The sequence below is a fragment of the Aerococcus tenax genome (assembly GCF_003286645.3).
Taxonomy (GTDB): Bacteria; Bacillota; Bacilli; order Lactobacillales; family Aerococcaceae; genus Aerococcus; species Aerococcus tenax.
Map to the genome: position 1 here is coordinate 1,839,770 of NZ_CP127382.2, position 57,671 is coordinate 1,897,440.

Consider the following 57,671-nt stretch of genomic DNA (forward strand, 5'->3'; position numbering starts at 1 on the left):
CTTGATCGATACCAGCATCTAGCCATTGTTGAGCTTGTTCATAGGTCCAATCACCATAAAGTTCAACTTGAACTGATTCGATTTCTTTAGCAGCTGCTTCCATCGTTGGAATAGTTGCTGAACAAATACAGGTCATAAAGTTAGCTCCTGCTGATTTAAAGTTAGCAGCTACTGTGCCTCCAGCATCTGCACATTTAGGATCAGCTACAATTAATTTATCTGGATATAGTGCGCGGAAACAGCGAACAGCTTCGCTACCTTCTTGTAATAACAAAATGGTACCTGCCTCGATGATATCTACAATATCGCCAACAGCTTTAATATCAGCTAGAGCACTAGGTAAATCATTGTGATCACAAGCAATTTGTAATTTAGGTAAGGACATTTTTATCTTCTTCCCTTTCTTTTATAACATTTAATGCAAGTCAGTTTATTCAGGTTTAAGATCGCTTTCTTCAATTCTTTGTTTTACTTCTTTAGCTGACATAACATTTTGAACACCAATAACTGTTACACCTGATTTAGCTGCTTGATCAAACATATTGACAAAGTTTAAAGGAGTAAAGACTACATCATAATTCTTAGCTGTTGATTTCCCTTCTGCAATTGAAGTATGGTTAATTGCAGTCACTTTAAAGCCTAATTCTTCTAAAGCTTTTTGAGCACTTTTTTGTAGCATTAAACTTGTCCCTGATCCGTTTGCACATGATACTAATACACGCATGTAAAATCCTCCTCTATTTCTTACCTATATTTCAATTAATTTTTCTCAAATTTTTCTTTATATTGTTCGTAGTCTTCAACTTCCATGAAGTAGCCTTCTGGATTCTTACGATACTGTAATTGTGGAATTGCAAACAAGATTGCAATAACAACAGCAATACCTGCATAACCTAGGAATTTCATAATAATAGTAAATCCTGGCCATACGGTAGCCCAGTCTAGCATTCCGAGGTATCCACCATAGGTAGACAAACCAATCCAACTTGCAAACAGAGCTGATCCAACAACTTGCACAATACCAGAGATAAATGGCAAGACAATAGCTGCTTTATAACCACCACGATTGTTAGCAAAAACTCCAATAGCTGCATTATCAAAGAACATTGGAATAAATCCGGCAATAACAATAGTAGGTGATTTAAAAATTATCAATAGAGCGATCATTAAGAATTGACCGATAGCACCTGATAAGAATCCGACTGTCGAAGCGTTTGGCGAACCAAATGCAAAGGTTGCTGCAATATCAATACCTGGTACTGCACCCGGTAAAATTGTATTAGAGATACCTTGGAAGGATTCGGTTAACTCTCCAACGAAAGTACGAACACCTAATTGTAAAATTGCTAAATATACCGCAAAGTAAAGACAGCTTTGAACAATGTAGAAGAAGAAGTTTTGTTCTGCTTTTAATGCACCTAATTCTACTAGATAAGGTTTCCCTAAGACTGTTAAAATAATTCCAAAGAAGAAAAGCATTAAGATTGATGTTGACACCATATTTTCATTAAAGATGGACAACCAACCTGGAAGTTCAATATCTTCCATTCTTTTTACTTCTTTACCGTCTTTAGGCTTGAATTTTTCAGCTAATTTAGCAAAGAAAGTCAAACCAAACATTTGTTGGTGAGCAACAGCAAATCCCCCACCGTCAGTTAAGTCTTGGCAAATACCAATAGTCAAGTTTGAACCAACTGCCCAATATAAACCAAGGATAATAGACATAATAATCAATACCCACCAACGGTCCATCATTGGATAACAGAAAAGCATAATCCAGAATGCTGTAGAAGCTTGTTGAACTTGTACGTTACCTGTAGTGAATAATGCACGCAATTTAGTTATTTTATTAAATCGAACTAAAACAATATTAACAATAAAGGCAATTAATAATAGTAGCATTACATCGCCAAAGGTACGCCCGAATACTTCTTCAACACCTGCTGTAACAGCATTTTGACCAAAATAAGGGTCAATAACCATCGCATCTAAATTGAAGCGGTCCTTTAACCCAACTAAGATAGGTCTAAAGTTACTAATCAACCCACTAGAACCTACAGTTAAGATTAAATAACCACATGTAGCTTTTAAAAACCCGGCTAAACAATCATACCAAGGACGCTTTAAAAGAATGTAACCGATTAAAACAATAAACCCAATCATAAAGGCAGGCTGAGTTAATATATTTTGAGCAAAGAATGTCCATATAGCTAAAAGCCAATTTCCTAAAGTCTCCACTGTTTTCTCCCCTCTCTAGAAGTTACTAAAGCAATTTTTTATAATCTTCAATACTATTCGTTGCTTTGAGCTTTTCAACAATATCTTCGTCCATTAACAACTCCATTAAATTTTGAATGTTTTGCAAATGTTCATCGGGATCTTTAGCTGCTAAAGTAAAGAATAATTCAGCATAATGATCTTCTCCAGTTTTTTCATCATGAAATGTTACTGGTTCCTTATATTTTGTAAAGCTTATTCCTGTACCTAGAACTCCAGGATTTTCTGCTTGTGCGTGTGGCATGGCAATACCAGGAACAATTACAATGTAGGGGCCATTATCCTTCACAGATTGGACAATGGCATCTACATAATCATTTGTAATTAAATTCTTTTCAATTAACTTGTCACAACTCACACGAACAGCTTCTTCCCAATCCTTGGGTTGATCTTCGGGATAATTTATTAATCCCTTTTCATAAAAATATTTAAGCATGTTCGCACGCAACTTTCTTATTTAGTTTTATAGATTATAGGAATGAGTCATAAGGAAGATCATTTTCATAGTCAAATGCATCATGGAAACCACGGTCATACATATATTCAAAGTGATCAGTATCACCAGGATAGTCATAACGCCCACCCACTTGCCATACGAATGGTTTAAATTGGTAATTCATTCTATCTTTACGATATTTCCATAAGTAAAGAATTTCTTTAGGATCAGCCATAAAGTTAGACCAAATATCATAATGGACAGGAATAATAACATTTGTTTGCAAAGCTTCTCCAACTTTTAAAACGTCTGAGGAAGTTAATTTATCAGTGATACCAATTGGGTTTTCACCATAAGCAACACAAGCAATATCGATATCATGTTCCTTACCATGTTTTACATACATATTGGAATAGTGGGAGTCTCCTGCATGGTATACTGAGCCTCCATTAGTCTTAACTAAATAGTTTAGGGCTAATTCATCCATATCACGAACTGGTTTACCCTTTAATGATTCTTCTGGATCATCGACTGTCAAAAGCATAGTACGGTCAAATGATTCCAAACCAACAACTTCAACATCTTTTACTTTTACTGATTCATTAGGATGTAAGACATGAATACGATCTTCCGGAACACCCCATGAAACCCATTTATCCGCTACGTCTTGAGGTCCAACAAAAGTTGCGTTCGGACAATTCTTTGTCACAACTGCAGCAGTAGTTTGATCTAAGTGATCAGAGTGGGAGTGAGTTACACATAAAACATCAATGTCTTTTACTTCAAATGGGTCAATAACAAATGGTTGGTTACGACGGTTAGGTTGTAAATTACGAACACCTGACATGCGCATCATTTGGTGCCCTTTTTTCATTTGCCCAGAACCAATTGTTTGTTTACCTGTTTGATTCCACATATCAATGACAACATTAGTGCCTTGATCTGATTTAATCCAGATACCCATATTACCTAACCACCACATGGAAAGGGTGTTTTCTGGAACTTCAGCAGCGGCGATTTCTTCATTTAGCCAAGTTCCCCATTCAGGAAATGTATTTTTAAGCCACATTTCCTTAGTAATCTCATTAATATTTTTTGCAAAGTTTGCCATAACAACTTCCTCCTATTAACTTTAATTCCTTTATTTACAAGCTTATTATACGATTAATTATAAGCGCTTACAAGGATATATACGATCGTTTGAACTTATTTATGTTCGATAACTAGTTTTTTGAGTATATATTATTAATATAAGGCCTTTATATGTTTTTGTGGTAACATATAAAGTGAAAATAAAGTTATTAAATATGAAAGGAGCGCTAAAAATGAAGAACTCAATTGAAAATATAAACAAACGTCATAAAAAAATAGAGGAAATATTAAAAAATTCTTCTAATCACAGTATTCAAGTAAATGATTTAGCAATAGAATGCAATGTTTCCGCAATGACTATTAGAAGAGATCTTACTAAATTAGAGAAAATGGGAATTGTAAAAAGATACCATGGATATGTTTCGCTTAATACCAATTATCAATTTAGTGAAGAAAATTCTACTAACTCAAATATTGAAAAAATAAAAATTTCAATCGGTGACATGGCATCTAAATTTGTAAAAAAAGGAGATACTGTATTTATTAACACCTCTTCAACAGCACTTTATAGTTTAGATTCGTTGTCCGACAAAACAATTACTATAGTAACTAATAATCTACGTATTCACGAACAAATACATAAAGAGGCAATTAACCACGGATCTAGCGCTATCTTAACAGGTGGCGAATTACGTTTACCTAAAGAAGCACTAACAGGTCAAATTGCTGAAGAAGCTGTTTCTAAAGTAATAGCAAACATCGCTATTATGGGCTGTTCAGGATTTAGCATAAAAAACGGAATAACAACCAGTAATGCGAATGAATCTAAGATCAACCGGTTAATGATTGAAAAAACAAACGGATTAGTTATTTTAGTAGCAGATTATAGAAAAATTAATAATGATTCTAATTTCTTTGTATGCGAATCTAACAAAATAGATATCTTAATAACTGATGAATTTTGTGATAATAAAACAATCCGTGAAATAGAGGATGCAGGCATACAAGTCATTGTAGTCACAGTCGATCCTAATATATCAAAGAAGGAAATCGATTATCACATTGGTTAATTAGGTACAGATAATTCGTTACTTTTTTCAATTATTAATTTTATTCTTGCAGTAAGTAATTTGACACACAGAAAAAAAAGATTATGATCAAATCAAACATATTGATGATCAAATACCCTAAAAAGATCATATAGCTCTATTGTAAGCGCTTTCTAGAATATGTAAAATATTATTGGATAATTAAATAAAAATTTATTCAATTAAGGAGGAATTTACAATGGAAATTATAATGAATATATTTACTGTGCTGTTTAATAATATTATATCTAAGCCACAATTTTTTCTTTCTATCATTGTATTCGTAGGATATCTATTATTAAACAAGACATTCTTAGAATCGTTAGCAGGAGCTGTAAAAGCTGCCATTGGATATATGATATTACAAGTAGGATCTTCAGGAATGGTAAAAGGATTTGCCCCCATTCTTGAAGGCCTACTAACAAAATATAACATATCAGCTGCTGTTATAGATTCGAATCTAGGATTTGCAGCTGCCAACCAGGCTATAACTGATATCGGTGAATCTCTATCCTCAACTATGTTCGTTTTGTTAATTGGTTTTGCTATTAATATTTTACTAGTCGCTCTTAAACCAATTACAAAAGTAAGGACATTATTTACAACTGGACATATTATGGTGAAGCAAGCAGGTTTTATTACCTGGATGATTTTCTTTGCATTACCTGAATATAGAAATCTTACTGGTATTGTTATCATAGGAACTTTAATTGGGCTGTATTGGGCTGTATTCTCTAATTTAACTGTTGAGCCTACAGAAGCGCTGACTGAAGGCGAAAGATTTTTTGCAGTTGGCCATTCTCAAATGGGAGCTATATGGTTAACAGATAAAATTTCTAATAAATTAGTTGATCCAGAAGATAGTGTTGAAAATGTACATTTGCCAAAGAATTTAAAAGTACTATCTGATAACGTTATCGGAACAACAGCCGTTATGCTATTAATGTTTGGGAGTGTTTTACTCTTAATTGGTCAAGATACAATGAGCCAATTAGATCCAGATTCTTTGAAAAATATTAGCTTCGCTACTTACATTATAGAAAAAAGTTTTTCATTTACTGCAAGTTTTCTGATCTTACAAACAGGAGTGAAAATGTTTGTTAATGAAATCACTACATCATTTCAAGGAATTTCAGACCGTTTACTCAAAGGATCTGTTCCCGCAGTGGACTGCGCAGCCACCTATGGATTTGCATCCGGAAACACAGTATTGATAGGATTCCTTTTTGGATTTTTAGGTCAACTCCTGGCAATTATTGGATTATTAATCTTTAAGAGCCCTATATTCATTATTTCCGGTTTTGTCCCTCTATTTTTTGATAATGGTACTCTCGCTGTTTATGCTAATAACAAGGGTGGCAGAAAAGCAGCTATGCTGGTCCCATTTATTAACGGAATTTCACAAGTTCTTCTAGGTGCAGTTGGAGTCGCAATGTTTGGTTTAGCAAAATATGGTGGATGGTATGGAAATATTGATGTATCTACAATATGGATTGCTATTGGTGGTTTAATTAAACAGTTTTCAGTAATTGGAGTTATCTTGAGTATCATAATTATGTTACTTATTCCTCAATTACAATACAAATTCAGTAAAGATAAAGAAAAATATTTTTAGAGGTGATATATATGTATAAAGTTTTAGCAAGTTGTGGAGCTGGAATCGGTTCTAGTCTAATCATTAAGAAAAAAATACAAAGTGTTGCTGATAAACTTGGGATAGAAGTAGACATTACTCATTTAAGTATCGGATCAGCAAAATCTCAAGCTAATAATTTTGATGTCATTTTTACTTTAGCAGGATTAAAAGATAATTTTGATAATGTCGAAAATCAAAATAAAGTAATTGGCTTAAAAAATATTTTGTCTGATGCAGAAATTGAAGAAGGTCTTAAAACAGCTCTTAACTTATAATTTAATCACTGAAAGTGAGAATGAAAATGAGTAATAAAATTATTCAATTCCAAAGAGATATTGATAAAAAAATAATTGAATCTTTAAAAAAAGATAATTATACTTTCGATAACCCTTTAATTATTATTGATCCCTATAAAATAAATCCCTTAAGTGCATATGTATGTTTTAAAACTGATAAACAAACAAAAATAAACACCTATATAATAGGAAAAAATGAAAAAAATTCCATACATCAAACTTTCCCTTTAAATCAAATACATATTCTACCTATTTTTGGGCTATATGCTGATCATAATAATAAAGTTATTATTGAGATATATCAAGGGAGAAGAAAAATAATTAATATACCTATTGATCATATCCCCTACATTGATAGTTTAGTTATAGAATCAAAAATTGAGCACCATACATTGAAAAATCAATTTCTAATGTTCTCATCCCCAGTAACCTGGTTCGATTACTCATTACCATTTGCTATTGATGATTCTGGAGAAGTCAGATGGATAATTCAAAAACCATTTAATTTCTGCATTAAGCAATTAAATAATGGACATTTTTTAGCAAGTACTGGGAAAGTAATAAAACAACCTTACTTTACAGACGGTCTATATGAGTTCGATTGGATGGGCAAAATATACTCATACTATAATGTCCCTAACCTATTTCACCACGATTTCTTTGAACTAATAAATGGAAATTTAATAGTATTGACCAATTCTAATATTGAAGATTCTCTTGAGGACTCATTAATAGAGATTGATAGAAATTCTAAAAAAATAATTAAAACCTGGAATTATAAAGACTTTATAAATCCAGATGATTGTAGAAAGCATGGTAGTTCAAAAAAAGAAGACTGGTTTCATAATAATTCTGTATGGTATGATTCTACGAATGATAGTGTAATCTTATCAAGTCGTCATACCGATGCTATTTTTTCTTTGAATTACACAACGCAAGAAATCAATTGGATTCTAAGTAATCCGATAGGCTGGAATAAAGATATAGTAAAAAAATATTTTTTAAAGCCTAAATATTCATCCTTTAATTACACCTATGGCCAGCACTCAGCTCGTATTATGGACAATGGTTGGCTGTGTTGCTTTGATAATCATTATTTTGGTAAAGATTCACCTGACTATGTTCCAGCAAAGGATAGCTATTCCCGAGCAGTCTGCTTTAAGATAAATTTGCAAGATAATAGTGTAGAAGAAACATTCTCATTTGGCGAAAAATATTATTCTGACTTATTTTCATCCTACATTTCAAATATCACTCCATATAGTCCTTCTAATTACCTTGTTCATTTTGGGGGCCTCAGTTTTGAAAATGGAGAAGTTTCAAATTATTCAGGGCCTAAAGGATTTAAGAGAGGTGTGGATATGGAATCAAAAACTTTTGAAATTGATAATGGTGAAATTACTCTATACTGCCATACAAGAGGAAACTACTATCGTGCAAATAAAATGAATTTTAAAGTGAAAGATTATAGTTTTAACTAAATTAGTTATTAGTGTCAAACTAAACAATTCTAGATCAATTAGTATTAATATGAGTTCTATAAAAATGTCATACTAGTTAACTAGTATGGCATTTTTTATACATCAATTATCTCTACCTTTTGGAGGAAACGGAATAATGATAAAAAATATACATAAAATGATATTAAACGAACAGTTAAGTGATACGGAAAAAAGCATCTTATACTATTTAAAAGAGAATCAAAATATTCTTTTAAATTTGAGAATCAATGATGTAGCAAAAGCTAATTTCACTTCTCCCTCAACTGTTTTTCGGCTAGCAAAAAAAATAGGTTTCTCTGGATATAAAGAACTAATGTATTATCTTTCAAATTTATCAGAAGGAGGTAATTTACATAGTATAGATAGGAATATCACTTTAGATTTCGCAAATCATTTATATTTAATGTTAAAAAATAATGAAAATTCAAAAATGAACTTTATTTCCTCTTTAAGTAAAAAATCATATATAGCAATAATCGCTCAGGGTTACTCAGCAATCATAGCAGAATATTTATATAAAAAGTTACTTGTAAAAAATTATAAAAGCATTATCTTAACTTCTACAGATTCTATGAAGATTTTAGAAAATAATATTAATGATATAAGCCATTTAATAATTATCACTAGAAGTGGTGAGACTAAATCATTAATTAGATTAATGAAATTAGTATATAATTCCCCATTAAAATTGTTTCTTTCACTCAAAATAAAAATAGCTATATTGCCAAACACTCACATAGTTTATTTTCAATTTATAATGACACAAACACCGATTGGGATAATTTAAAATCTAATCAATTTTTCCCACTTTTATTCTTTTACTTGGAACACTTATTAAGCTATTTAGACTGAAAAATATTTTATATATAAGGAAAATAATACATAATAATGATAGCGCTTACATTTATGTTCCCTTCCATGCTATACTCTTTATTAGAAATTATAGGGAGGGAGTAAAAATGGATTATGAGAAAATTGGCAAACAAATTCTTCATGGAGTTGGTGGCGAGGAAAATATAAACAAATTAACACATTGTTTCACCCGATTACGTTTTGATTTAAAAGAATTAGACCAAGTTGACGATAAATATTTACATCAAATAGAAAGCGTTATTTCTACAGTAAGAAGTAATGGACAACTTCAAGTAGTGATTGGTAGTAAAGTCAAAAAAGTTTATGATGTTATACAAAAACAAATCATAGACCCTGAAACACAGGAGTCTCAACAGACAATTTTGAATAAAGTCTTAGCGTTAATTACTCAAATATTTACGCCTATAGTGCCTGCTATTGCTGCATCAGGGTTAATAAAAGGCCTTTTAACAGCTGCAAAGATGATTTCTTTAACATATTTTGACATTGATATATCAAATCATTCTACATATATTTTGTTATTTTCAATAAGACAAATTATATTCTATTTCATGTCTGTATTCTTAGCTTACACAACAGCTACTGCTTTAAAAGTAGATAAATATATATCTGTTATACTGGGAGCTTTTCTAGTTTATCCTCCATTTAATGAAATTATGCTCGATTATAGCAGTAACACTTTTATATTTGGATTACCAGTTATAAAAGGTGCTTGGGGAAGAGGCGATTCTTTAAAAGTTTTTTCATATGTGGAATCAGTCATTCCAATTATTTTAACTATTATAATTTTATATTATGTTGAACAATTACTGATTAAAATTATTCCAGATATTTTAAAAATTATCCTTGTTCCGGGACTTTCTTTAATTATTATGTTGCCTATTATGCTAGTATTTACTGGTCCTTTGGGAATTTATTTAGGAAATGCAATTCAATGGGGATATAATTCTATAATTAATTTCAGCTCTATTTTGGGTGGTGCTTTAATCGGAGGAATGTGGGGTGTATTAGTCGTCTTTGGTGCACATAGAGCTCTACTTCCAATTGGACTAAACGATATTGCATTAACTGGCAAACAAAATTTACTAGCATTTGCTGGAGCAGCTAATTTTGCTCAAGGAGGAGCAGTATTAGGGGTAGCTTTGAAAACAAAAAATAGGGAGCTTAAGAGTGTTAGTTTATCTGCCTTAGTTTCTGCAGTATTAGTAGGAATTACAGAACCAGCTATTTACGGAGCTAACCTGAGATTAAAGAGGCCTATGATCTCTGCGGTAATAGCAGGAGCAATTGGAGGAGCTATCATGGGATTTGGAAATGTATACGGTGATGCATTTGCTAATAATGGAATATTAACAATATTTACTTACGCAGCTTTTGGCCTTAAAACTTTTTTGTATTATTTAGCAGGATGCGCTGTTTCATTTTTTTGTGCTGCACTCTTAACTTATATTTTAGACTTTGATGAAACTAGTATTGATAACACTTTAATTAATAATAAATAAAATTTTAGTTTATTATATCCTCATTATTAAATAAAATTGAGATAAATGTATATTCAAACTATCAATATCTTTAACTTTATTCCAAAAGTTAAGATTATTGAATAGTGGAAACTATATAAATATATTATCAGAATAATATTTTATTACTATTTCACATAATATATAGAAAGAATGAAAATGGATAATTTTAACGAATATTAATTCCATTTCCAAAGTTACTTGAGAAAAATTACTACCAAAATATTATATTAGGAAGTGATAGACAATGTTTCCCAAAGGATTTTACTGGGGAGCTTCATCTTCAGCCTTTCAAATTGAGGGGGCTTGGAACGAAGACGGAAAAAGTATGACAGTTGCAGATTATAATTCCTTCAAAAAAAATAAGTTACAAGCTGATACTAAAGTAGCTAGTAATTTCTATCATAATTATAAAGATGATATCAAGCTTATGAAAAAACTAGGGTTGACTATGTACCGCTTTTCACTATCATGGGCTAGAATAATTCCAAGTGGTGACGGTCAAATTAATCAAAAAGGAATTGATTTTTATAACGATGTAATTGATGAACTTATAAAAAATGATATAGAGCCATTCATCACTCTTTACCATTTTGATCTACCCTTTAACCTTGTAAAAAAATATAATGGGTGGGCTTCTAGAAAAACAGTAGATGCATTTGTTAACTATGCCAAAATTTGCTTTAAAGCATTTGGAGATAGGGTCAAGCGTTGGCAAATCCACAATGAGCAAAATCTTATGATACGTGTTAATGAGAGAATGAATATATACAATTGTCCAGAAGAGGAAATTGAACCACTTAGAGTAAAAATGGATCACCATATGTTCTTAGCCTACGCAATATCTTCTAAGTTATGTAAAGAGATGGTAACTGGCGGATCAGTTGGTCCTTCAATTTCCGCAACTGTTTCATATCCTTTCAGCAATGATCCAAAAGATGTCATGTCTGCTATATGGAATAACAGACTCAAGACAGACTATTGTATTGATACGCATGTTTATGGAAAATATCCTAATTACTATTTAAATTATCTAAAAGAAACAAATTTATTATTTGATATACCTCAAGAAGAAAAAGAAATTATGGAAAGTGCTGTCGTAGATTTTATAACAGTAAACTATTATCGGAGTTTGAGTACAAAATTTTTACCAGAAACTGATGAACATCCAAAAGGGAAAAGAACTCAAGGAACTAATATTGCAGATTACAATATGTATGGGTATTGGGAAATAGTTAAAAATAATCATCTTACAGTCACAGAATATGGTGCTCAAATAGATCCTACAGGTTTAAGAATTGCCTTAAATTATTATTGGAATAAATATAAAAAACCACTTATTATTACTGAAAATGGTCTTGGCACAGAGGATATCTTTTCAAATAATACAGTGAATGATGATTATCGTATTGATTATATACAAAAACACTTAATCGCCATTCAAGAGGCAATAAATGATGGAGTGAATATTTTTGGATATAATGTTTGGTCCTTTATGGATATATTGAGCTCACATCAGGGTTTTAAAAAAAGGTATGGGCTAGTGTACGTTAATAGAACGGATTTCGATTTAAAAGATCTTAAACGTTATCCCAAAAAAAGTTTCTATTGGTATCAAGGTGTTATTCAAACTAACGGTAATAGCTTGAACTATAATTGTAAAGAATGACCAGTATACTGATCTTATACGTCTAAGTATAGAAACACTCAGTTCTAAATGAAAAAGAGAATCTACAACTACGTTTAAGTAATTTGTAGGTTCTCTTAATTTATCGCCTTTATTGTAAACCTCAAATAATCACATGATTATTGCTAGTAGGCTCTAAAAATTGTAATAGCTCCAAAAGGTTGCTGCTTATTATGGTATCACTTATTGATGTTACCAAATTTTCTCTCAGCTGTTGGTACTAATCTGAGTTTAATTCTTATCAAATAACACAATACAAATTTAACTATTTTTGTTATTTAATAGTTAAACTATTTGATATTTTATCACACTATAAAAACAATTATTATCACTATTTTACTTTGATAAGAGAAAAAGACAATTCAAACGACTATCTAATAGATTCAAACCATCATATCACCTTGCTAACATCTTTATATCAACTGAAAATATCTTAATCCATTAGCTACTCCTGTATCATTAGAATTATCTACTACTATATCGGATATATTCTTTAATTCTTCTGAAGCATTACTCATAGATATTTTATAATCAGAGACTTGGAACATTGAAATATCATTAGGGCTATCTCCAAAAGCATAAGAATCCATATTCTCAAATCCCATATGTTTTTCAAACTGCCTTATTGCGTGTCCTTTACTGGCTGTATTAGGTATGGCATCAATAGAATACGGTGATGTTCTATAAAAATTTAATTCAGGGAATTCTTTCTTAAAATATTCATCTAATTTCTTATTTTCAGTTAATAACATTAGCATTATAACTTCATTATTTTTAAAAAAACTAGCCCTTTCTTCATACTCAGCAATAGAAAAATAGTTAAAAGTTTTTTCTACTAACTCATCCTCTTCTTCAACAGCAAGCAGACTATTTCCATAATAACAAATATTAACATCATGTTTTTTTGAAAATTGATACAAGTCATCAATTACTTTTGTTTCTATAATATTTTGCGATAAAATTTTCCCTTCTGCTACAATAAATTGCCCGTTGCTTAATATATATGAATCTATATAATTATCTTTTAAAATCTTATCAATTTGTGTAATATGTCTCCCTGATACCACAACTATTAAATAGCCTGATTGGCGTAATTTTTGTAAAGCAATTTTATTCTCAAAACTTATAGAAACGCCTTCCCCAAATAACGTACCATCTAGATCTATATATACTATGCCTCTATACATAAAATGTTCCTTCCTAAATGAACTAAAATAATTCACTAAATAACTTTTTACACATTTCAATTAATCTCAAGTTTATAGCGACCAGTATTTTTAGCTTTTACAATTAATAGATTAATACTAGAAGATACGATTTGTTTATCTAAAGTTGACTTTTATTTATATAATATAACCTTAAATAATATTAGTTTTTTATTTTTTTTTACATCTCTATTATTTATCGATTATAAATAAATCGTCACTATAAGTAACATTAGACTTTTGGGTAGCCTTTACACTAGACAATTCATTCATATTAGTAATTATAATAGGAGTTATGATCTCATAACCTTCACCTTTTATTTTTTCATAGTCAACTTTAATCAAGTCATCGCCTACTTGGATCTCATCATTTTGATCAACAAGTACTTCAAAGCCCTTTCCTTCCAATTCAACTGTATCCATTCCAATATGAATCAACACTTCAATTCCCTCATTTGAAGTAAGACCTATTGCGTGACCAGTTGGGAAAATACTGGATACTTTACCTGATACTGGAGCTTTTAATCTTTGTAATTCCACAACTGGGTCTATAGCTAATCCTTGTCCCATCATTCCAGATGAAAAAACTTCATCCGGTACATCTTTTAATGGTAGAATTTCACCTTGTAACGGTGACATAACCGCAATATCCTGTCCACTCATTTTGCTTTTAAAAATATCAAAAAAGCTCATTGCTTATCCTTCTTTCTATTTAAAATTAACTTATCCTTATAACTAATAAGCTTAAAATTAATGAAATAATAATAAAGAATATCCCTAATGATATTTCTTTAAAATTAATTTCAGTTATATTCTTATAAATATTAATATACCCAATACTGTTTTTTATAACAATAATATGTATTAAAAATAATAACATTATTGCCAAGGTATAATTTTGTAACAATAAAAAACTGATTGCTACACAATACATATTATATATAGATGTTATTAATTTCCTATTTTCAATATAATTATTTCTTTGTTTTGAAAGAAAAAAACCAAAGAAAGGCATTAAAAACGCTATAATAAATTGTAAATTCCAAGCTGGTGAAGACTGTATGACTGTACGTAATTCTACCCCATTTTGAAGCATAAATAACCTACAATATCCCATAAATAGAAATGGAAATAGAAACAATACCACTATAAAAAATGGAAAACCATATTTTAGAATTTTATTCATTTTTATCTCCTCTTATAAAGAAACCACAGTAGGTAGCACATACGCCCCCACTGTGGAAAAGTGTCAAATTATTAGGGTTCTATAATAATTTTTCAAATTCATCTCTAGTGAACTGAACATTGGTACCATCTATAATTTGAACATTATTACCTTTTTTCATTAGCCCATATGCCCCATATTTCTTAAATACAGCTTCTGATTGAACTAATGAACCATCTTTAACATCTACACGAAGGCGAGTAAAGCAATTTGTTACTCCTGATATATTTTCTTTTCCTCCAAGTGCCTCTAGGTACCCTTCTGCTTTAGCAGGAACTCCCCCTGCAACATCTTTAGAACCAGTCGGATCATTTGAGGTATCCTCCGAATATGATCCTTCATTATTCTCATTTGATTTTAACTCTTTATATTCTTGTTTATTGATTAATTTAGCTTCTTCATCATCCGCTTCACGACCTGGTGTATTCAAATTCATTCGTAGAATAACAAACCTAAATACGATAAACCAAATAAGTGAGAAAATTAATCCAATAGCTATTTGTAACAAGTAAGCTTGCCAGTGATTTGCTGCTAATGGTAACCAGTTATATGATATAAAATCAATTATACCACCAGTAAATAAACCAGTGATTCCAAATAAAAACATCGTTACCGATAATAAAGCAGCTAAAACAGCATGAATTACAAATAATACTGGAGATGAGAATAAAAACGTAAATTCGATTGGCTCAGTAATACCAGCTAGTATAGCCGTTATAGTAACAGGGATCATAAGCCCTAATATTTCTTGACGTTTACTTTTCTTAGCCGTAGCATAAAATGCTCCTGCAATACCAATTGGTGCAAAGACCTTACTATTTCCGTACATAAGAAAACCATATGGAAACAGTTCAGTTAGTTTCTTTGTGGAAGCTGCAATCTCAGGCATTTTATCAATCCACATTATTTGTAAACCACCGTCCACAACAATATTTGAAAATTCAATTGGTTTTGCAAGTAAATGGTGTAATCCAGTTGGTATTAATAAACGTTCTAAGAAAATAAATACTCCTAATCCTAACACACCACTTTGGGTAATAAATCCTTGAAGGCCTTCAATCCCACTTTGAATGATTGGCCATACGACCATTGTAATAAAAGCCACAGGTATCATTAGAAAGAATCCAATTGCTATAACTAAAGGAGAGCCACTAAATGTTCCTAACCATTCTGGTAATCTAGTATCAAAATATTTATTATGTAAATAAATCGCAATTCCTGATATCAATAACGCACCTATCATACTAGTATCTAATGTTTTAATACCAGCTATTTGAGCTAAGCCAGATCCATTAATGACCTCTTGAGAAAAATCGACACCAAAATTTATTCCCCAATATGCAAGCATAGCGCTGAGCATATAATTAAATACCATATAGAGAACAAAAGCTTCCATACAAGCTCTACCTGATTGTTTCTTTGCTAGTCCAATCGGAAGACCAATAACAAAAAGTAAGTTAATCTCCCTAAATACTGTCCACCCACCTTCTTTTACAACATTAACACATTGCCACCAAGTTGTGCCTTCTGCTGCCATAGGTCCTAAAACCGCTTCTTGCTGTAGGAAAGTACATACACCTACAATAATACCAAAAAAAGCAAAAAGTAAAACTGGCGTAATCATAGCGCCCCCAAAGCGCTGTACTTTATCCATCATGATAAAACCTTCCTATCTATAATGTTAAGCGCTTACATTTAAAACAATAAAGAGTCTGGGACAAAAGTCTGCGAACTCTAAAACTAAAAGAGAATCTACAAATTACTTAAGCGTGATTTGTAGATTCTCTTATTTTATTGCTTTTATTTTGTTATATTTTTTCAAATTATTGGCCATGAAGGCCAATCCAACATCAGTTTTAACCCTTGTTTTCCCTCTGAGGTTAAATCGAGTGAACCCTAAAATAGCCTTTATCTGGCCAAAAACTGGTTCAACGTCAATTTTCCGTTTGGAAAAGAGCTTAGATCCTTCTTCAGATAAAAGCTTCTGTGTTTCTATATTCTTTAATTCCTGATAGTTTTTATTATAGTAAAGCGCCTTTTGCGGCGCATTTTTTGGGTCCAAAGGCTTATAAACCTGAATTTCAGAAATATAACCACTCATTTTATTTTTTCGTTTTTGGAGATGACTAAAGAAATAAACCGTGCCGTCAGGATGTGTAAACGTATTACTTTGCTTATCGTAACTCCAATTATCCATATTTTTAGCTGATTTTTTATGTTTCTTTTTCTGCTCTTTATCAAACCGATTATATTTAATCAAATGGTTAATTTTATGGTTATCTAAATAAGTAAGGTTTTCTTCGCTACCATAACCAGCATCAGCTATAATGCATTTCGGGAAATTAGGGAAACTTTCAACAAAGGGTTGTAAAGTCCGCGTGTCCGTCGGATTGTGGAAAATATCATAATGAAGGACAAACTGGTTTTCAGTCGCTACTTGGATATTGTATCCCGCTTTCAATTGCCCATTCATCATATGATCATCTTTCATTCGCATGAACGTAGCATCAGGATCTGTTTTTGAATAGCTGTTTCTTCCGTTAAATGTTTCAAACTGTTTGGCATACTTTTGTTTGCGGGGTAGAAAATCTTTACTCACTTTACGGTAATGTTTTTTCAAACGACGACGTTCTTGTTTACGTTGATCTGGCCCTTTTACAGGAGTTTCCTCAATATCTTCAGTGAGTTTATCGATTTCTTCCTTAAGAACTTTAGATATCTCTTGAAGCATATTTTCTTCTAGATCTAAATTTTCATCATATTGGATGCCAGCATCAACCATCGGTTGAATTTCATTAAAGTAATATTCACGTGAAGTCACTTTTAATTGCTCTGCATATTTTTCAGTTGCCTTTTTCCAAACAAAAGAATATTTATTGGCATTCGCTTCAATTTTAGTTCCATCTATAAAGCAATTTTCTAAATGAATTAATTTCTCTAACTTTAACTGAGTGGTAAACTCAACGAATAAATTTTCTAATAAACATCTACAATTTTCTGAGGAACGGAAGCGATTAATCGTTCGATAGCTAATAACTTGTTGAGCGACTAGCCACTGCATGGGTATATTTTCAACCATTAATTCTTCTATTTTTCTTCCACTAAATACGCCTTTACTATAAGCGTATAAAAGCGCCATAATTAAAGGTTTTGGATGATAGGCAGGACGTCCGTCCTGGGTACTGAAGCTTTCAAAATGTTTTTCATCCAGAGATTCAATAAAATTATAGATTGAAAATACAATATGATCTGGATCGATACATGCAGATAATTCTAGTGGAAGTGTTGTTTGATTCATGTTATATTGTATGTACACAAGAAGCACCCCTTAATCTTTAGTGTGGTTACTAATATTATAGCAGGGTGCTTTTTTTATACCTAATTTTAAGTAAAAGGGATAAGAAATTAGTGAAAACTAACTTCTTATCCCTTTTTATTTCGAGGCTTTTGTCCCAGCCTCCTTATGCTCTTTTATTTATTATTCTGTAGCTTATTTCAATTCTGGCCAATAGTCTTTATTAGCTTCAATAAGTTTATCTAAAACTTCTTTAGCAACTTCTGCATTAGGGATTGTTGCAGAGAGACTAAATGCTTGCCACATCTTATGATATGAGTTTTCTTCAAAAGCTTCAACTACTAATTTTTCTACACAGACTTGTTGCATCATCATTCCTTGTTGATATGTTGGAATCTCACCAATTCCAATCCTTTCATATCCACGACTACTTATGATACATGGTAGTTCAATTACCATATCATCTGGTAAGTTAGTAATTGCTCCTTCATTTGGTACGTTAATAATCATTGTTTCCTTAGTATTGTATGCTAAGGCATGAGCTAATTCAACAATGTAATCTGCATGGTCATCAGCTTCAATTGTTGTATCTTTTGCTGAGCCTTCTTTTGCGACTCTCGCACATTCTGTAAAGATATCATGTTCACGACCATCCATTACTTCATTGGCTCTTGTATAATTTTTATCAGAATGTTCTACAACGTAATTAGGATATAAATAATATTTCAAATAATTATTTGGAATTGTTGTTGGGTCCACAGCATAAACATCTTTAACTTTTCTAAATGTTTCTTTCCAGCTTTCTTCTCTTTCTGCCCAATCTGGATCGTCTTCATGTTCAGGTGAAGGTCCAAAGCCGTATTGAGAAACATGTTTCTTTAAAGGTTCCATGAGATCATTTCCTTGAGGATCTCTAATATCAGTAAACCAACCATAGTGGTTTAAACCATAATAACGGATATCTAAATCTTTTTCGTCCATCCCTAAGAAACCAGCTAGTGAGCGTGTTATACCTAATGGCATATCGCAAATATTAATAATTTTAGAGTTTGGTCTAAATTTTCTACATGCTTCAGCAACAATGGCAATTGGATTTGAATAGTTTAACATCCATGCGTTTGGCGAGTATTTTTCCATATAATCTAAAATCTTAATAACGTTTGGAATAGACCGTAAGCCATATGCCATACCACCTGGCCCGCAAGTTTCTTGACCAACCACATTACAACTTAAAGGAACTTTTTCATCTTGTTCCCGCATCGGCATTCTACCTACACGTATTTGTGCCATAACAAAATCAACATCTGTAAATGCTGTTTCAGGATCTGTAGTAGCTTCAAATTCTACTTCAGGAGCTCTTTCTTTTAATAATATTTCACAAAACTTAGCAACTTTATCTTGACGTTCAGGATCAATGTCATAAAGTTTTAATTTTCGCAATGGAAATTGATCTAATTTTTGAACCAGTAACATTACTAACCGTGGAGTATATGTACTACCTCCACCTGCAATTACAATGGATTGTTTTCTTTTTTCCATGATATACTCTCCTAGAATAAATAAAACCAAGTTACTTCATTTGTTAAATATGCATATTTATTTAATACATCATGTATTGTTATATTAATAATAACACCGCTTACATTTTTTTCAATAAGTATATCAGGAATGAACCTAAGTCCATTTTATGGATTAAAATAGATCTTGCTCAAAAATACAATATCTATTTTGAATTAATATAATCGGCAAATCCTAGTAAAATATATTCAATTACTAAGAAATAGGAACACATACTCTCAATCGGCGCAAATTCAAAACCTGATATTAAGCTCCCCTGTACAAAAATTGAAACATCAGATATATCTGCAATAGGATTTTTTTTATATCCAGTAATAGAAACTACTTTTGCACCAATAATTTTTGCTTTTTTTGCTATATTTATTGATCCACTTCTCTGTCCTGAAAGCGATAAAATAAATACCATGTCATTATTATTTATTGTCCTAATAAGACTTCTATTTTCAACATTATTATCAAGACCATCTACTATTTGAACTCTCTTGCCTAAGAGGGAGAGTACACGCTGAATTTCTCCAGCTTGATTTTTTTGTGAGATACCACTAGGAAAAATATAAATGTAGCTACACTCTTCCAGAAATTTATAAAATTTTGTCCAATCACGTTCTTTTAAATAATCCATATTTCCTTTTAAATCTACTAATAGTTGATCTTGAGTTGATGTTTGTGCAGGTATTCTTTTAGTTTCATTTTCAATGCTAAGTTGGGTTTTGAATTCTATAAAACCACTAAATCCTAACTTTTGAACAAATCGAATTATTGATGATTTGGATGTATATGTCTTATCAGCTAATTCTTTAACCTTCATACTTACTATCTCATCAGAATGCTTAAAAATATATTTTGCAATATGTAGTTCATTCTCATTCAATGTATTGTAGTTTTCATTGAGCAATTCTAAAATAGTATGATTCATACTTAAGAATCTCCTTATCTATTACAAATAACTGATATTACTTTTTAAAATAGCAAATACCCTGAAAGTGTCAGTTTACGTATATTGTATTAAAACCATACAGCAATTAAAGATATTATATCATTTGTATAAATGTGTTTTTAATTAAATTAAAGACATTTTACCTATATTATTTTCACTGTCCTTTAACTATCGCTATATATAGAATTCTATATTTCCTCACTTCAGTCATATTAGTATTCAAAAATATTTAGATTTATTTTGCCTTTTCTCTCCTTATTCTCGTATTATTGTTATATATACCACGAGGTGATCACATGAACAGTAAAAAAGACCTAATTCGCGTTGCTAAGCTTTACTACTACCACAACCTAACTCAAGAAGAAATCGCTGACCAGGTTGGCATTTCCCGGATCAAAGTCTCCCGCATGCTCAAAAAAGCCCGTGACATGGGCATTATCACCGTTGTTGTTAACGACACACCAAACTATGAGCACTTGGAGCGCATCATCAAAGAAAGATTCCAACTCAAAAACGTCATGATTACTGATATCCATAACCACGACGTTCGCGCCTCTCTCGCCAAGATAGCGGGTAATTATTTAAATACTATCTTAGAAGAAGGAGATACTATCGCAATGGGTTGGGGCCAAACCCTGCAAGAATTAACCAAGCACTGCTACGGCAACCTCAATAAAAGGACTCTATTCACACCCCTAATCGGCGGTCACGGGGATAAGAATTTTAACCGTCATTCTAATTCTATCGCCAACCAATTTGCGGAAAACTATCTAGCCAAGTCTGCTACAATCCTGGCCCCTGCCTTTGCCCAAAGCCAGGTTGCTGCCGATATGTACCTGCATGACCCCAACGTTCTGGCTACCATAGATAAGAGCAGCCAAGCTAATGTTGCCATCTTCAGTATCGGTAACCCCAATGACGAAGAGAATAACATCATCTCCACTGGTTATCTCTCCGAAAAAGAAACAGCTCTTATCAAGGAAAGTGATACCGCCAGCGATATCGCCTCTATTATCTTCCTCAACCAAGAAGGCAAGGAAATCCTCCAAGAACTAGAAGAACGCCGAATTAGCGTCTCCCAAAAAGCCTTTGCTCAAATTGACCGTAAAATCTGTATCGCTGGTGGGCGAAAGAAACATATCAGTATCCTTTCCGCCATTAAGAGTCAGTATGTTGATGAATTGATCACTGACATCGATACCGCGCGCTTTCTCTGTGAAAATATTTAACCCAAAATTCTAACCACTGATATCACCTCAACAAAACAGGCCGATGACAAGCTTTCGCCCGTCATCGGCCTGCTCTATTCTTATAAGGAGCCTCACTTAGCTCTAGTTATTCCTTGATTAGCTCTATTCCACCAAATTAGCAACTTCCCCAGTGGTGAGATATTCTTCAAAATTATCCATGGAGTATTCCACCATGTTTTTCACGGCTTCATCGGTATTAGAGCCTACGTGCGGAGTTAATAAGACTCTTGGATACAACTTAATCAGTTCTTGGACCGTTTCATCAGGAACATCTTCTAAACGGTCGAAGTTGTGGAAGAAAATTGGTCCTTCATTGGGAAGTACATCGGCCGCAAAACCATACAATTTATCTGCCTTAAGGGCATCGATAATAGCTTGGTTATCTTGGAGTTCCCCACGGGCAGTGTTAACCAAGATGGCATCGTCTTTCATAGTTTCAATGAAATGTTGGTTAATCATCTGATCATTTTCGCCTTCAATATAGGCGGAGTGAATACTTACGATATCTGCTTCTTTCAATAAGTCATCTTGATTGTCTTTAAATTCAACGACTTCTTTGGCCGCATCGGATTGGTAGATATCATAGCCAATCACCTTGGCTCCTAAACCTTGGAAGAGTTTGGCTTCGGTTAAACCGATCCGTCCGCAACCAATAATCCCTACGGTACAATTTCTTACTTCGCGACTAAACATGCGCGGTTTAACCCGAAAATCAAATTCTTTGGCTGTCGCTTCGGTAGTATAGGGAACATTCCGCAACAAACTCATGGCCAAGGTCACTGATAATTCGGCAATAGCATTAGGGGAATAACCAGGCACTCTAGCCACAACTTGACCTAAATCACGGATAGCTTCCATATCAATATGGTTGATGCCTACGGTCCGAGTGAAAACTAAGTCAATCCCCCATGATTTCAGTAATTCCAAATTTCTCCGATTTGCCACACAGTTCCCTCTTAATAGGACAGCGTCATGGCCTTTAGCAGTTTCGATATTGTCTTCTGTCAGTAAGTCTTCAATTAAGGTCAGGTCATAATTATATTTATTATATTGCTTAAAAATATCCACTTCATTCGACCGTACCCCATAGCAAGCAACTTTAAAAGTCATTCCAATCTCTCCTTTTCCTTTTTGATAGTTTTTATATTGTTTTAACGGCAAAGTCTTTAAATCACGCCACTGGTTTTCAAGATTTCAATCACCACTAACCAAATTGGAATCGCCAAGGTAGCGGTTAAAGTCGTGACAAAGGAACAGTTAGAGGCTAGTTTGTCTTCCCGTCCAAAACCGATGGCATAGGAAACTGCTACACTGGCTGGTGGAGTTGCCATCATGACAACTGTGGTCCCAATGGCAGCGTAGTCCATTGGTAAGATATTGGTAGCGGTGAATATAATCCCACAAACCAAGGTAATTAAAGGCACAATCAGCATCTTATTAAAGGCATAGTACCAAACCTTGTTGTCCTTGACCGCTTCGGTAATTTCACTTTCACCAAGAGTTGCCCCGATTGATAACCAGGCCAATGGTGAAGCCAATTTAGATAAATAGTTCATCAATTGATAGAGCCAAGGCAGGGTTAAGTCAAAGCGAAGAATTGGGGCTTGACGCTCAACCATTTCTCCAGTCTTGGCCAGGGTTTCCACCGTGACATGAGGCAGATAAGCCTGCATAGCCCAAATCAGTAAACCCGCCAAGGTAAATAAGATCGTCGGATTGAGGAAGATACTTTTGAGGTTGCTCTTTTTAAATTGCAAACCACTCATCAAGATATAGCAATAGGAATATAAGAAGATCCGGTAACCGATGTTAAAAACATTAGCGTAAATGACCCCGTCAGCCCCATAAACTGCTGACACAATTGGAATCCCAAAAAAGGTGGTTGACCCAAAGATGGTTAACATCCTAAGAACCAGTTTGGTGTCGCCTTCATAGCGAGCATAGGTCAAACGCGTAATCGCAATAAAAACTAAATAAATTAACAGGCCCCATACCAAGACACTCATACTTTGGTGGAGTTGTTGGACATTCAAATCTTGCATAAAGGCATTGAAGGCCATACATGGAATCGCTAACTTTAAAACTACCGTTGACAAGACTTTAGAAACATGTTGGTTAAAGATGCCACGTCGTCTGCAAATATAACCAATCAAGATAATTCCAATCGTCGAAGTAATTGCCGAAATAAACTTCATATTTGTCAGGGTAGCTATCAATATTTCACCAAACGACATAAAAATAGCTCCTCTTTAATAAAAAATTCACAAGAACTTATCGATAAACTCTATAGTTGAATTCTAGTTTATATAGAGGAGCTAGGAAATATTATTTAATTAAATGAAAGTTATTTAATTAATTTAAGAGACTTTTCACAAACTTCTATCCAAGGGGTGGACTTGTTGGTAATGAATAGTAGGCCGCCCAGTTGTTCCATAGTATTGGAAGGTCTTCAGATAGCCTTTTTTAACCAGATAGTGGATATATTTACGCACGGTTACATGGGAAAGTTGGCTTTTCTGGGTGATTTGGGGAATAGTAAAAGATTCACAATCTTGACTTTCGATGGCTGCGGCAATGACTTCCATAGTGGAAAAGGTCAGGCCCTTTTCGATACTATCACTCATTTCCATAGTAGAAGAGTCCGCTAAACGGTTGTCGGAACCTAAATCATCCGGATAACCATATAATTGGCCCAAGGTGTCTTGGTCAATCTCCTCCTCTTGATTTAATAACTCTCTTTCCTTTTTAAAACGGAGTAAACTACTTTCTAAGCGTTCAAAGGTAAAGGGTTTGAGAATATAGTCCTGTACCCCTAAATTTAAACCCTTTTGAATAGCAGACTTAGCATTTTGAGCGGTTAGCATAATCACCCCGGGGTGGTCAGGACAGGTGACTAAATATTCCACTAGTTGTAAGCCAGGACATTGCGACTCGCCCAAATAATCGTCAATTAAGAGCAAATCAAAGTGTTCTTTTTCTAACAGATCAAGGGCTGCTTCATAGGTCTCCGTGATCCCGGTCACTTGAAAGCCATCTACCTTTTCCACATATTGTTGATTAATCGCCTGCACCATGCGGTCGTCTTCAACAAGCATTACCTTATACATCACTTAACCTCCATAGTTCACTTGATAAGTTAAAACATAATACTTTCCATTGTTACTGATCTCTACCTGCTTTAAATCCGCTGTTATTTGTTCTAAATCTTTCCCCACTTCAGGGTAACATCCCAGGTCAGGATAAACATAGAAAGCCGTCACAAGCTGGTCATTGTCATAGGCTAATTCAATTTCAATGGTCACTTGGGATTCGAGTTCATTTAATCTAGCTTCGAGTGCATTAGCAATCTTCAGCCATTCATTATTCTGATTAAAATTTTGCGCTTCCGGAATTTCATTCTTCACCGTAATCCGCCGATACATGGCATAGTGGTTAGCACCTAGGAGCAAATAACCCGCGATAGTCGGATTATTAATCAATAGCTGCACATTCTGATTAAAGTGACTCTTATCACTGATTAAATCTTGTAAATAAGTCTTCAATTCCTGATATTCACCGAGATCACTTAAACCATAGATAACATGGACCTTATTGAGAAAATCATGGCTCTGCTTGACTAATTGCTTGGCAAAGTAATGAGAATTCTCCAATTGGTTGACTAAATCAATCACTTCTAAGGCATTCCGCAAAATAAAAAGATAACCCCGTTTTTCCTGGTTGACAATAATTGGTGCCACCGAACCAACATACTCGTCATGCTTTACCGACTTCATGAGGGACATAAAGGCTTTATCCTTTACTTTTAAATCGGGAAAAATTGCAGAATAATGCTGATTGAGGTAATTGCCAATATAAGTAATCGCGCTATTATTCTCAACGCGGATTTTCCCTGCCGGATCGGTAATAAGGATGGCCATATCGGTGTAATTAAACATGGCATTGCGCTCTTCCACCACCTGGGCGATTTCTTCAGGCTCCATCCCCAGCATACGGTTCTTTAAGGAATAGGCCAGCCAAATAGCCATAGTCCCCGCTACCAGGAAGGCCACTAAGACCGATAACCTTAAAGACTGGGTCGCTTGATCAAATAAGAGATTTAACTTAGGTAGCATAATCCCTAAAGCCACCGCTCCGACCACTTGATGATCTTGATTGAAGATAGGGACAAAGGCGCGCATGGACCGCCCCATGGGTCCTTGTCCCGTCCGGGTATAGGATTTCCCATTAAGGGCATCATACTGGTCTTGTTCTCCCTGGAAAGGACTCCCAATTAAATGACGGTTAGGATGGGTTAGACGGGTACTATCCTTAGTCATTATCACCACATAATCCAAGCCGAATCGGGCCTCTTCAGCAGAGGCATAATCGATAATTTTCTGGGAAAAATGCGTATCTTCAACTGAAGACTGAACAAAGGGATCGGCCGCAATCTCATGGCCTACTTTTAACAACATGTCCGCTTGGGAGTCGACAAAAGACTGCTTACTAGTCCGCGTTAAAATAAAAAACATGATCAATAGGGTAACAATCACTAAAGTAAAGGTCATGGATAGGAGTCGCAGCAGTAACTTGTGTTTATGAAAAGTTTTTCTTAGAGAGAGCATTTGAATCACCTGGCTGGGTTAATCTTTATCAGCAAAACTATATATTATAATAAAATAAAACACCGTTTAGTTAAATAATTTCTTAGCCATGAAAACACAAAAAAGCTATGTCAATATCTACCTCTCATCCCTAAAGGAAGGGTAAATATAATATCCATAGCTTTATTATGAATGATATTTAAATATTCATTTAATCACTTCTGACGACGTATATTCACTAGCCGTTCTACTCCATGACGACTGTTTTCTAAACTAGTAACAGTTTTTTCATAGGTAGTCGATAGGAAATATAAGAATAAGATATCATTTAGAAACAACTGATTGAGTAAGGAGATCGTTGCTCCAGCACGCAAAGGCGCCTCACGACATTGAGCGACTAAGGCCTGATGATCTGCTTGTTTTTGTAAGTTATTATCTGAGTTTGACGTCATCGCAATGACTTTTATATTTAATTCATGTGCCAGATTAGCTAGTTCAATCACTTCATGCGTTTGACCAGAATAGGAAATAGCAAGAAAGAGACAATCCTTAGGGGCTGTTCCCATGGCTGAAGCCAATTGATGGGAATCTGCATAATTCAATACCGTTTTTCCTATTCGAGCAAATTTTTGCACTAAATCTTCACCGACAAGATGTGAAGCCCCCAAACCATAGCAATAAATAATCGGTGCATTAATCATCAGATGAATCATTTGATCAAAAGCATCTTCATTAATTAATTGACTGGTTCCTCTAAAATTATAATAAGACTCTTGCAATAACATTGTCTTGATATTTTCTAAGTTTTCCCCGGGTTTAATATCTGTTAATTCCGCTTCAACTACCAATTGACTCTCTGAGGACAATTTTATTTTTAACTGCGAATATCCCTTCAAGCCAATAGACTGACAAAAGCGTACCACCGTGGAGGTACTGGTACCAGACTCTCTGGCGAGTTCATTGATATTCATTTGAACGACATCATCAGCATGTTCAATAATATATCTTCCAACCTGAGCTTCAGACCCCGACAGCTTAGTCAATTTTTCTTCAATACCTAATAAAAAATAATTGGACATGACTATCAACCCGTTATCTTAGCGTTTTTATTAAATGAATCAGCATTCTGTGCCTCTTTCGGCACGCCAAAAAAGTAAGTAGCCACAAAACCACCTGCATAAGCAGCAAGCAAGCCTAAGACATAAGCCATCCATTTTCCATCGGCAATTAACGGGATCAAGGCGACACCACTAGGACCAATCGCTGTCGCCCCAACACTGCCTATTCCTCCAACAACTGCTCCGCCGATACCACCACCAATACATGCAGTGATAAAAGGACGTCCTAAAGGTAAGGTGACGGCATAAATCAAGGGTTCACCAATACCTAAAATACCGACAGGTAGGCTCCCTTTAATAATATTGACTAATCGACCATTACGGCGACACTTAAGCCATAACGCTAAAGCTGCGCCAACTTGCCCTGCACCTGCCATCGCTAATACTGGCAAGAGTTGTGTAGCCCCAGTCGCATTGATCATTTCAATATGGATCGGTGTGAGTATTTGGTGTAATCCAAACATCACTAAAGGTAAGAAGAAGGCCCCGAGAATAAAGCCACTAAAAGCACCCCCAACATTGAGTACCCAATTCACCACGCCCACTAAGCCAGCTGAGACCCAACCGGCTATTGGCATAATTAAAAAGACCGTCATTAAGCCTACTGTCAATAGGGAAAGCGTTGGCGTAACAATAATATCTAGGGAATCTGGAACAAACTTCCGCAATTGTTTTTCAACGATTGAAAGTAGGAATACAGCTAAAAGTACCCAAATAATCCCCCCTTGGCCTGGAGCTAGGGGTTGACCAGTAAATATATTCTTTAAGGGATTTTCTGGCGTCATTCCTGTTAGATAAATGATTCCAGCAACAATTCCCCCTAAACCTTCAGTAGCCCCAAATACTTTGGCTGCATTAATTCCCACATAAATATTTAGATAGGCAAAGAGGCCATTTTTAATAATATTTAGTATGGTTACAGCACTACCCCAAGTCGCCGCATCTAAATTACCGGCAGTTATGAGATTTTGAAATACCGAGGCAATCCCCCCAATAATACCGGCACCTACAAAAGCAGGAATTAGTGGAACAAAAACACTCGCTATGGTACTAGTAAAGGATTTAAAATACGAAGGTTTATTTTTTTCTTTATAGGTTTTCTTATTTTGATCAGCAATTTCTTGTGCTCGAGAACGATTACTGGTCAATTGAGGATCTAAATTTTCATCAACCCTTTCCGTATGTGAAATACCACTTAGTTCGTTCATTTTATCGGCTACTTTTTGTGAAGTGCCCGGGCCAACAACGATTTGCAAAGTATTTCCATCCTTGACAACCCCTAAAACGCCCTCAACTTTTTCTAAGGCTGATAGGTTCACTGCTTGGAAATCTTTAATATCAATCCGAATCCGCGTCATACAATTATAGATTTTATTTGTGTTTTGCTTGCCGCCGATATGTTCAAAAATATTCTTCGCTAAGTGTTCTTCTTTACTCATTTTTTCTAGCCTCGCCTTCGATAATCTTATAGATAAATCCATCTGCTTTTTGGAGTAAATTTTGAGATTCTTCAAATGAAACTTTTTCTGCTAGCATCACGACCGCATTCTTCACATTAAAATGACTAGCTACTAATGCCTCATGTGCTTGCTCATAAGAAGCTTCAGTAATATTACTGATAATTCTTGTCGCCCGGTCTTCTAATTTTTCATTGGTGACATTAATATCGATCATTAAATTCTGGTAAACCTTACCAATTTGTATCATTGAAACAGTAGATAACATGTTCAAGACCAATTTCTGTGCTGTTCCTGCTTTGAGTCGAGTAGATCCGGTTAATATTTCTGGTCCAACGATTACTTCAATACTTATTTTAGCTAGTGAAGAAATTGCTGATTCATCATTGCAAGAGAGTGCAATCGTCTTAGCGCCAAGCTGATTGGCATACTCTAAACCGCCCATAACATAGGGCGTTCTTCCACTGGCACTGACCCCTACTACAGTGTCTAGCGGACTTAGCTTAATATCCTTTAAATCATTTTTTCCTAACTTTTCATCATCTTCGGCTCCTTCAACAGCTTTTGTCATTGCTCGTTCGCCCCCAGCAATGAGACCAACCACCATATCAGGAGAGGTTCCAAAGGTAGGGACACATTCTGCCGCATCTAAAACCCCAAGCCGTCCACTCGTCCCAGCTCCCATATAGATTAAGCGTCCATCATGATTAAAGGAATCAACAATCATTTGAATAGCTGCTTCAATCTTGGGTAAGACCTTGCTTATGGCGCTCTGAACATTATCATTTTCCGCGTTCATAATTTTTAATACTTCTAACACAGATAACTTATCAAGACTAAAAGTAGACTTATTTCTTGTTTCTGTAGTTAATTTTGCTAAATCTTCCTTAGACATGAAATCATCTCCATTGGATTAAATACTTTTGCTTACTGCCGATAAATTGGATTAGGGGAATATCTTCCGAAGCAATCAATCCGATCACATTAACGGAAGGGTCACTAGGTAGATCTTTCTTTACAATTTCAAATTCCCCTTCATACCTACCAGCTAAGTTGTTATCGACCGTGATGCTCCCCTTGTTTCGAAAGGTTTGGTTGGAGGGGGCAATTGTCTCTGTGATTTTTCCTCTAGCATATTGGCTCCTGACTACATATTCACTAATATCTGGACGACACATCTGAATCTCTTGAAAGTAGGAGTCCTTAGCGCTTTTATAATTATCATCATAAGAACCATGTAAGAGAATAATTCCATTATTTATATAATAGGAAAATTGTTCTAAACTTTGATTTGATAAATAAGGATCGCTTAGATAAACCTGGTCAACATGATATTCTTTGAGCATAGTTAAACTAGCCATAAAAGGTTTCTTCCCTCTTAACTTTTCAAGGGTAGGTAAACCCTGGTATACCGGTCCGCGATAGGGTTGATCTCCAGAAACGAAGGCTTGCACCTTTAAACCATACTGATGAAATAGGTGATTTTTTTGCATAAAGTAATCTTCACCGAGTCCGGTATAAGGACGAGGATAGTAATTATGCCAAGCAGCGATATTCTCTTTATCTGCTCCATTGGCAATAATTTCCTTAATATCATTTTCTTCAATAGTTGAAGCATTTATCCCTAATTGAATTTTGTGACTCAATTTGGCAATTAATTCGTTAGAAAACCCATCATCTAATCGTATGCCAGTAATTCCCCATTGAGTTAAAACTTCAACCTTGTCCAAACTGATGCCAATCTTCTCTAATGAAGCTAATGACATATCTACCATTAAACTAAGCTGTAGCGTTTTACAAAGGCTAGCTAAATCTTGCAGCCGTTTGAAATACTTTTCTTGATTCTCCTCTGGAATCTGTATCGAAGTAAAAACTCCTTGAAAACCTCCCTGTTTCATGTTTCCAATATATGCTCTATCTTCATGACTTAAATCACTATTTAAATAAACAGAAAACCCAAACATCTTTTCTCCTATCTTTCAAAAGCGCTTACATTTCTAATTATATGCTTATGGAAATAAATTTCAAATAGAGATGGTAAATGCAGAAAATAAATTACATAGTGATACAAAACAATATGTAAATTTAACTTGCAGAATACAAATAAAAAAAGCCAGCAGAGCCTTTCTTAAGCCCTACTAGCATTCCCATTTCTTATATTATCTATCAGTTTCTAACGATAACTAAATCGCAGTCCAACCGCCATCAACACCGACAATTTGTCCGGTCACATAAGTCGACTCATCAGCGGCTAAAAAGACTACTACACTAGCTAATTCACCCGGTTTCCCTGGGCGTTTCATCGGCGTTCTTAGTTCGATGAAGTCATTCATAGCTTCCATAGCCTCAGGATTATTGGCTTCGGAGGCGAAGAAACCAGGCGCGATAGCATTGACCGTTACGCCGGTAGTTGCCCATTCGGTTGCTGCGGCCCGAGTAAAGTTAATCACCGCACCCTTAGCGGCAGCATAGTCGATGATTGGCAGCTCTGGTAAGCCACCGAAGCCGAGAATGGAGGCAATGTTGATCACACGGCCGTAACCATTTTCCACCATCTTGGCCCCAAATTCACGGGTCATATACATCATCCCGTCAACATCCAAGTTAAAAGTCTTGTGCCAAGCTTCATCGGTAATTTCAGTCAGGGGCGCGTTATTCCCGCCACCCGCATTGTTGACTAAGATATCTACCTTACCAAACTTGTCTAAGATAGCTTGGTGGGTTTCCTTGATCGATTCAGGATCGGTAACATCGGTTGAAATCGGAAAGACCTCTGACCCGGTTTTTTCTTCAATTTCTTTAGCCGCTTCGTCGAGCACTTCTTGGCGACGGGATAAGATCGCTACTTTAGCCCCTTGACCAGCTAGAGCAGTCGCGAATTGCTTACCAATACCGGTCCCGCCACCAGTCACCACAGCCACACGATTGGATAAATCAAACATCTACATTCCTCCATTCAAAACATTAGTCACAAATTCATTATAAAGAAAACTCTTCCAGAAAGCGATTACAACAGTTTTTACACATAGCCTTTATCGTTAAAAAAAGCAGCCCTTCCAAAGGCTGCTTTCACCATCTCTACTCTCCTATTTACCAACATCCTGGTCTAACAACCACCCAATCGCAATCCCTCGGTTACTCAACAAGTAAGCCCAATCACTTTGCGGGTGGTCGATCTCTTTCCGCTCCATCACGGCAAAGACCTGGCCTTTAACCCAGTCCGCTATCCGCTGACCCGTCTGCCAGTGGGTCGCCCAGTCTGCCACCCGGACCGAAGCTCCCACAGCCACCGGATCAGCTCCTGCACCATCTTTATCACGCTCAGCCACCAAGCGGTTGACCCGGTCTTGAACCAGCCGGTAGTCATAGCCCGCTGCCGCTAAGCGCCGGATCCGGTCGGCCCCGTTCCCCCACTTGCGGTCCAAAACTTCCCGGGCCAACTGATCCATGGTCTTATCTCTTCGACTAGCCTGACTCCCGTACTTAGGCCGGGCATAGCCCTTAATCCGCCAATCATTCCAGGCAAAGCGGTTGCGAGCCACCCGGCGACTGGCATTGCCCTCAATGGTAGTAATAGTTGACCCCGTCACAGCCTCGACAAAACCGATATGGTCGGCAAAGCCACCACCGTCCCAGTCAAAGCAGACAATGTCTCCGGCCTGGGGATAAACCCGACCCAGCCAAATTCCAAGTCCGGCAAAGACATGGATATGACGCTGGACCCCACACTCACGCCCAATCAAGTCCGTCGCTCCCGCTTCATCACTAACTGCAGTCACAAAGAGATCACACCAGTCATCACTATACTTGGCCAAGTATCCCACCGGACGCGGCAGAACCCGGTTATAGCGATCCACCATGTCACGGTGGGCCACCGACCCCATAGTCATCCCTAGGTATTTTTGCGCCGTTTTAATCACTTGCTGGGCGGTAACCATAGCCCCCACCTCCCTTGTGATAATCCTCGCTAGACAACTGCAAGACCGATCCCAAGAAGACCGCCAGTAAATTCAAGGTCACGACCGCTAAATCGGTCCCGACAAATCCATAAGCTTCCCCCAGTCCCTTGACTAAAACACTCAAAGCCGGCATAAAGACCAAGGCCAGCCACTTGAGCCGGTCATACGTCTGATTACTTAAAGGCATTCTGCCATCATCTCCTTTACTCTTTCGACTAAATGCGTCAACTTAGACTCCACCGCCTGAAAGCGAAAGGCGGTCTCCATTAAAGTGTTTTCCACCACTTGGATGCGCTCATCGAGACGTTTTTGTGCCGTCTTTTGTTGATCCAATTCGGTAGCCATCACGTCCAGGCGAGTGATCAAGCGCTGGATGGCAGTAATTAACTGGATAATCTTACTAACCAGGGTGATGATGGCTACAAAGGCAGAGGCCAGCCCACCCATTTCAATCACTGTCATGCCCTCCACTCCTTTCTTTATTTCCTTTTTCTCATCTTTCCCTCAGTACTTCTTCATAAAAAAAGCCCCGCTAGGCAGGGCTTGGGAGGTCAATCCCTAACTTAGGCTTCGACTTGATAGATATCGGTCACGCTGCGACGGACATAGCGGGCGCCAGTGGCTTGGGCATAGGGGTCAAGGCCGTCTTCATTGACGAAGATATCAGCGTCCACAATAGCCGCTAAGGCCGCTTGAGCCACTTCACTAGAAACATCTTCTTTAGGTTCTTTAATGGTTACTTTCTTAGTCTTGCCCTCTTCAGTCTTGAATAAGAGCTCTAAATTGAAATTTTCTTGGCTTGGCATCATTTTTCCTCCTTACTCTTCTAGCGCTTGACTAAACATAGACATGGCGGCAGACGCTTTCCACTTCGGTTACCGGGTCCTTAGCCAGACTAGCCACCGCGTCACGAACCGCGTATACCGCTTCAATGGCGGGATGCTCCACCAGATCATTGAAGGTGGTTTTAATTTCCTTGTCGGTCTCAAAGTTGGTCACCTTGACCACTAACTTGTTATCGATAAATTCTTGCATTCCAATCACTCCTTTTTTGCTTTAGTAGCTAGCTACACCCTATAAACGAATTGAAAGAGGCCAAGTGTTACCTAAAAATTGAATCTTTTTAAAAAGTCCAGTAAAAAAGCCCACCCTCAGGTGAGCTAATGTAAAAACATGATCATTAAGGCCTAGTCTTCTAGTAAATCCTTAAAGGGTAGGAGAAGCTGGGCTAAACGGTTCTTCCATTGATAAATGGTTTTTCTGGCCACGCCAAATGTCCGGGCAAGGTCAGCAATAGAAAAATCTCTTTCTGCTAAAGCTAAAGTTAATTGGTAATCCCGCTCAGACAGGGTGTCTTGGGCGGCCTGGAGGAAGTCAGCAATCCCAAAATCAAAAGCTTCTGTTTCCGCAGAGTCAGTCATCAAGTCCTGGTTCTCAGACAAGGTCAGTTGGGGCAAGCGGCTAGTCTGGCGCAGGAGGTCCAGTAAGCACCAGCGCAAGTAACGGCCAGCATAGGCCACAAAGCGGTAGCGGTCTTGGCCCAGGGGGTTGCCATCGAAACGCTCAGCCAGGTCTAGGAGCTTGAGCCGTAACTCTTGGGCATAGTCCTGGTAGTCGCCGTGGCACTTTCTAATATTTAAGTCCGATAGGGTCTTATGAATCAAGGCTTCAAATTCGCGCAACAAGCGGTCGGCAAATAATTTGTCTAGAGTCATACTGTCTTCCTTTCTTCTTTACTAAAACAGGCTGCATCATAAGATGAAGGAAAGCGCGCTCTCCACTTTTAATCCTTAACACTTTCATAGAGGGCCATCACCAAAACCGCTAGAGTCGCGCATAGGAGTAAGGGGATAATCATCCCAAAGGAGACCAAAAAGCCCCGTAGTTGAAAGAGTAGAATCGCTAAAACCGCCACAATAAAATCCTTAACCCATTGCCGCATAATCCATCTCCTCCGTATTTAATAAGTCAGTCACTCGCTGGATCAAACATTGATCTAAATCATAGCCTAAGTTTTCTGCCTCCTGCCATAAGTGGGCCACTAAGTCGCTTAGGGCAGGCGTCAAATCACGGTCAAAACTCACATCTAAAGCCAAAGTGGTAAAAGCTTGGGTGAGCGACGGTAAGTCTTCCCGAATCCGGACTTTTCCGCCTAAGCCTTCCACCCGGGCATAGGAGTCCGCCATCATCACTAGGGCAATATAGGCATCCGCCAGGGCTACTTGAACTTGGCGGGCGTCTTGGCCCTTAGCCTGGTTTAGGAGGGCGAACTTGGTCAAGACCAAGACACAGTGGTCGTAAGCATCCAACAAATCGAAACCATAGAGACGGTTGTAGTGTTCAATTAAATGTATACTATTGCTTAAAGTCATGGTTACTCCTTCTATTAAAATGTTATCCATTGGTATTGAGAAACAATGAGAAGTCGGGTGAGCTTTGCCAGTCAGAGTCTATCCGCTCCCCGCTCCACTAGGACGTTGATCAGTTCACCTGGCTCTTAGCCCAAGCTGGGACAATCTCCTGGTAGCCCGACATTTTGGGAAACTTGGGCTTTTTGTCTTCTTCACTGGCAGGCGGTAAGTCTTCCAGCCGGTAGATATGGTCCTTATCCCAGCGCTCCAGAATTTTGAAGTAATAGGACAAGGGATACTTAGCTGCCTTGGCCCGGTAGAGGGCTTCTTCCAAGAGCTTGCTTTCAAAGAGCAGGCAATAGGATTTTAATTTCTCCTGGTCCGCTTCAGGCATGGCTTCATTGAAGAGAATCTGATAGCGATTAGTGATCCCGTTCATCACCTGGTTTTCATAGTCATCTTGGTAGGGAGCCCTTTGGAGTTTCAGGGGCAGTGACGACTCGCTGGCCGACTCTTCATTGTCATTGTCATTTTCATCCCCATCCTCTTTATCACTCTCGTCCACTTCCTCTTTTTCATCGTCCCCGGCCACATAGCGGCGTTTTTTGATCTCCTTGACGAAGAGTTGCATAATGGCCTGGTCCACCCGCCGACTGGACTTCAACCAAAAGTCGCGCATGGCTTCAAAGGTGGCCTCAATCAGGTCCGTATCTTGAACCAGGGACAATTCCTTCTCCAATAAATCCATCACCGGCCGCCCACCGACAAAGATGGAGTAGGATAGGGAGTGTAAGAGGGTCACTTCCTGGTGGATGTGCGAATAGGCAATCTTCTTAAAATCCTGACTAAAACGATCCAGCAGCCTGTCTACTTGTTCCAAACTCAAGCCCGTCTCAAAGGCAATCAGCCGCTTGGGCAAACTATAAATCCCCACCTGGCTACACTTGGGATTAGTCATCAAGTATAAGGCAAAATAACGTTCCTCCTGGCTATAATGGTCCAAAGCTTCTAGCGACCGCCAAAAGCTCGTCGGCACCACACGTCTTACTGTCATCATAACCTCCTTGTGATTGTATCTTTTTAACTTGTTGTTAACTGAGTCAGAAAATTTCCACGCAAAAAGAAGGGCTTAAGGTTTTGATCTTAGGTCCTAAAATTCTGGCTAGGGATTTTCTGTTTAACACTTACTTCACCGACTATGCAAAAAGTGACACTTTCTGTCCGCTATACTAATCTTTAATAATTTTTTCGATAAAAGCCCCTCCTTTGCCTTGATACACCCCGGACTGGAGCCATTGAAAAGAGTTGAATTTCTCTTTTCATTTTTAAACATATTATATCCAATATAAAAAAGCAAGCGATTTTTTATTATTTTGCATAAATTCTATTCATATGATATATTCATATTTTGTTAACATTTTTAAATTATACGCTGAGTAAAATATTTTCTAATCCTTCTACTAAGAGTAGTATACAAGAGGCTGGCTTTATGCGCTTTGTGGTTGCGAATTTAACAACAAAAAGTTGTTAAACTTCCAACTTAACAATTTATACGAGTATTTCCGCCGCTTTTTCGGTATAATATATGAAAGTTAAAAATGCGTTTTCAAGAACTCGACTGTTTCATGACCTTGGGAAAGGTGATTACACTTTTCAAAGTGAGAAAACTCTCATGATCAGTCAGTAAACCAAGGAGGAATGACCATGCCTACCCTCGCCCAACGCCTCAAAGCCGCCCGTGAAGCGGCCGGACTGACTATTGAAGCAGTCAGTGAAAAAATCGGCAAGTCGGTCTCAACCGTCTGGCGCTACGAACAAGGGAAATCTGAAGTTAACCAAGAAACCTTGACCAAGCTAGCCAATCTCTACGGGGTCTCCGAACTCCACTTGCGGGGCTTTTCCGACATGAAGAGCGCCGATGTCATTGAGGTGCCAGTCTATAAGAAATACAAAAAAGGCAAGCTCAAAGCCGCTAAGAAGAAGCACTTCTTTGAATTGGCCTCCATGGGACTGCCTAATGAGGAAATCTTTGCGGTTAAGATCAATAATCCTGCTATCCAGTCCCTCATCAGCAAAAAGGACTACGCCCTGGTGGATCCCCTAGCCGATATCAAGGAAGGCGACATCCTGTGTCTGGCCGACAAGGATTCCGGTCAATTGGAGTTAGCCCGCTACCAAGTCTACCAAGACCTGCCCCTCTATCTGCCTCTAGGAGACAAAAATGAAGTCAAGGATAGCGAAGACTTTGAAGTCTTGGGGAGAGTCTTTGCGCATTTAGGTAGAGTATAAGAAAAACACCGTTTCAGCTGGATAAAAACCAGTGGAACGGTGTTTTTGTGTGGATTATCTATCATTATTTTTTTCTACCAATTAACGGACTAGTAAGTTAAATTTTTATTTAGAGTTGACAAGTTAAATAAATTTAGCTATTCTAAATATGAAATCGTTACCATAAAGGAGAATGCTATGGCTACAATTAAAGATGTAGCGCGTCAGGCAGGGGTTTCGGTGACCACGGTCTCTCGTTACCTGAACCATCATCCCTACATCTCTGAAGAAAAGCAAAATGCAATTCGAGCGGCTATGAAGGAACTGAATTATGTTCAAAACTCTGCAGCCACCCAATTGCGGTCTAAAAAGTCAAATTTTATTGGTTTGGTCGTTTCTCGTTTAAGCAATCCTTTCTTTACCGAATTAGTGGACACTATCGAGCACGAAGCACGCCAGGCAGGCTATTACCTGATCGTTATGCAAAGCTATGACGATAAAGAAGTTGAAGCGCACATGTTGACCTTGCTCCAACAAGGGCTTTTGGCGGGACTAATTCTATGTGCCGTTGAGTCCGATGTGGCTAGCTTAGAGAAATATACACAATATGGTCCCATTCTCTTGTGTAACCACGAAGCTAGGGAGTCTAATCTTCCTCAGGTCTACACCAACCAGGAAACTGGAACTTATGCGGCCCTTGCTTACCTAGCAGATAAAGGGTATCGAAAGATTGCCTACTGTACCGGTGGCTCTTTGGAAAGTCAAGGCCACGGAGACTTAAGAACCCGAGCCTTTGAACGAGCAATTGTTGATTTTAATTTCACTGTCAAACGCGAGTGGATCTTCCCGTCAACCCATACGATTAAAGATGGCCAAGATGTGGGAGAAAAACTATTCACTCTGAAAGAGCAGCCAGAAGTTGTTTTTTCTAACAGTGACGAAGTTGCTATTGGAATTCTTTCAATCTGCCAAGAACACCATATTGATGTTCCTAAAGACTTGGCCATCATGGGATTCGACAACCAGGTTTATAGCGCCCTAGTAGCAACTCCCATAACCACTATTGAACAACCAATCGTCTCTCTAGGGCAGGAAGCTTTGAAAAAAATGCTCGCCTTAATCAAAGGCACAGATTACCAAGTCAATCAAGATAAATTGAAGCTGCGTCTCATTGAACGTGCTTCGACATAAAATGTTCGTTACTCAATAAAATGATCAGCATGCTAAGCATGCTTTCATTTTCAGAAAATATGGTATCGTTACCATAAATAATAAAGGAGGACCTATGTTAACTCAAAATTTAGCCAAAGACTGGTGGAAAGAAGAAGTCGTCTATCAAATCTATCCCCAGAGCTTTAAAGATTCTAACCACGACGGCATTGGCGACTTAAACGGTATTCGGGAAAAGTTGCCTTATCTAAAAAACTTAGGAATTACTTGTCTCTGGATTTCACCAATTTTCACTTCTCCCCTAGCTGATAACGGTTATGATATCGCAGATTACGAAGGGATTAATCCAATTTTTGGCTCTATGGAGGACTTGGAAGCGTTAATCCAAGAAGCTGAAGCATTGGATATTAAGATTATCCTTGACTTAGTAGTCAACCATTCTTCAGATGAACATCCCTGGTTTCAAGCAGCCTTGAAAGATCCCAAGAGTCCTTACCGTGATTATTATATTTTTAAGCAAGGCCATGACGGCAAAGCGCCTAATAATTGGCGGTCACTGTTTGGCGGGAGTGCCTGGGAAGCTGTTGACGGAGAAGACAACAGCTACTTTCTCCATACTTTCCATAAAAAGCAACCCGACCTCAACTGGGAGAACCCAGACTTGCGTCAAGAAATCTACTCGATGATTAATCGCTGGTTGGATAAGGGAATCGCCGGATTCCGTATTGATTCCATTACTTTTGTAAAAAAAGACCAAGACTACCAAAGTTTACCTGCAGACGGTGCTGATAACTTATCAAACATTAAGCATAAAACCCGTAATCGCCCCGGTATTGCAGACTTTTTACAAGAATTAAACCAGGAAACCTTCCAACGTTATAATGTGATGACTGTTGGTGAAGCCCCTGGAGTCCCCTATGAAGAATTCGACCAGTATATCGGCCCCAAGGGGTATTTCAATATGATTTTTGATTTTTCCTATGCTGATATCGACGTTGAAAATGGTAGCGAATGGTTCCGCCAAAGTCAGTGGACCTACGATGACTATATTGAAGCGGTAAAACGATCTCAATATGCCATGCAAAAGGCCGGCTGGGCAGCAAACTTTATTGAAAACCATGACCAACCTCGAGCACTCTCTAAACTCATTAAAGATCCCAATTATCAAAATGAAATAGGGGCTACCGCCCTAGCCAGTTCTTACTTCTTCTTAAGAGGAACGCCATTCATCTACCAGGGCCAAGAACTTGGCTTAAGAAACGTTACCTGGTCTGATATCGATACCTACAACGATATCTCTAGTCACGATAACTATAAACGTGCCCTACTAGAAGGCTATAGTAACGAGGAAGCTATAACTTTCGTGCAAAAAAGAAGTCGTGATAACGGAAGAACGCCGTTCCCTTGGGATGATAGCCAATATGGTGGCTTCTCAGACCACCAACCTTGGTTAGCTATGACTGAAGAATATCCCACAATAAATGCTAAAGATAATCCTGTCCATGATTTCTATCAAAAACTCATTGATTTAAGACAAAATTCCGATTTAAGTCAAGTATTAATTTATGGTGGTATTACCTTTCTTGATAAACTACCTAGTCAAGTTATGGGCTATCAACGACAAGTCGAAGAACAAGCAGTCATTGTTCTCGTTAACTTCAACTCCGAAGCTGTTGCTTTAGATGATTCTTTTGAATCCTATGAAGTCATCTTAAGTAATTACAGTCAATCCGCTAAATTAGATAAAAATATGGAACTAGCACCAATGCAAGCTATCGTCATGCAAAAAGGAGGAACTCATCATGACAAGTAACTATCACAAAATTGGCCAAGCGATCATTGACCAAGTCGACCTAGATAACATCCAAAGTATTACCCACTGTGCTACCCGTCTGCGTTTAGAAGTGAATAACCGTGAGGCTATTAGCGACGAAGCCATCGAAGAAATCGACCAAGTCAAAGGCGTTTTCTTCAACTCTGGTCAATACCAAATCATTCTAGGTACAGGTACGGTTAATAAAGTATATGATGCAATTATTGCTGACTTTCCGCAGCTTAGCGATAAAGAAAGTACTGTTGATGATATCAAAGAACGACAAGAAAGCGGAATTAAGCGATTTGTTCGTAGTCTTTCTGACGTCTTTCTTCCCATCATTCCAGCTATTGTCGCAACCGGTCTCTTCATGGGACTCAAAGGAGTCATCCTTAACGAAACTATCCTAGCTTTCTTTGGTGTCGATGCTGGGGCAATTCCCATCGAACTTACTACTTTAATTTCAGTACTCACCGATACTGTTTTCCAATTTCTTCCAGCATTAATTACTTGGTCCACCTTTAAGAAATTTGGTGGGACCCCTATTCTTGGCTTTGTTGCTGGATTGATTCTCGTCTCGCCAATGTTACCTAATGCCTATGACATTGCTAATATTCAAAGTGGTGTTGAACCTCTGATGCTCTTTGGCAGTATCCCACTGATGGGCTATCAAGGAAGTGTGCTTGTTGCCCTGGTAGTTGGTTATATTGGTGCGCGCTTTGAAGTCTTTACCCGTAAACACATGCCCGATGCCCTCGATTTAATGTTCACTCCATTTGTTGTGCTTTTACTAACAACTATCCTTGGACTTATTGTTCTCGGTCCTATCCTTCATGTGATTGAAGGCTGGTTAATCACCTTAGTTGAATCTTTAATTCATCTGCCTCTAGGGATTGGTGGTTTGATCATTGGCTTTATCTATCCTTTATCGGTCATGGTTGGTATGCACCATCTCTTTATCACGATCGAAACCACTCTATTAGCAGCAACAGGTTTTAATCCGCTGATTACTGTCTGTGCGATGTATGGATTTGCTAATGCCGCAGTCGCTTTCGCTGTGAGTTTACGTAGCAAGAAGAAATCAGTCAAAGTTGTGGCAACCAGTGCCGGATTAACCCAACTTCTCGGCGTTAGTGAACCTGCTCTATTCGGTGTTACCCTACGTTACGGCATGCGTCCTCTGGCTATTATGCTAGCTGGTTCTGCTTTAGGTGGAGCAGCCTTATCTCTCTTAGGCGTTCAAGCCAATTCCTATGGACTAGCAGTTATCCTGTCTCCAATGATGTATGTTTATGATAGTTATCAAATTATCACTTATATCGCTGTCGGTGTCCTCACCTTTATCTTAACCTTTATTGTGTCTTATCTCTTTGCTTTACCTAAGAGTGAACTGCAAAAAACGAATTAGATAAATTAAATGTTTAAGTCAAATTTATCTCATCATAAAACAACCTTCCAATCTGAGAAGGTTGTTTTTTCATTCCATATTTTAAATGAATATTTACTGTGAATGAGAAGTGGCTAATAAAACCCTCATCTTATCAGCTATAAGATAAGCATTTTTCGGAAATTCGCCTATTTCTCATCCCAATGAAAGATTTTGGAGATGAAGTTAGCCAGTAACAGAAAACCTGTTGCAAAAAAGAAGCAGACGACACAAACTACCGCTAAAGCCAGGAAGGTACAGACGGTAAAAAAGAAAGCTCTGCCCAACTGGAGGTAGAGGGGCTGGGGATTTCTTAAGGTTTGGGACTCAGCTTGTTTGAGGTCTGCCTGCATGAGATTGCTGTTGATCTTACTTTGGTTAGCGGGATCCTGGGCCGCCTCCTCGTAAGTCTGGGTCAGTGACTCGGGAACTTCCAGCTGGTGGGCCTGGTAGATTTGCCGAGCCAGGGTATTAAAGCTATCAAAGGCGGCCTGGTCATAGTTATCGTGATCATAATAAATATCATCATCATAGCGCTTGACCACTTGCTCGGTCGTTTCGTTAGTCAGCTCGTCTTTTAAGCCCCCACCGATTTCTAAGTGCATGTAAGGACTGTCCGCGCTGGTTTCTCTGGGATAAGATACGTCGGTTTTAAAGAGGAGGAGGGCCCATTCATTTTCAGGCTCATCAGTCATCCCCCATTTATCCGCCAGGGTCTGGCTATACTTGGAACGATTGAAGCTCTCAGTCCATGGTAAAACAGCCACTGCGAGCTTGGCCTGGGTTAATTGGTCCAACTTGTAGCCCTCACTCATGATGTGCTGGGTAGTGAAGTCATTCAAACGCTGGCTATAGTCCGACACGTAATACTCTTGGCTGGCAGCAGGAAAATCCGGTTGCCGGTAAGTCCGATTGAGAAAATAATACATGGCGGTAAGTACGAATATAACGAAAAAAAAGGACACATTACCCAAGCAACCACTACGTTTAGAACTTTTCTTCTCATCTTCCATTTTTCTGCCCTCACCTAGTGCTTTTTATTTTATTATAACCGATTTTGGGGTTAATCGCCTTTTCTTTAGTTTTGTATTAGGAAATTTTAATGAAGGATTTTGACTAGGAAGGACTTTATAAATTGATCACTGTTTTTAACTCATACTTGAATGGTTTTAATTATTTAAACTTTTGATCATCCATATACCTTAAATAATCAATGAAGCGACTTATGATAACTATTGTGGTGCGTTGGGTTGGTTTGATCACTCCATCAGTGAATTCTGGATTAAGGTACATTTCCTTTATATATTTAGCAGCCTGTTGCTTTCCTATCCCTCTAAAGATCTCAGGTATAGCCGAAACGGTACAAGCATATACAAGGTCATGGTCAGCTATTTTTATATCAGCTAAGTTCATAATATAGTTCTCCTTTTATATTTGTTTAAACATTTCACTTTCTTTATTATTTAGCCGGGAGTTATTCACAATTTAATCAAAGTATAAGACTTTTACACATTTCCATCCCTCACATTTCGTAAGCATTTAATCCAAGGACGTGTATTTAGATACACCATGACTTTCGCATGTTGAATGTGTTATATTGTGTAATATAATTATAAATAAACAAAATGAATATTTTTAGATGCAGATGGAGTTATTTTTAAATGGACGCACCTTAAGGAAACTGATAAAGATAAAAGTATTCAATTAATCATTCAGTTCTTATATTTTATATCGTTAAAGTTACTTCTCCTTTTGTCTATATTCTTAACTTACCGACTAACACTATAGCCTATGCATTAAAAACTTTCAGTATCCCCTTCTACCCTCATTTCATTGCCTATGTAATATTATTTGGTTAAGGAGAAACTATGGAACATTCAACTTATTTATATTTACTAAATTGTGTTAAAATTTTAACCACCACAAAAATCAATTTCCCTGGCCATGGTAATCAATCAAAGTTTCATTTATATAATCAGTTATCTGAAAAAGAAAAATTCTCTTTAATTATTAATCAAAAGGGACATTTACGAGAAGATTATTTAACTTACATCATGAATTCTGAAGAATATAAAATAATGGTAAGACTAGATTATTCAGGTGCTCCTCATGATAATAGAAATCCAGACGGAAGTATCACAACTATAGAAACACCGCATGTTCATATTTTTTCGGATGAATATAATAATGGAGCTATAGCAGTTCCTCTTGAAAATATTTCTAGTTATACAATAGTTAACGAACTCAGAGATAGCCTTATTGCATTTTTGATTTATAATAATGTTGATATGGATAATTTAGAAATTCCTTTACTATAAGATATAAAGGAGGTGCTATTATGGACAAAAAGAATACCACTCTACTTATCAATGATTACTTAGAATGGTACAAATCTAAAATTAAAATTAAACAGTTAAAAAAAGCTGACGAGATCATTACACCCTATACAAACCATTTAAATGACAGGATACCTCTTTTCATCCTTTGGCATAATGATAGCACTTTACAATTAAGCGATGATGGCATGACATTAGATGAATTAGATATGATGGGGTTAAATTATAGAACAGAAACGCGACAAGGGCTTCTGGATAACATTATTAAAAAATATGCTTTAGAATTAAAAAATAACACTATTATTACAAAGAAAATATCGATTAAGGATTTCCCTCAAAAGAAGCATGATATGATACAGGCCATTCTTAGTGTGTATGACCTTTTAAACCTCAACCAATCGAATACACATAGCGTGTTCAAGGAAGATGTCTATGATTTCTTTTATGAACATGAATTTGGCGGAAATATTGAACCGAGCTTTATTGGATCATCCAGTATTAACTACAAGATAGACTATAGTCTTGGTGCCACTAAATGGAGACCTAATGTTATGTTTCAATTCTTTAGTAAACCTAGCTTTGATAATATCGTGTCTCAAAAATTTATCTACGAGGATTTAAAAGAAGAACCCCAATTTATTCAACACGGCTTAAAATTTGTCATTATTTCTGAAAAAGATTCAATTTCTGAAAGAAATAAAAAAGCAGCTAAAGAAGCTGATGTAGAAATTATTCCATTTAGCCAACAAAATGAAATACTCGCCCTCAAATAATGTAAACCCCTCTGCTATTAATAGGGAATTAAAGACTGACCAGTATGCTAATAACCTTTGCCATGAAGTAAGCGAGTTAATGGTAAATTCCAACATACATGCTATACTGAGATGTGGAGCGAAGGAGTTCGTTCATAACTAAACACAACACCCCTAGAAGTTAGTGGCTTTTAGGGGTGTTTTTTCTGCTCTCAACTAGTGCTTTTTGTTTTATTATATGCTATTTTATCTTTAACACGCTTTACTTTGGACTTTTATGAAAAATTTGTTAATTAATGAATTTAGTTTAGTAAAATGATTTTTAGAGAGGAAGGTTCTGTGTCTAACAAAGATTTTCAATTATTACTTTGGTTTTTATTTTTTATAATATCGATTATTTTAGTAGGTATAGCTATTTATAAGAAAGTAAAGAAACAGAGGCTGGGACAAAAGCCTCGAAATAAAAAGGGATAAGAAGTTAGTTTTCACTAATTTCTTATCCCTTTTACTTAAAATTAGGTATAAAAAAAGCACCCTGCTATAATATTAGTAACCACACTAAAGATTAAGGGGTGCTTCTTGTGTACATACAATATAACATGAATCAAACAACACTTCCACTAGAATTATCTGCATGTATCGATCCAGATCATATTGTATTTTCAATCTATAATTTTATTGAATCTCTGGATGAAAAACATTTTGAAAGCTTCAGTACCCAGGACGGACGTCCTGCCTATCATCCAAAACCTTTAATTATGGCGCTTTTATACGCTTATAGTAAAGGCGTATTTAGTGGAAGAAAAATAGAAGAATTAATGGTTGAAAATATACCCATGCAGTGGCTAGTCGCTCAACAAGTTATTAGCTATCGAACGATTAATCGCTTCCGTTCCTCAGAAAATTGTAGATGTTTATTAGAAAATTTATTCGTTGAGTTTACCACTCAGTTAAAGTTAGAGAAATTAATTCATTTAGAAAATTGCTTTATAGATGGAACTAAAATTGAAGCGAATGCCAATAAATATTCTTTTGTTTGGAAAAAGGCAACTGAAAAATATGCAGAGCAATTAAAAGTGACTTCACGTGAATATTACTTTAATGAAATTCAACCGATGGTTGATGCTGGCATCCAATATGATGAAAATTTAGATCTAGAAGAAAATATGCTTCAAGAGATATCTAAAGTTCTTAAGGAAGAAATCGATAAACTCACTGAAGATATTGAGGAAACTCCTGTAAAAGGGCCAGATCAACGTAAACAAGAACGTCGTCGTTTGAAAAAACATTACCGTAAAGTGAGTAAAGATTTTCTACCCCGCAAACAAAAGTATGCCAAACAGTTTGAAACATTTAACGGAAGAAACAGCTATTCAAAAACAGATCCTGATGCTACGTTCATGCGAATGAAAGATGATCATATGATGAATGGGCAATTGAAAGCGGGATACAATATCCAAGTAGCGACTGAAAACCAGTTTGTCCTTCATTATGATATTTTCCACAATCCGACGGACACGCGGACTTTACAACCCTTTGTTGAAAGTTTCCCTAATTTCCCGAAATGCATTATAGCTGATGCTGGTTATGGTAGCGAAGAAAACCTTACTTATTTAGATAACCATAAAATTAACCATTTGATTAAATATAATCGGTTTGATAAAGAGCAGAAAAAGAAACATAAAAAATCAGCTAAAAATATGGATAATTGGAGTTACGATAAGCAAAGTAATACGTTTACACATCCTGACGGCACGGTTTATTTCTTTAGTCATCTCCAAAAACGAAAAAATAAAATGAGTGGTTATATTTCTGAAATTCAGGTTTATAAGCCTTTGGACCCAAAAAATGCGCCGCAAAAGGCGCTTTACTATAATAAAAACTATCAGGAATTAAAGAATATAGAAACACAGAAGCTTTTATCTGAAGAAGGATCTAAGCTCTTTTCCAAACGGAAAATTGACGTTGAACCAGTTTTTGGCCAGATAAAGGCTATTTTAGGGTTCACTCGATTTAACCTCAGAGGGAAAACAAGGGTTAAAACTGATGTTGGATTGGCCTTCATGGCCAATAATTTGAAAAAATATAACAAAATAAAAGCAATAAAATAAGAGAATCTACAAATCACGCTTAAGTAATTTGTAGATTCTCTTTTAGTTTTAGAGTTCGCAGACTTTTGTCCCAGACTCGCAGCGATTACATTTGCTATTTCTGTGGCCTTAATATTTATTGTAGGTAATCTTAAATTTGATCCGGATGATCCCTTGGAAACGCAAGCTAAATTAGTCCAAATATTAGAAGTTGATGCCGATGAAGTGACTACTACTAATACAGAGTTTTTTGGTGAAGTTTATAAAGAATATAACTTTAATGATAAAGCGCGAATTTGGGTGAATAATCAAGAAACCAAAGTCTTAGAAGTATTCTTTTATGATATAGGTGATGATTCAGTCATAAATATATTAAATGACTTAAATTACCCGATCACTGATGAATTTATGGAAACTTTAGAACAAGGTGATGGTTTCTCACTTAACAAAAGTGATGAAGTAGGGATATACCTTGACAGCTACCCCTATAACGAAAATAATTTAGGAATCATATATGACTCTCGACTTTATGAAATACACGATCATTTTGTAACCAGATTTAACATAGGAAGTCTTTATGGAGATAATTAGCAAGCTTCAATAGTAATACCACACTTGTGTCTCTTAATATATGTAATGACCATATAACAACTTGTAGCAACTCTGAAGAGGTGTTTCTCATGAAAGATTCAACCAATATGCAAAGTGGTGAAAAAAGTATCAAAACAGAAAAAGGAATTTTTCAAAGTTTGGAAATCGCAGTCTCTGAAGAAGAATTCGATAATAAATTAGAACATAGCTATTCCCAATTTTTGGCCAAAGAAGGTCGGCCTTTGGAAGATGTGTTTAGGGAACTTGAAAAAGGTTTGGAATAAGTGGATAACTTTTAGGAGGAATGACAGTGAAATTGTTTCGTAAATTTATTGAAAGTATATTTGGTAAGCAAGAAGCACGTAATGAAACAAGCAATAATGAAAACGATGTGAATGATTCTATAGATCAAACATCCCCTCAAGATAATATTGATTCTCATAAAGAGCAACAATTAATAGATTCAGTAACTATAATAAATAAAAAATTTATATTGACTTCTAAAACTACCAAAATTCTTAAAAACGAATTTTTTGCTTTTGATATTGAGACTACTGGGCTTAATTCTTATTCAGACCGCATTGTAGAATTAGCTATTATAAAGTATGTCAATGGTTACGTGGCTGATCAATTTCATACACTAATCAATCCTGGTTTTTCCATGCCAGCATCTGCTTCACGAATAAACAACATCACTGATGAGTTACTACTCCATGCGCCGACTGAAGATACCGCTATAAAAATGGCTTATCCTTTTTTAGAGCCTATCTTAAGTGGAGAGAGTATTATTTGTGCACATAATGCTAGTTTTGATCTTTCTCTTCTTAAAGCCGCTCTTAGACGTAACGGAATTTCAGCAAATATAAAATATATTGATACCCTAAGTGAGTCCAGAAAATTAATTAAAGATACACCTAATCACAAACTTGGAACTCTGACAAAACACCTAAATATCGTAAATAACGATCCCCATCGCGCCACAGGAGATGCCAAAGCTTGTGGTGATCTTTTATTAAAGCTAATTGACAAATTTTCTAAAGGTAAAACAAACAAACGAAAATCAAGTGAGGGATCTGTTCCTACTCAACAAGAGCTAGAGGTATGTGCTTTTATTCAACACACTGTAGAACAAGATGTGCTACCTATCGATTTACTTCGGTTTTATAAAAATAGTTCAAACTATGTTACTGTTTCTTATCTGTATACAATGTTTGAATTTAAATTTGCAAAAAAGGGACACTATTTTATCGTCCCAATCCAATACAGCAAAGATATTAATCTACCAAAAATGAAGGCCACCATGTCAGAAGGCGGGAGCCATTATGAACGCGTTTTCTTTAATTCTTATGAAGATCTCGCTCTTTTCAAAAACTTTTTTATTTCAATTTACGAAACAACTATTGATCAATATGAAGAATTTAAAAATAGTTTTGATAATAGAGATATTTTTGATAAACAAATCGATGAATACTATTCCTTAGGTTATCAGCTTACCGATACAGAAACTATAAAACTTCTTAGTCAAGGACAAGGTAAAAAATCGATTCAGGAAATTAATTTAAATCTTCCTGATGAAATAAATATAAACATTGAAGAACTTGAATTAAAACCTATCCATAATCTAGTTTCCTTAAATCAAATCAAAAATAAAAATAGTCCTGACAAAGGCTTTAAAGAAGGATTCCCACTATGGGAAAAAGGTGATAAAATCAGGAAACAGGGACAGATAAAAGAAGCTATTGCTCTGTTCGATGAAGCAAGATTTCTTGGCTACGACGCACCTGCATTATATGAATCTTACGCCCTAGCTTATCGCAAATTAAAGGATTATGAAAATGAAATTGCTATTTTAAATGAGGGACTTAATCGTTTAGAAGAAACTAACCCTGAACATAATGGAACTCAATATTCTAAACTGTCCAGTCGTAGAGAAAAAGCAGCTGCTCTTTTGCTTAAAAGCAACAAATAGATTTATATTCAAAAAAGCCTCATCCATGCTCTATATTATTATAGAGGTGGGTGTGGCTTTATTTTTTCTTACTAAAATATAGAATTACATATTTAGTAGTCTTATACACTCGCTTTTAAACGTTCTCTTTCAATTTCTAATACCTTAGTTTGCAATTCTTTTTCATTTATAGGATCTGCTTCAGTACGATCATATGCATCAGATACGACCGAATCATTGGCATAATCATTAAATAAGTCTGTTTTTTCGCCTAATAGTTCCAGCATTGATTCATCTATACTATCTTCTGTTAATAAGCGATAAACAATCACATTCTTGGCTTGTCCCATTCGGTAAACCCGTCCAATCGCTTGTTGTTCTGTAGACGGTTTCCATTGAGGTTCACATAAAATGACAATATTAGCAGCTTGAATATTCAAGCCTACCCCACCAGCATCAATTTGAGCTAGTAAAATAGAACCTTTACCAGAATTCTCTAATTGGTCAATGAGTTCCTGACGTTCCGCTGTAGAAACATCGCCAGATATCATTCCGATAACATTATCACCTAGGAAATCCTTCAATTTATTTAAAACCAGTTTGAAGAAGGAGAAAATTATTATTTTGTCGCCGTTTTCCATAGCTTCCTGACAAATATCACATGCGTTTGCAATTTTTTCTGAGTGCTTCCTATCTCTACCAGAAAAAGCTGCACGTCTCATCATCTGCAATCCAGAAATACCTCTCATAACAGCTTCATTATAATAGTCTTGTTCTTCCTCAGAAAAACTAGACCACATTTCAACCATTTCAATTTCTGGCAAGTCTCTAAGAACATCCTCACGTTTTCGACGTAAGTAAACAGTCGCAATTCCATCTCTAAAGGCTTGGGGATTGTCATTATAATCATTAAAGAAGCCTTGATCATTGTCCTTAAAGTAGTCTAAATCAGGCTGTAAAACAGAAAGAAGTTGCTTCATCTCTTTCAATCGATTTTCTAAAGGAGTCCCGGTCATAAATAAATTATAATCAGCTAATTGGGCTAATCGATAAGCATTTTTTGATCTTTTTGTCCATGGATTTTTAATATAATGCGCTTCATCGACAATCACTAAGCTAGGCAACATTGAAAATTGATTTTCTACCAAATGGGTAGCTTGTTCATAGTTCAATAACAATACTCCTCCTTGGTCTTGCCAATTTTCAAATGCCTCTTCACGATTAGCATTTCTATATACAAGACTTTCCATTGTTGTCCACTTTTTTATTTCTCGTTGCCAATTCATTAAAATTGACAACGGCCCCAGTACTACATGATGCTTGTAGCCCTTCTGACTTAGATGATTAGCTATAGCTAGGGCCTGTATTGTTTTTCCTAGACCCATTTCATCGCCTAATAGCACCTTCTTAAAAGTTAAAGCATACTTTACCCCAAATTCTTGATATGGACGTAAAATCCCTTTAAAGCTTCTATTATCCAATTGAAATTTATTTACCTTATCAACAACTAAACTAGGTAAATCATTAGTATCTTTTCGTCCACCGCCATTTACTTTATCGATAACGGCATAGTATTTAGCTATATTACTTTCAAAATCATTAATTGCTTCACTATTGCTAAGCTTAGGAACCTGCCAAAGCTTTTTAGGAATAGCAGTTAGTTGATTAAAACAATCAAATAATAAATAGTAAAGTTTAACTGTTTCCTCTTGTTTAGTGACTTCTAATTGAGTCATCTGGTAAGAATTTAATTGTCTATCCCAAATTTTATCGAGATTGTTTTGAGCTCGTTTAAGTGTCACTTTTAATAGATCTAGATTTTTTTCTTCATTTTCAGCCAAATGTATATACCGATAAATTAATTTTAATAAAGTAATCTCATCTAAATCTAATTTTTGAAGGTCCATTCTTGGATAATAATCTTTTTTAGCATATTCAAGATATTTATTTAGTTCAGTCTCTATCTTCCAGCAAGCAGCTGTAGTCAAGCCTGAACGCGGTCTAACATCCCACAACTTAGTTTGAAGATCGGCTAAGTTAGTAATACCACGATCCTTTAAACGATTTAGGTGTAATTTTTCATCACTAAAAATATTCAACACTCTTAGGGGTTGATTTAAAGCTTGAGTTAACCCTTTTTTCTCTTTAATTTGGTTAATTTGACTTTTTATCTCACCTTCTAAAGACTGAACATCAATTAGATTAATTGCAGCTTGTACTTGGCCTAAATATTCTTCAATTTCTAACAGAAGATTATCTTTACGATTTTCTAAATAAGTAGTTTTGTTAACTATAACTTTGTCAATCTCCGCTTTATTATCTTGAATAATTATTAAATAATCTTTGTTATCTGAGCTTTTATCGATAGCTTCTTTCAATTTAGATTTTAGCAATTCTATATGCTCATAATTTTCCAAAATCCATTCCTTGTTTTCTTTAAGTTGAGATCTATTTTTCTTATTCATAAAGAATAAAGCAAAGCTATTTCTATCATTATTAATGACAAATTCTAAGTTCTTTCTTAAGCTCTCTATAAAATCTGAGTGTTCTTTTTCAACTTTTAGTCTTGTTTGAAAGTTAAATAAAAGATGGGCTATTTTTCGTCTATTAGTTTCATAGGCTAAAGATATGCCTGGTAGCATTAGGGGCGGAAATAAGAAAATATTACCTTGCTTATTTAAAGAATCCACTTGCTTTAACTCTGAAAAACTAATATCCGATAATTTAGATTGCATCAAGTGATTATATTCTTTACTGCATTCTTTCAAAAGGGACTCCAATTCACTATTATTCATAATATTGTGGTCATTTAAAGTTAACTTATCAATATCTTTTAAAAGCTCCTTAGCAGTGGCTTTATTTATTTTTATCTTATTCTTCAATTTCCCGCCCCTTTCTTCTCAAAATCATCTCGCCTTTACACCGAAAGCTCCAAACAAACTTAAATATTCACCTAACCCCCTACACATCATAAGGCATAATTTTCTCTCGAATCAGATCTTTATAGCCATTCCGTATTTCCTTAATATACTTCAATTTTGGTTTAGGGTTCTCAGTATTTGCCTTGTAAGCGTTAAAATCAGCCGTATTAATCATTTCACTTTCACCAATTTGCGGACCTTCCCGGTCTTCATCATAGTTAGCAGCGACGTATTTCAATAAATCTTCATCTATAAATTCTGCCTTGGCATAGTCTTCTAAGACCCGTTCCTTATAACCGTTAATTTCATTAGCCAAAATTTCATCAGTCGACTGATTTTTATACTTATCTGGGCTGGAAATAATAGCTTGGAAAATATCACGAATTTTTTCACTTAATTCGGGCTTCCGGCGACCAAATTCATCGATAGTCTTCTCCGCTTCATGTTTAAATTTCTCTTTATCTTGTTCTGCCGTCGATTCACGGTAACGGTCAATGAGAAGCACTAGATAGTCATAATCAATTTGTTCCGTTCGAACCGATTCAATCTCATACTCGATATCGATCGAATCATCCTCATCAACTTCATCCTCATCGTTCATCTCATCTTTAATCCGTTCGATAAGATTTTTATAAGCTCCAGTGTAGTCTTCAAATTCTTCCCGGTCGAAGCCATATTGAGCGACAAATTCCGCTTCACTAAAGTCACTATAAACCTCAATGGTCCGGTAAATCGTATCGAATCGTTGAAAAGCTTTGGCTACCCGCTTCATTTCAACTAATTCAGTGTAATTGTTGAAACTCTCTGCATTAGGCACTAGCGCTCTTAGTTCTTTAACCGCTTCATCAAGCTCTTCCTTCGACTCTTCATAAGTTGGCGCTTGAATCTGATCTTCCCCACCATTGGAATAGAGTATGAGGGCCTTTTTAACGGCTTCCTCATAGATGGCTGGTGTTTGAAAAGTGACAATTTGTCCATATTTCTTATGGTCATCAAACAAACGATTAGTCCGAGAGAAGGCTTGAATCAAGTGGTGTGGTTTCATCGGTGGTCGATCCATAAATAATGTCGATAGACACGGCGCATCAAAACCTGTCAGTAAGCGATCGACCACAATTACCAAGTCCACTTGTTCAGAACGCACTTTATAGGTATCTGACTTACGCGCTAAACGATTATTGAGATTTTGATTATAAGCATTTAGAGTTTCAAGAGAAAAGTTTGTGCCAAATTCCTGGTTATAATCCGTTAAAATCTCTTTCATCGCTTCTTTACGGTCTTGAGAATCGTGTTCATTATCAGAGATGGAGAAGGTAATCGCAACTTTAGGAAAATCCAAGACCGCACGTTTAGTGATTTCACTAATGGAAACTCGCGGATTTTGACCGGCCTTGACTTCTTTAAAGAGTTGGTAATAAGCAATGGCTTTATCAATAGAAGTTGTCGTTAAAATGGCATCATAGGTCTTTCCAACACCATTATTAAAGCCAAATTTATTTTGTGATTTATTAATAATTGAATCCACCACCGCTTCCATATGGTCGGGATGGTCAAATATGGCTGAATCTAACTGGGCTTCCTTTTCCTTCTTATCAATCGCATCAAGGTTAGCCTTAGGAAACTGGTTTGCCACGAGCTGGTCGAGTTGAAAGTCACTGAAGGTTTGCTTGTACTCAATTTGAAAACCTAAAACAGCTTGGTCATGCATGGCTTCTTGGACAGTGTATTTATGCAAACATTCACCGTACTGCTCTTCTGTAGTCCGAGCAAGATCACCAAAGGCATCACGAGCATTCTCCGCAAAAAGCGGCGTCCCGGTAAAACCATACCAAAGAGAATATTTGAAAAACTTCTCCAGTTCAAATTGCTTCTGTGGTGTGACTGCGCGATGACATTCATCAACAACCACCGCAAGTCTTAAATCCCTTAACTTATTTAGCCGCTTATTATCAGGATTTTGATCGTAGCGCTTCATGACATGGTTTAATTTCTGAATGGTGGTGATCACTAAGGATCGATCCTTAGAGGTTAAGCGTTTGATCAGGTCATTGACATTAGCCGTTTCATCCACATCGACAAAATCTGCTTCAGCATAGGAGGCGAAGGCATTAAAGGTTTGTTGGTCAAGGTCTCTACGATCCACAATGAAGATGGTCTTATCAATCGAAGCAATTTTTAACAGGTTGCGGGCAACCTTAAAAGAAGTCAAGGTCTTCCCTGAACCTGTGGTATGCCACACATAGCCGCCTTTTTGTTGATAACTGGCTTGGCGAATGGCCTTAATGGCGTGAATTTGATAGGGACGTAGTAAAATGACTGAATTACTAGATTTATCCAAGACCGAGTAATTTGCAATCATTTCATGAGCTTCTGGAATCGAGAGCACAGAAGTCGCAAAATCTTCTAAATTCATTACTGGTTGGTTATCTTGATCGACCCAGCCCGTTAAAAACTTGGCATTCAACTTCGTATTGGCAGCGATATACTTCGTATCCACCCCATTTGAAACCACAAACATTTGCAACATGGAAAAAATTCCATGATATTTTCCGGTTTTAATATAGCGATCAATCTGATTAAAGGCCTTTTTATAGCCTTCTGACCGATTCTTCAATTCGATTTGAATTAAGGGAATCCCATTAATCATCAAAGTCACATCAAAACGCCCATCTTGGTCAAGAAAATCGCGTTTTTCACTGCGAAATTGATTAATCACTTCATAATGGGAGCTCCCCCCAGCAATCTCATTGCCATTAATTACCATTAACTGGCAGGAGCCAAGGGATGCATCCTCGCGGTGGAGCTCGACTTGAGCCACACCATTCTCCCCACTAAGCCACTCTCCAGCCGCATAAAAAGAAGAAAAGTCCAATTGCGATTTAATTGATAGCTTTTCTTGGGTCGTTAAAGGCACGCCATCTAACTTGGCGGTATTATTCGCTTCTAATTGTTGGAAAAAGTTCTTCCAAAGATCATCGGCTGTCTTTAAATCAGAACGATAAGTCCACTGCGATTCCCTTTTCGTTAACAGTTCGATTAAGCGTTCTTCCATTTGCTGCTCTTGAGTAAAAATTTTTGCCATATCATCACTTGTCCTATTGCTTTTCTTGACTTGATACAAAGATTTCATTTATCTTTATCGCTTGATAATACTTTCAGTATAGCAAAGAAAACAAAGGCTTTCAGTGGAATTTTTACAGGAGAACGGTATAAGTGTATAAAAGATGATGCTTGGAGTATGAAGGGGGATATATTAGGTCATGGAGAAAGAATTATTGGATTCAGGATAAGTTGGGGAATTTAGCAAACTTTTCAAAAGGTAAAGGATATTCTAAGAATGATCTTGTAAGTAGCGGATTTCAAATTTTGCTATATGGTAGTTTATATACTAACTATAAAATAGAAATTTCAGAAACTAATACCTATGTTTCGGATGATACTGGCGCTGTTAAGAGTAAAGGACACGAAGTAGTTGTTCCATCTTCAGGAGAAACCCCTGACGAGATAGCACGGGCCTCTGCTATAACTTCTAAAGATATAATAATTGGTGGAGATCTAAATATTGTCCTCCCGCCGTTTCAGCTCAACTCTATTTTTTTAGCTGTAGTTTTAACATTTGGAAAGAGTCAAAAAGAATTAAGAAAACGAGCACAGGGTGCTACTATTACACATTTAAGAAATTCAGATTTAACTCATGTATTGGTTTCATATCCAACAAGAAAAGAACAAGATATCATCACATTATTTTTAAAAAGATTAGATAAAATTATTACTCTTGAGCAGAAAAAAATTGAGAAGCTAGAGCTGTTAAAACAGTACTTGCTGCAGAATATGTTTGCAGATAAGAGTGGCTACCCTAAAATTAGGTTCACTAATTTCAATAATGAATGGAGTCAAGATAAATTAGAGGATGTTGCTGACGTTAGGGATGGTACACATGACTCTCCTAAATATCTATCAGAAGGAGTTCCATTAATTACCTCTAAGAACGTAGGTAATGGAAAAATAAATTACAATGATATTAACTATATTTCTCTAGATGATTATAAAAAAATCAATAATCGTTCAAAAGTTGATATTAATGATATTCTTATGGGAATGATAGGAACTATTGGTAATTTAGCACTTATTCATACAGAACCTGCTTTCGCAATAAAAAACGTGGCTTTAATCAAAGATACTCAACAGATATTTTATCTCTTTTTATATTATTACCTTCACTGCCCGTTTATAACTAAACAGTTGCGGATTAATTTAGATGGAGGAACTCAAAAATTTATATCATTAAAGAAAATACGCAATTTGCTTATTAGAACAACCAACTCTGTAGAACAAGAAAAGATCGGTAACTGTTTTAATACGTTAGACTCCCTTATTACTCTTGAGAAAACTAAACTAGATAAAATACAGATATTAAAACAAAAATTTCTCTCATCTCTATTCATTTAAATTCAATAAAATCGCCTCTGCTGAGACAACTAGCAGAGGCCTTTTATTAAGTAATGATATTTACAAGATAAGATTTAAATCGAATCGTCTGTAACCTGATAAACTAAACGCTCTTGTCTGGTCAACCATTGCGATCAGTAACCCGATAGATCATATTTAATGACTCTGGCTTACCTAATCCTTATCTAATAAATCGTTTTCTTTCCAGCCGTCACGTTCATTACAGAACGTCACACCAATGATTTTTCATCAGATTTTCTCACCATCATAATCGTCACTATCAATTTTATCCATTGCTTGATATAGATTTTAACGGTTAGCACAACTCGATAGATAAGAGATGCTAAGTCTCCATAAAACAATCAAAATATGATTTGACTATAGTAACAATGTCATTAAATTATTTCATATTTTGTATAAACTCATTGTGATTCGTTACTTCCACCTCGCTTACCTCATCTTTTTTATACAATAAATTGTACAAAATTTTAATTGAAAGCTATAACTGACAAAGAATTTCCATCATCTTATTATTATCCTTG

Annotated in this window: 53 protein-coding genes and 1 pseudogene (2 of these 54 running past the window's edge); 19 read left to right on the plus strand and 35 right to left on the minus strand. The window is 36.2% G+C overall.

What is annotated here, in order from left to right:
- The 5 genes in view from DBT50_RS08590 to ulaG are tightly spaced (at most 45 nt apart) and all read right to left on the minus strand, a layout consistent with a single transcriptional unit that may run on beyond the window.
- A protein-coding gene (locus DBT50_RS08590) for a 3-keto-L-gulonate-6-phosphate decarboxylase UlaD (RefSeq protein ID WP_111851989.1) crosses the window boundary here: on the minus strand, positions 1-385 show its 5' portion. 254 nt of this gene lie to the left of the window's left edge; only the first 385 of its 639 coding nucleotides appear in the window; its start codon is at positions 383-385; its stop codon lies off the left edge, out of view.
- Positions 386-430: 45 nt separating this feature from the next.
- Positions 431-724, minus strand: coding sequence for a PTS sugar transporter subunit IIB (locus tag DBT50_RS08595; RefSeq protein WP_070598345.1), 294 nt, complete (start codon positions 722-724; stop codon positions 431-433).
- A gap of 35 nt (positions 725-759) precedes the next feature.
- Positions 760-2,238 carry a PTS ascorbate transporter subunit IIC gene (locus tag DBT50_RS08600; protein ID WP_111851988.1) on the minus strand — a complete coding sequence of 493 codons (1,479 nt, stop codon included), beginning with the start codon at positions 2,236-2,238 and terminating at the stop codon, positions 760-762.
- A gap of 25 nt (positions 2,239-2,263) precedes the next feature.
- On the minus strand, positions 2,264-2,713 hold the full coding sequence (locus DBT50_RS08605; RefSeq protein WP_111851987.1) for a PTS sugar transporter subunit IIA: 450 nt from the start codon (positions 2,711-2,713) through the stop codon (positions 2,264-2,266).
- A 34-nt stretch (positions 2,714-2,747) separates the two neighbouring features.
- The gene (ulaG, locus tag DBT50_RS08610) at positions 2,748-3,824 is read right to left on the minus strand and encodes an L-ascorbate 6-phosphate lactonase (protein ID WP_111851986.1); all 1,077 of its coding nucleotides are present in this window, start codon (positions 3,822-3,824) and stop codon (positions 2,748-2,750) included.
- Positions 3,825-4,038: 214 nt separating this feature from the next.
- Between ulaG and DBT50_RS08615 the strand changes: the two genes are divergently transcribed.
- The 7 genes from DBT50_RS08615 to DBT50_RS08645 all read left to right on the plus strand — a co-directional run bounded on the left by DBT50_RS08615 (position 4,039) and on the right by DBT50_RS08645 (position 12,389).
- The gene (locus tag DBT50_RS08615) at positions 4,039-4,875 is read left to right on the plus strand and encodes a DeoR/GlpR family DNA-binding transcription regulator (protein ID WP_111851985.1); all 837 of its coding nucleotides are present in this window, start codon (positions 4,039-4,041) and stop codon (positions 4,873-4,875) included.
- A 217-nt stretch (positions 4,876-5,092) separates the two neighbouring features.
- A complete protein-coding gene (locus DBT50_RS08620) occupies positions 5,093-6,508 on the plus strand; it encodes a PTS ascorbate transporter subunit IIC (protein WP_111851984.1) in 1,416 nt (471 codons plus the stop codon).
- Positions 6,509-6,519: 11 nt separating this feature from the next.
- Complete coding sequence (locus DBT50_RS08625) at positions 6,520-6,804, plus strand: PTS sugar transporter subunit IIB (protein WP_111851983.1); 285 nt, start codon at positions 6,520-6,522, stop codon at positions 6,802-6,804.
- 26 nt (positions 6,805-6,830) lie between these two features.
- Positions 6,831-8,306 (plus strand): aryl-sulfate sulfotransferase, encoded by a 1,476-nt coding sequence (locus tag DBT50_RS08630; RefSeq protein ID WP_181566082.1) that lies wholly within the window; start codon positions 6,831-6,833, stop codon positions 8,304-8,306.
- A 136-nt stretch (positions 8,307-8,442) separates the two neighbouring features.
- The gene (locus DBT50_RS08635; RefSeq protein WP_181566081.1) at positions 8,443-9,114 is read left to right on the plus strand and encodes a MurR/RpiR family transcriptional regulator; all 672 of its coding nucleotides are present in this window, start codon (positions 8,443-8,445) and stop codon (positions 9,112-9,114) included.
- 172 nt (positions 9,115-9,286) lie between these two features.
- Positions 9,287-10,702 carry a PTS transporter subunit EIIC gene (locus DBT50_RS08640; RefSeq protein ID WP_111853278.1) on the plus strand — a complete coding sequence of 472 codons (1,416 nt, stop codon included), beginning with the start codon at positions 9,287-9,289 and terminating at the stop codon, positions 10,700-10,702.
- 265 nt (positions 10,703-10,967) lie between these two features.
- Positions 10,968-12,389 carry a glycoside hydrolase family 1 protein gene (locus tag DBT50_RS08645; protein ID WP_111851979.1) on the plus strand — a complete coding sequence of 474 codons (1,422 nt, stop codon included), beginning with the start codon at positions 10,968-10,970 and terminating at the stop codon, positions 12,387-12,389.
- Between the two features lie 431 nt (positions 12,390-12,820).
- Here DBT50_RS08645 and DBT50_RS08650 read toward each other — a convergent pair whose 3' ends face one another.
- The 7 genes from DBT50_RS08650 to DBT50_RS08680 form a co-directional block, all read right to left on the minus strand.
- A complete protein-coding gene (locus DBT50_RS08650; protein ID WP_111851978.1) occupies positions 12,821-13,594 on the minus strand; it encodes an HAD family hydrolase in 774 nt (257 codons plus the stop codon).
- A gap of 210 nt (positions 13,595-13,804) precedes the next feature.
- Positions 13,805-14,305, minus strand: a complete 501-nt coding sequence (locus DBT50_RS08655; RefSeq protein WP_111851977.1) for a PTS sugar transporter subunit IIA — start codon at positions 14,303-14,305, stop codon at positions 13,805-13,807.
- Positions 14,306-14,330: 25 nt separating this feature from the next.
- Positions 14,331-14,798: a hypothetical protein gene (locus DBT50_RS08660; RefSeq protein WP_111851976.1), complete on the minus strand. Its 468-nt coding sequence runs from the start codon at positions 14,796-14,798 to the stop codon at positions 14,331-14,333.
- 79 nt (positions 14,799-14,877) lie between these two features.
- Positions 14,878-16,494, minus strand: coding sequence for an alpha-glucoside-specific PTS transporter subunit IIBC (locus DBT50_RS08665; RefSeq protein ID WP_111851975.1), 1,617 nt, complete (start codon positions 16,492-16,494; stop codon positions 14,878-14,880).
- A gap of 129 nt (positions 16,495-16,623) precedes the next feature.
- On the minus strand, positions 16,624-18,153 hold the full coding sequence (locus tag DBT50_RS08670) for an IS1182 family transposase (RefSeq protein WP_195852868.1): 1,530 nt from the start codon (positions 18,151-18,153) through the stop codon (positions 16,624-16,626).
- A gap of 174 nt (positions 18,154-18,327) precedes the next feature.
- A complete protein-coding gene (locus DBT50_RS08675; protein ID WP_111852746.1) occupies positions 18,328-19,671 on the minus strand; it encodes a 6-phospho-alpha-glucosidase in 1,344 nt (447 codons plus the stop codon).
- 184 nt (positions 19,672-19,855) lie between these two features.
- On the minus strand, positions 19,856-20,626 hold the full coding sequence (locus DBT50_RS08680; protein WP_111852745.1) for a MurR/RpiR family transcriptional regulator: 771 nt from the start codon (positions 20,624-20,626) through the stop codon (positions 19,856-19,858).
- 317 nt (positions 20,627-20,943) lie between these two features.
- Between DBT50_RS08680 and DBT50_RS08685 the strand changes: the two genes are divergently transcribed.
- The gene (locus tag DBT50_RS08685; RefSeq protein WP_111852744.1) at positions 20,944-21,876 is read left to right on the plus strand and encodes a sugar-binding transcriptional regulator; all 933 of its coding nucleotides are present in this window, start codon (positions 20,944-20,946) and stop codon (positions 21,874-21,876) included.
- Between the two features lie 123 nt (positions 21,877-21,999).
- On the opposite strand, the gene DBT50_RS08690 is transcribed toward DBT50_RS08685, so the two are convergent.
- The 18 genes and pseudogenes from DBT50_RS08690 to DBT50_RS08775 form a co-directional block, all read right to left on the minus strand.
- Positions 22,000-23,007: an NAD(P)-dependent oxidoreductase gene (locus DBT50_RS08690; protein WP_111852743.1), complete on the minus strand. Its 1,008-nt coding sequence runs from the start codon at positions 23,005-23,007 to the stop codon at positions 22,000-22,002.
- Positions 23,008-23,063: 56 nt separating this feature from the next.
- Positions 23,064-24,131, minus strand: a complete 1,068-nt coding sequence (locus tag DBT50_RS08695; RefSeq protein ID WP_060778865.1) for an AEC family transporter — start codon at positions 24,129-24,131, stop codon at positions 23,064-23,066.
- Between the two features lie 135 nt (positions 24,132-24,266).
- Positions 24,267-25,004 (minus strand): response regulator, encoded by a 738-nt coding sequence (locus DBT50_RS08700; RefSeq protein ID WP_111853475.1) that lies wholly within the window; start codon positions 25,002-25,004, stop codon positions 24,267-24,269.
- A 3-nt stretch (positions 25,005-25,007) separates the two neighbouring features.
- On the minus strand, positions 25,008-26,444 hold the full coding sequence (locus DBT50_RS08705) for a Spo0B domain-containing protein (protein ID WP_181566144.1): 1,437 nt from the start codon (positions 26,442-26,444) through the stop codon (positions 25,008-25,010).
- A 251-nt stretch (positions 26,445-26,695) separates the two neighbouring features.
- Positions 26,696-27,559: a MurR/RpiR family transcriptional regulator gene (locus DBT50_RS08710; protein WP_111852740.1), complete on the minus strand. Its 864-nt coding sequence runs from the start codon at positions 27,557-27,559 to the stop codon at positions 26,696-26,698.
- 53 nt (positions 27,560-27,612) lie between these two features.
- Positions 27,613-29,037, minus strand: a pseudogene (locus DBT50_RS08715) (PTS transporter subunit EIIC); the annotation flags it as partial.
- Positions 29,030-29,950 carry an N-acetylmuramic acid 6-phosphate etherase gene (gene murQ / locus DBT50_RS08720; RefSeq protein ID WP_111852738.1) on the minus strand — a complete coding sequence of 307 codons (921 nt, stop codon included), beginning with the start codon at positions 29,948-29,950 and terminating at the stop codon, positions 29,030-29,032. The pseudogene DBT50_RS08715 and the gene murQ, both read right to left, overlap by 8 nt.
- Positions 29,951-29,954: 4 nt before the next feature.
- Positions 29,955-31,019 carry a MupG family TIM beta-alpha barrel fold protein gene (locus DBT50_RS08725; protein ID WP_111852737.1) on the minus strand — a complete coding sequence of 355 codons (1,065 nt, stop codon included), beginning with the start codon at positions 31,017-31,019 and terminating at the stop codon, positions 29,955-29,957.
- A 219-nt stretch (positions 31,020-31,238) separates the two neighbouring features.
- Entirely contained in the window at positions 31,239-31,997 is a 759-nt protein-coding gene (locus DBT50_RS08730) for an SDR family NAD(P)-dependent oxidoreductase (RefSeq protein WP_111852736.1), read from the minus strand.
- Positions 31,998-32,141: 144 nt separating this feature from the next.
- On the minus strand, positions 32,142-32,993 hold the full coding sequence (locus tag DBT50_RS08735; RefSeq protein WP_111852735.1) for a CHAP domain-containing protein: 852 nt from the start codon (positions 32,991-32,993) through the stop codon (positions 32,142-32,144).
- Positions 32,968-33,201, minus strand: coding sequence for a phage holin (locus tag DBT50_RS08740; protein WP_111852734.1), 234 nt, complete (start codon positions 33,199-33,201; stop codon positions 32,968-32,970). Before DBT50_RS08740 ends, DBT50_RS08735 begins: the two co-directional genes overlap by 26 nt.
- Positions 33,192-33,476 carry a hypothetical protein gene (locus DBT50_RS08745; RefSeq protein ID WP_060778878.1) on the minus strand — a complete coding sequence of 95 codons (285 nt, stop codon included), beginning with the start codon at positions 33,474-33,476 and terminating at the stop codon, positions 33,192-33,194. Before DBT50_RS08745 ends, DBT50_RS08740 begins: the two co-directional genes overlap by 10 nt.
- Positions 33,477-33,577: 101 nt before the next feature.
- Positions 33,578-33,820, minus strand: a complete 243-nt coding sequence (locus tag DBT50_RS08750; RefSeq protein WP_181566143.1) for a DUF2922 domain-containing protein — start codon at positions 33,818-33,820, stop codon at positions 33,578-33,580.
- 31 nt (positions 33,821-33,851) lie between these two features.
- Complete coding sequence (locus DBT50_RS08755) at positions 33,852-34,049, minus strand: DUF1659 domain-containing protein (protein ID WP_111852732.1); 198 nt, start codon at positions 34,047-34,049, stop codon at positions 33,852-33,854.
- A 152-nt stretch (positions 34,050-34,201) separates the two neighbouring features.
- Positions 34,202-34,729, minus strand: a complete 528-nt coding sequence (locus DBT50_RS08760) for a sigma-70 family RNA polymerase sigma factor (protein WP_111852731.1) — start codon at positions 34,727-34,729, stop codon at positions 34,202-34,204.
- A 68-nt stretch (positions 34,730-34,797) separates the two neighbouring features.
- Positions 34,798-34,956 carry a hypothetical protein gene (locus DBT50_RS08765; RefSeq protein ID WP_156417354.1) on the minus strand — a complete coding sequence of 53 codons (159 nt, stop codon included), beginning with the start codon at positions 34,954-34,956 and terminating at the stop codon, positions 34,798-34,800.
- Positions 34,940-35,386, minus strand: coding sequence for a hypothetical protein (locus DBT50_RS08770; RefSeq protein WP_111852730.1), 447 nt, complete (start codon positions 35,384-35,386; stop codon positions 34,940-34,942). Before DBT50_RS08770 ends, DBT50_RS08765 begins: the two co-directional genes overlap by 17 nt.
- A gap of 109 nt (positions 35,387-35,495) precedes the next feature.
- Positions 35,496-36,419 (minus strand): hypothetical protein, encoded by a 924-nt coding sequence (locus DBT50_RS08775; protein ID WP_111852729.1) that lies wholly within the window; start codon positions 36,417-36,419, stop codon positions 35,496-35,498.
- 650 nt (positions 36,420-37,069) lie between these two features.
- Between DBT50_RS08775 and DBT50_RS08780 the strand changes: the two genes are divergently transcribed.
- The 4 genes from DBT50_RS08780 to DBT50_RS08795 all read left to right on the plus strand — a co-directional run bounded on the left by DBT50_RS08780 (position 37,070) and on the right by DBT50_RS08795 (position 42,024).
- A complete protein-coding gene (locus tag DBT50_RS08780) occupies positions 37,070-37,654 on the plus strand; it encodes a helix-turn-helix domain-containing protein (RefSeq protein ID WP_181566142.1) in 585 nt (194 codons plus the stop codon).
- 177 nt (positions 37,655-37,831) lie between these two features.
- Positions 37,832-38,824 carry a LacI family DNA-binding transcriptional regulator gene (locus DBT50_RS08785; RefSeq protein WP_111852727.1) on the plus strand — a complete coding sequence of 331 codons (993 nt, stop codon included), beginning with the start codon at positions 37,832-37,834 and terminating at the stop codon, positions 38,822-38,824.
- 94 nt (positions 38,825-38,918) lie between these two features.
- Positions 38,919-40,616, plus strand: coding sequence for a glycoside hydrolase family 13 protein (locus DBT50_RS08790; RefSeq protein ID WP_111852726.1), 1,698 nt, complete (start codon positions 38,919-38,921; stop codon positions 40,614-40,616).
- A complete protein-coding gene (locus DBT50_RS08795; RefSeq protein ID WP_111852725.1) occupies positions 40,606-42,024 on the plus strand; it encodes a PTS transporter subunit EIIC in 1,419 nt (472 codons plus the stop codon). The genes DBT50_RS08790 and DBT50_RS08795 overlap by 11 nt, the downstream gene beginning before the upstream one ends.
- Positions 42,025-42,191: 167 nt before the next feature.
- On the opposite strand, the gene DBT50_RS08800 is transcribed toward DBT50_RS08795, so the two are convergent.
- Positions 42,192-43,055: a TPM domain-containing protein gene (locus DBT50_RS08800; RefSeq protein ID WP_111852724.1), complete on the minus strand. Its 864-nt coding sequence runs from the start codon at positions 43,053-43,055 to the stop codon at positions 42,192-42,194.
- Positions 43,056-43,215: 160 nt separating this feature from the next.
- Positions 43,216-43,455, minus strand: a complete 240-nt coding sequence (locus tag DBT50_RS08805) for a hypothetical protein (protein WP_111852723.1) — start codon at positions 43,453-43,455, stop codon at positions 43,216-43,218.
- A 455-nt stretch (positions 43,456-43,910) separates the two neighbouring features.
- On the opposite strand from DBT50_RS08805, the gene DBT50_RS08810 reads away from it, so the two are divergent.
- The 6 genes from DBT50_RS08810 to DBT50_RS08835 all read left to right on the plus strand — a co-directional run bounded on the left by DBT50_RS08810 (position 43,911) and on the right by DBT50_RS08835 (position 49,780).
- A complete protein-coding gene (locus DBT50_RS08810) occupies positions 43,911-44,360 on the plus strand; it encodes a DUF6978 family protein (RefSeq protein ID WP_111852722.1) in 450 nt (149 codons plus the stop codon).
- 20 nt (positions 44,361-44,380) lie between these two features.
- A complete protein-coding gene (locus DBT50_RS08815; RefSeq protein WP_111852721.1) occupies positions 44,381-45,151 on the plus strand; it encodes a DUF1828 domain-containing protein in 771 nt (256 codons plus the stop codon).
- Positions 45,152-45,711: 560 nt separating this feature from the next.
- Positions 45,712-47,241, plus strand: coding sequence for an IS1182 family transposase (locus tag DBT50_RS08820; protein WP_195852868.1), 1,530 nt, complete (start codon positions 45,712-45,714; stop codon positions 47,239-47,241).
- Between the two features lie 153 nt (positions 47,242-47,394).
- Entirely contained in the window at positions 47,395-47,811 is a 417-nt protein-coding gene (locus tag DBT50_RS08825) for a hypothetical protein (RefSeq protein WP_146742910.1), read from the plus strand.
- An 89-nt stretch (positions 47,812-47,900) separates the two neighbouring features.
- Entirely contained in the window at positions 47,901-48,095 is a 195-nt protein-coding gene (locus DBT50_RS08830; RefSeq protein ID WP_111852780.1) for a hypothetical protein, read from the plus strand.
- A 26-nt stretch (positions 48,096-48,121) separates the two neighbouring features.
- The gene (locus DBT50_RS08835; RefSeq protein WP_181566154.1) at positions 48,122-49,780 is read left to right on the plus strand and encodes an exonuclease domain-containing protein; all 1,659 of its coding nucleotides are present in this window, start codon (positions 48,122-48,124) and stop codon (positions 49,778-49,780) included.
- A 101-nt stretch (positions 49,781-49,881) separates the two neighbouring features.
- Here the strand turns inward: DBT50_RS08835 and DBT50_RS08840 are convergent, their stop codons facing one another.
- Positions 49,882-52,641: a DEAD/DEAH box helicase gene (locus DBT50_RS08840; RefSeq protein ID WP_111853495.1), complete on the minus strand. Its 2,760-nt coding sequence runs from the start codon at positions 52,639-52,641 to the stop codon at positions 49,882-49,884.
- Between the two features lie 79 nt (positions 52,642-52,720).
- The gene (locus DBT50_RS08845; protein WP_111852783.1) at positions 52,721-55,762 is read right to left on the minus strand and encodes a type I restriction endonuclease subunit R; all 3,042 of its coding nucleotides are present in this window, start codon (positions 55,760-55,762) and stop codon (positions 52,721-52,723) included.
- Between the two features lie 149 nt (positions 55,763-55,911).
- On the opposite strand from DBT50_RS08845, the gene DBT50_RS08850 reads away from it, so the two are divergent.
- Positions 55,912-57,129, plus strand: a complete 1,218-nt coding sequence (locus DBT50_RS08850) for a restriction endonuclease subunit S (protein ID WP_111875578.1) — start codon at positions 55,912-55,914, stop codon at positions 57,127-57,129.
- Positions 57,130-57,628: 499 nt separating this feature from the next.
- On the opposite strand, the gene DBT50_RS08855 is transcribed toward DBT50_RS08850, so the two are convergent.
- Positions 57,629-57,671, minus strand: partial view of a site-specific integrase gene (locus DBT50_RS08855; RefSeq protein ID WP_111852785.1) — the end only. The gene runs 878 nt beyond the window's last position; only the last 43 of its 921 coding nucleotides appear in the window; its start codon lies off the right edge, out of view; its stop codon occupies positions 57,629-57,631.

Coding starts and splice junctions, on each gene's coding strand:
- DBT50_RS08690 (WP_111852743.1), bottom strand. CDS start 23,007: ATGACTTTTAAAGTTGCTTGCTATGGGGTACGGTCGAATGAAGTGGAT.
- DBT50_RS08645 (WP_111851979.1), top strand. CDS start 10,968: ATGTTTCCCAAAGGATTTTACTGGGGAGCTTCATCTTCAGCCTTTCAA.
- DBT50_RS08780 (WP_181566142.1), top strand. CDS start 37,070: ATGCCTACCCTCGCCCAACGCCTCAAAGCCGCCCGTGAAGCGGCCGGA.
- DBT50_RS08660 (WP_111851976.1), bottom strand. CDS start 14,798: ATGAATAAAATTCTAAAATATGGTTTTCCATTTTTTATAGTGGTATTG.
- DBT50_RS08640 (WP_111853278.1), top strand. CDS start 9,287: ATGGATTATGAGAAAATTGGCAAACAAATTCTTCATGGAGTTGGTGGC.
- DBT50_RS08800 (WP_111852724.1), bottom strand. CDS start 43,055: ATGGAAGATGAGAAGAAAAGTTCTAAACGTAGTGGTTGCTTGGGTAAT.
- DBT50_RS08790 (WP_111852726.1), top strand. CDS start 38,919: ATGTTAACTCAAAATTTAGCCAAAGACTGGTGGAAAGAAGAAGTCGTC.
- DBT50_RS08730 (WP_111852736.1), bottom strand. CDS start 31,997: ATGTTTGATTTATCCAATCGTGTGGCTGTGGTGACTGGTGGCGGGACC.
- DBT50_RS08735 (WP_111852735.1), bottom strand. CDS start 32,993: ATGGTTACCGCCCAGCAAGTGATTAAAACGGCGCAAAAATACCTAGGG.
- DBT50_RS08725 (WP_111852737.1), bottom strand. CDS start 31,019: ATGTTTGGGTTTTCTGTTTATTTAAATAGTGATTTAAGTCATGAAGAT.
- DBT50_RS08760 (WP_111852731.1), bottom strand. CDS start 34,729: ATGACTCTAGACAAATTATTTGCCGACCGCTTGTTGCGCGAATTTGAA.
- DBT50_RS08620 (WP_111851984.1), top strand. CDS start 5,093: ATGGAAATTATAATGAATATATTTACTGTGCTGTTTAATAATATTATA.
- ulaG (WP_111851986.1), bottom strand. CDS start 3,824: ATGGCAAACTTTGCAAAAAATATTAATGAGATTACTAAGGAAATGTGG.
- DBT50_RS08625 (WP_111851983.1), top strand. CDS start 6,520: ATGTATAAAGTTTTAGCAAGTTGTGGAGCTGGAATCGGTTCTAGTCTA.
- DBT50_RS08650 (WP_111851978.1), bottom strand. CDS start 13,594: ATGTATAGAGGCATAGTATATATAGATCTAGATGGTACGTTATTTGGG.
- DBT50_RS08785 (WP_111852727.1), top strand. CDS start 37,832: ATGGCTACAATTAAAGATGTAGCGCGTCAGGCAGGGGTTTCGGTGACC.
- murQ (WP_111852738.1), bottom strand. CDS start 29,950: ATGTCTAAGGAAGATTTAGCAAAATTAACTACAGAAACAAGAAATAAG.
- DBT50_RS08680 (WP_111852745.1), bottom strand. CDS start 20,626: ATGAATCATACTATTTTAGAATTGCTCAATGAAAACTACAATACATTG.
- DBT50_RS08685 (WP_111852744.1), top strand. CDS start 20,944: ATGAACAGTAAAAAAGACCTAATTCGCGTTGCTAAGCTTTACTACTAC.
- DBT50_RS08740 (WP_111852734.1), bottom strand. CDS start 33,201: ATGCCTTTAAGTAATCAGACGTATGACCGGCTCAAGTGGCTGGCCTTG.
- DBT50_RS08775 (WP_111852729.1), bottom strand. CDS start 36,419: ATGACAGTAAGACGTGTGGTGCCGACGAGCTTTTGGCGGTCGCTAGAA.
- DBT50_RS08630 (WP_181566082.1), top strand. CDS start 6,831: ATGAGTAATAAAATTATTCAATTCCAAAGAGATATTGATAAAAAAATA.
- DBT50_RS08595 (WP_070598345.1), bottom strand. CDS start 724: ATGCGTGTATTAGTATCATGTGCAAACGGATCAGGGACAAGTTTAATG.
- DBT50_RS08745 (WP_060778878.1), bottom strand. CDS start 33,476: ATGACAGTGATTGAAATGGGTGGGCTGGCCTCTGCCTTTGTAGCCATC.
- DBT50_RS08765 (WP_156417354.1), bottom strand. CDS start 34,956: ATGCGGCAATGGGTTAAGGATTTTATTGTGGCGGTTTTAGCGATTCTA.
- DBT50_RS08705 (WP_181566144.1), bottom strand. CDS start 26,444: ATGACCTTTACTTTAGTGATTGTTACCCTATTGATCATGTTTTTTATT.
- DBT50_RS08615 (WP_111851985.1), top strand. CDS start 4,039: ATGAAGAACTCAATTGAAAATATAAACAAACGTCATAAAAAAATAGAG.
- DBT50_RS08665 (WP_111851975.1), bottom strand. CDS start 16,494: ATGATGGATAAAGTACAGCGCTTTGGGGGCGCTATGATTACGCCAGTT.
- DBT50_RS08695 (WP_060778865.1), bottom strand. CDS start 24,131: ATGTCGTTTGGTGAAATATTGATAGCTACCCTGACAAATATGAAGTTT.
- DBT50_RS08675 (WP_111852746.1), bottom strand. CDS start 19,671: ATGGAAAAAAGAAAACAATCCATTGTAATTGCAGGTGGAGGTAGTACA.
- DBT50_RS08830 (WP_111852780.1), top strand. CDS start 47,901: ATGAAAGATTCAACCAATATGCAAAGTGGTGAAAAAAGTATCAAAACA.
- DBT50_RS08635 (WP_181566081.1), top strand. CDS start 8,443: ATGATAAAAAATATACATAAAATGATATTAAACGAACAGTTAAGTGAT.
- DBT50_RS08750 (WP_181566143.1), bottom strand. CDS start 33,820: ATGCCAAGCCAAGAAAATTTCAATTTAGAGCTCTTATTCAAGACTGAA.
- DBT50_RS08810 (WP_111852722.1), top strand. CDS start 43,911: ATGGAACATTCAACTTATTTATATTTACTAAATTGTGTTAAAATTTTA.
- DBT50_RS08755 (WP_111852732.1), bottom strand. CDS start 34,049: ATGCAAGAATTTATCGATAACAAGTTAGTGGTCAAGGTGACCAACTTT.
- DBT50_RS08795 (WP_111852725.1), top strand. CDS start 40,606: ATGACAAGTAACTATCACAAAATTGGCCAAGCGATCATTGACCAAGTC.
- DBT50_RS08815 (WP_111852721.1), top strand. CDS start 44,381: ATGGACAAAAAGAATACCACTCTACTTATCAATGATTACTTAGAATGG.
- DBT50_RS08605 (WP_111851987.1), bottom strand. CDS start 2,713: ATGCTTAAATATTTTTATGAAAAGGGATTAATAAATTATCCCGAAGAT.
- DBT50_RS08700 (WP_111853475.1), bottom strand. CDS start 25,004: ATGTATAAGGTAATGCTTGTTGAAGACGACCGCATGGTGCAGGCGATT.
- DBT50_RS08655 (WP_111851977.1), bottom strand. CDS start 14,305: ATGAGCTTTTTTGATATTTTTAAAAGCAAAATGAGTGGACAGGATATT.
- DBT50_RS08710 (WP_111852740.1), bottom strand. CDS start 27,559: ATGTCCAATTATTTTTTATTAGGTATTGAAGAAAAATTGACTAAGCTG.
- DBT50_RS08805 (WP_111852723.1), bottom strand. CDS start 43,455: ATGAACTTAGCTGATATAAAAATAGCTGACCATGACCTTGTATATGCT.
- DBT50_RS08770 (WP_111852730.1), bottom strand. CDS start 35,386: ATGACTTTAAGCAATAGTATACATTTAATTGAACACTACAACCGTCTC.
- DBT50_RS08845 (WP_111852783.1), bottom strand. CDS start 55,762: ATGGCAAAAATTTTTACTCAAGAGCAGCAAATGGAAGAACGCTTAATC.